Annotated in this window: 52 protein-coding genes and 2 pseudogenes (2 of these 54 running past the window's edge); 21 read left to right on the top strand and 33 right to left on the bottom strand. The window is 74.4% G+C overall.

The window, feature by feature from the left end:
* On the bottom strand, positions 1-725 hold the 5' portion of the coding sequence (locus ACIPM1_RS16770; RefSeq protein ID WP_402434781.1) for a glycoside hydrolase family 64 protein. 469 nt of this gene lie to the left of the window's left edge; only the first 725 of its 1,194 coding nucleotides appear in the window; it begins with the start codon at positions 723-725; its stop codon lies beyond the left edge, outside the window.
* Positions 726-871: 146 nt separating this feature from the next.
* Complete coding sequence (locus ACIPM1_RS16765; protein ID WP_356193542.1) at positions 872-1,492, bottom strand: L-threonylcarbamoyladenylate synthase; 621 nt, start codon at positions 1,490-1,492, stop codon at positions 872-874.
* Positions 1,493-1,896: 404 nt separating this feature from the next.
* On the opposite strand from ACIPM1_RS16765, the pseudogene ACIPM1_RS16760 reads away from it, so the two are divergent.
* Positions 1,897-3,442, top strand: a pseudogene (locus ACIPM1_RS16760) (helix-turn-helix domain-containing protein).
* 326 nt (positions 3,443-3,768) lie between these two features.
* Here the strand turns inward: ACIPM1_RS16760 and ACIPM1_RS16755 are convergent.
* A complete protein-coding gene (locus ACIPM1_RS16755; protein ID WP_402434776.1) occupies positions 3,769-4,236 on the bottom strand; it encodes a hypothetical protein in 468 nt (155 codons plus the stop codon).
* Between the two features lie 413 nt (positions 4,237-4,649).
* Between ACIPM1_RS16755 and ACIPM1_RS16750 the strand changes: the two genes are divergently transcribed.
* Both ACIPM1_RS16750 and ACIPM1_RS16745 read left to right on the top strand, forming a co-directional pair.
* Positions 4,650-5,999: a transaminase gene (locus ACIPM1_RS16750; RefSeq protein WP_402434773.1), complete on the top strand. Its 1,350-nt coding sequence runs from the start codon at positions 4,650-4,652 to the stop codon at positions 5,997-5,999.
* Positions 6,000-6,109: 110 nt separating this feature from the next.
* A complete protein-coding gene (locus tag ACIPM1_RS16745; protein WP_356193533.1) occupies positions 6,110-6,550 on the top strand; it encodes an Lrp/AsnC family transcriptional regulator in 441 nt (146 codons plus the stop codon).
* Positions 6,551-6,595: 45 nt separating this feature from the next.
* Here ACIPM1_RS16745 and ACIPM1_RS16740 read toward each other — a convergent pair whose 3' ends face one another.
* Positions 6,596-7,726, bottom strand: a complete 1,131-nt coding sequence (locus ACIPM1_RS16740) for a PP2C family protein-serine/threonine phosphatase (protein ID WP_402434768.1) — start codon at positions 7,724-7,726, stop codon at positions 6,596-6,598.
* Between the two features lie 210 nt (positions 7,727-7,936).
* Here ACIPM1_RS16740 and ACIPM1_RS16735 point away from each other — a divergent pair, with 210 nt between their 5' ends.
* Positions 7,937-8,215 (top strand): GlsB/YeaQ/YmgE family stress response membrane protein, encoded by a 279-nt coding sequence (locus tag ACIPM1_RS16735; RefSeq protein WP_356193528.1) that lies wholly within the window; start codon positions 7,937-7,939, stop codon positions 8,213-8,215.
* A gap of 153 nt (positions 8,216-8,368) precedes the next feature.
* Here ACIPM1_RS16735 and ACIPM1_RS16730 read toward each other — a convergent pair whose 3' ends face one another.
* Together ACIPM1_RS16730 and ACIPM1_RS16725 are read right to left on the bottom strand one after the other, a co-directional pair.
* A complete protein-coding gene (locus ACIPM1_RS16730; protein WP_402434765.1) occupies positions 8,369-9,256 on the bottom strand; it encodes a Gfo/Idh/MocA family protein in 888 nt (295 codons plus the stop codon).
* Between the two features lie 128 nt (positions 9,257-9,384).
* Positions 9,385-9,618: a hypothetical protein gene (locus tag ACIPM1_RS16725; RefSeq protein ID WP_402434762.1), complete on the bottom strand. Its 234-nt coding sequence runs from the start codon at positions 9,616-9,618 to the stop codon at positions 9,385-9,387.
* 259 nt (positions 9,619-9,877) lie between these two features.
* Here ACIPM1_RS16725 and ACIPM1_RS16720 point away from each other — a divergent pair, with 259 nt between their 5' ends.
* Positions 9,878-10,696: an SAM-dependent methyltransferase gene (locus ACIPM1_RS16720; RefSeq protein WP_402434759.1), complete on the top strand. Its 819-nt coding sequence runs from the start codon at positions 9,878-9,880 to the stop codon at positions 10,694-10,696.
* A gap of 152 nt (positions 10,697-10,848) precedes the next feature.
* Here ACIPM1_RS16720 and ACIPM1_RS16715 read toward each other — a convergent pair whose 3' ends face one another.
* Together ACIPM1_RS16715 and ACIPM1_RS16710 are read right to left on the bottom strand one after the other, a co-directional pair.
* Entirely contained in the window at positions 10,849-11,769 is a 921-nt protein-coding gene (locus ACIPM1_RS16715; protein WP_402434756.1) for a helix-turn-helix domain-containing protein, read from the bottom strand.
* Positions 11,770-11,865: 96 nt separating this feature from the next.
* Entirely contained in the window at positions 11,866-12,096 is a 231-nt protein-coding gene (locus ACIPM1_RS16710) for a DUF397 domain-containing protein (RefSeq protein WP_356193584.1), read from the bottom strand.
* A 280-nt stretch (positions 12,097-12,376) separates the two neighbouring features.
* Here ACIPM1_RS16710 and ACIPM1_RS16705 point away from each other — a divergent pair, with 280 nt between their 5' ends.
* Positions 12,377-12,874 carry an ATP-binding protein gene (locus ACIPM1_RS16705; protein ID WP_402434753.1) on the top strand — a complete coding sequence of 166 codons (498 nt, stop codon included), beginning with the start codon at positions 12,377-12,379 and terminating at the stop codon, positions 12,872-12,874.
* 23 nt (positions 12,875-12,897) lie between these two features.
* Complete coding sequence (locus tag ACIPM1_RS16700; protein WP_402434858.1) at positions 12,898-13,443, top strand: hypothetical protein; 546 nt, start codon at positions 12,898-12,900, stop codon at positions 13,441-13,443.
* 110 nt (positions 13,444-13,553) lie between these two features.
* Here the strand turns inward: ACIPM1_RS16700 and ACIPM1_RS16695 are convergent, their stop codons facing one another.
* Complete coding sequence (locus tag ACIPM1_RS16695; protein WP_402434750.1) at positions 13,554-14,426, bottom strand: oxygenase MpaB family protein; 873 nt, start codon at positions 14,424-14,426, stop codon at positions 13,554-13,556.
* Between the two features lie 282 nt (positions 14,427-14,708).
* Here ACIPM1_RS16695 and ACIPM1_RS16690 point away from each other — a divergent pair, with 282 nt between their 5' ends.
* On the top strand, positions 14,709-14,954 hold the full coding sequence (locus tag ACIPM1_RS16690) for a WhiB family transcriptional regulator (protein ID WP_356193508.1): 246 nt from the start codon (positions 14,709-14,711) through the stop codon (positions 14,952-14,954).
* Positions 14,955-15,098: 144 nt separating this feature from the next.
* A complete protein-coding gene (locus ACIPM1_RS16685; RefSeq protein ID WP_402434747.1) occupies positions 15,099-15,353 on the top strand; it encodes a DUF5133 domain-containing protein in 255 nt (84 codons plus the stop codon).
* 133 nt (positions 15,354-15,486) lie between these two features.
* On the opposite strand, the gene tgmB is transcribed toward ACIPM1_RS16685, so the two are convergent.
* From tgmB to ACIPM1_RS16670, 3 genes are all read right to left on the bottom strand, one after another.
* On the bottom strand, positions 15,487-16,470 hold the full coding sequence (gene tgmB, locus ACIPM1_RS16680; protein WP_402434744.1) for an ATP-grasp ribosomal peptide maturase: 984 nt from the start codon (positions 16,468-16,470) through the stop codon (positions 15,487-15,489).
* A 15-nt stretch (positions 16,471-16,485) separates the two neighbouring features.
* Positions 16,486-16,677, bottom strand: a complete 192-nt coding sequence (tgmA, locus tag ACIPM1_RS16675; RefSeq protein WP_356193500.1) for a putative ATP-grasp-modified RiPP — start codon at positions 16,675-16,677, stop codon at positions 16,486-16,488.
* 121 nt (positions 16,678-16,798) lie between these two features.
* Entirely contained in the window at positions 16,799-17,176 is a 378-nt protein-coding gene (locus ACIPM1_RS16670; protein ID WP_402434741.1) for a YkvA family protein, read from the bottom strand.
* A gap of 242 nt (positions 17,177-17,418) precedes the next feature.
* Here ACIPM1_RS16670 and ACIPM1_RS16665 point away from each other — a divergent pair, with 242 nt between their 5' ends.
* On the top strand, positions 17,419-18,795 hold the full coding sequence (locus tag ACIPM1_RS16665) for a hypothetical protein (protein WP_402434738.1): 1,377 nt from the start codon (positions 17,419-17,421) through the stop codon (positions 18,793-18,795).
* Positions 18,796-18,860: 65 nt separating this feature from the next.
* Here ACIPM1_RS16665 and ACIPM1_RS16660 read toward each other — a convergent pair whose 3' ends face one another.
* Positions 18,861-20,141 (bottom strand): hypothetical protein, encoded by a 1,281-nt coding sequence (locus ACIPM1_RS16660; RefSeq protein ID WP_402434735.1) that lies wholly within the window; start codon positions 20,139-20,141, stop codon positions 18,861-18,863.
* A 399-nt stretch (positions 20,142-20,540) separates the two neighbouring features.
* Here ACIPM1_RS16660 and ACIPM1_RS16655 point away from each other — a divergent pair, with 399 nt between their 5' ends.
* On the top strand, positions 20,541-20,774 hold the full coding sequence (locus tag ACIPM1_RS16655; RefSeq protein WP_356193490.1) for a chaplin: 234 nt from the start codon (positions 20,541-20,543) through the stop codon (positions 20,772-20,774).
* Between the two features lie 170 nt (positions 20,775-20,944).
* On the opposite strand, the gene ACIPM1_RS16650 is transcribed toward ACIPM1_RS16655, so the two are convergent.
* Positions 20,945-22,042, bottom strand: a complete 1,098-nt coding sequence (locus tag ACIPM1_RS16650; protein ID WP_402434732.1) for a YihY/virulence factor BrkB family protein — start codon at positions 22,040-22,042, stop codon at positions 20,945-20,947.
* Between the two features lie 326 nt (positions 22,043-22,368).
* Positions 22,369-23,733 (bottom strand): FAD-dependent oxidoreductase, encoded by a 1,365-nt coding sequence (locus tag ACIPM1_RS16645; RefSeq protein WP_402434729.1) that lies wholly within the window; start codon positions 23,731-23,733, stop codon positions 22,369-22,371.
* Positions 23,734-23,991: 258 nt separating this feature from the next.
* Between ACIPM1_RS16645 and ACIPM1_RS16640 the strand changes: the two genes are divergently transcribed.
* Positions 23,992-24,252, top strand: coding sequence for a hypothetical protein (locus tag ACIPM1_RS16640; RefSeq protein WP_402434726.1), 261 nt, complete (start codon positions 23,992-23,994; stop codon positions 24,250-24,252).
* A gap of 33 nt (positions 24,253-24,285) precedes the next feature.
* Here ACIPM1_RS16640 and ACIPM1_RS16635 read toward each other — a convergent pair whose 3' ends face one another.
* From ACIPM1_RS16635 to ACIPM1_RS16620, 4 genes are read right to left on the bottom strand one after another with little or no spacing between them, the layout of a single operon-like run.
* Positions 24,286-25,344, bottom strand: coding sequence for a DUF5914 domain-containing protein (locus ACIPM1_RS16635; RefSeq protein WP_402434723.1), 1,059 nt, complete (start codon positions 25,342-25,344; stop codon positions 24,286-24,288).
* On the bottom strand, positions 25,341-26,372 hold the full coding sequence (locus tag ACIPM1_RS16630; RefSeq protein WP_402434720.1) for a phytoene/squalene synthase family protein: 1,032 nt from the start codon (positions 26,370-26,372) through the stop codon (positions 25,341-25,343). The genes ACIPM1_RS16635 and ACIPM1_RS16630 overlap by 4 nt, the downstream gene beginning before the upstream one ends.
* Entirely contained in the window at positions 26,369-27,910 is a 1,542-nt protein-coding gene (locus tag ACIPM1_RS16625; RefSeq protein WP_402434717.1) for a phytoene desaturase, read from the bottom strand. Before ACIPM1_RS16625 ends, ACIPM1_RS16630 begins: the two co-directional genes overlap by 4 nt.
* Entirely contained in the window at positions 27,907-29,403 is a 1,497-nt protein-coding gene (locus tag ACIPM1_RS16620) for a polyprenyl synthetase family protein (protein ID WP_402434714.1), read from the bottom strand. The genes ACIPM1_RS16625 and ACIPM1_RS16620 overlap by 4 nt, the downstream gene beginning before the upstream one ends.
* A gap of 263 nt (positions 29,404-29,666) precedes the next feature.
* On the opposite strand from ACIPM1_RS16620, the gene ACIPM1_RS16615 reads away from it, so the two are divergent.
* The 3 genes from ACIPM1_RS16615 to ACIPM1_RS16605 all read left to right on the top strand — a co-directional run bounded on the left by ACIPM1_RS16615 (position 29,667) and on the right by ACIPM1_RS16605 (position 33,266).
* On the top strand, positions 29,667-30,863 hold the full coding sequence (locus ACIPM1_RS16615) for a lycopene cyclase family protein (protein ID WP_402434711.1): 1,197 nt from the start codon (positions 29,667-29,669) through the stop codon (positions 30,861-30,863).
* Between the two features lie 91 nt (positions 30,864-30,954).
* Positions 30,955-31,722, top strand: coding sequence for a class I SAM-dependent methyltransferase (locus ACIPM1_RS16610; protein ID WP_402434708.1), 768 nt, complete (start codon positions 30,955-30,957; stop codon positions 31,720-31,722).
* Positions 31,719-33,266 carry an FAD-dependent oxidoreductase gene (locus tag ACIPM1_RS16605; RefSeq protein WP_402434705.1) on the top strand — a complete coding sequence of 516 codons (1,548 nt, stop codon included), beginning with the start codon at positions 31,719-31,721 and terminating at the stop codon, positions 33,264-33,266. The genes ACIPM1_RS16610 and ACIPM1_RS16605 overlap by 4 nt, the downstream gene beginning before the upstream one ends.
* A 59-nt stretch (positions 33,267-33,325) precedes the next feature.
* Here ACIPM1_RS16605 and ACIPM1_RS16600 read toward each other — a convergent pair whose 3' ends face one another.
* From ACIPM1_RS16600 to ACIPM1_RS16580, 5 genes are all read right to left on the bottom strand, one after another.
* Complete coding sequence (locus ACIPM1_RS16600; protein WP_402434702.1) at positions 33,326-33,697, bottom strand: ANTAR domain-containing protein; 372 nt, start codon at positions 33,695-33,697, stop codon at positions 33,326-33,328.
* Positions 33,698-33,836: 139 nt separating this feature from the next.
* Positions 33,837-34,226, bottom strand: a complete 390-nt coding sequence (locus ACIPM1_RS16595; protein WP_402434700.1) for an STAS domain-containing protein — start codon at positions 34,224-34,226, stop codon at positions 33,837-33,839.
* Entirely contained in the window at positions 34,223-35,341 is a 1,119-nt protein-coding gene (locus ACIPM1_RS16590) for a B12-binding domain-containing protein (RefSeq protein ID WP_402434697.1), read from the bottom strand. Before ACIPM1_RS16590 ends, ACIPM1_RS16595 begins: the two co-directional genes overlap by 4 nt.
* Positions 35,338-36,960: a PP2C family protein-serine/threonine phosphatase gene (locus ACIPM1_RS16585; protein ID WP_402434694.1), complete on the bottom strand. Its 1,623-nt coding sequence runs from the start codon at positions 36,958-36,960 to the stop codon at positions 35,338-35,340. The genes ACIPM1_RS16590 and ACIPM1_RS16585 overlap by 4 nt, the downstream gene beginning before the upstream one ends.
* A gap of 454 nt (positions 36,961-37,414) precedes the next feature.
* Positions 37,415-38,263 carry an RNA polymerase sigma factor SigF gene (locus ACIPM1_RS16580; RefSeq protein ID WP_356188843.1) on the bottom strand — a complete coding sequence of 283 codons (849 nt, stop codon included), beginning with the start codon at positions 38,261-38,263 and terminating at the stop codon, positions 37,415-37,417.
* A 277-nt stretch (positions 38,264-38,540) separates the two neighbouring features.
* On the opposite strand from ACIPM1_RS16580, the gene ACIPM1_RS16575 reads away from it, so the two are divergent.
* Positions 38,541-38,771 carry a DUF2945 domain-containing protein gene (locus tag ACIPM1_RS16575; RefSeq protein ID WP_402434691.1) on the top strand — a complete coding sequence of 77 codons (231 nt, stop codon included), beginning with the start codon at positions 38,541-38,543 and terminating at the stop codon, positions 38,769-38,771.
* A 23-nt stretch (positions 38,772-38,794) separates the two neighbouring features.
* On the opposite strand, the gene ACIPM1_RS16570 is transcribed toward ACIPM1_RS16575, so the two are convergent.
* The gene (locus ACIPM1_RS16570) at positions 38,795-39,259 is read right to left on the bottom strand and encodes an ATP-binding protein (protein WP_402434688.1); all 465 of its coding nucleotides are present in this window, start codon (positions 39,257-39,259) and stop codon (positions 38,795-38,797) included.
* Positions 39,260-39,417: 158 nt separating this feature from the next.
* Here ACIPM1_RS16570 and ACIPM1_RS16565 point away from each other — a divergent pair, with 158 nt between their 5' ends.
* Positions 39,418-40,923, top strand: coding sequence for an MFS transporter (locus ACIPM1_RS16565; protein WP_402434855.1), 1,506 nt, complete (start codon positions 39,418-39,420; stop codon positions 40,921-40,923).
* Positions 40,924-40,987: 64 nt separating this feature from the next.
* Here ACIPM1_RS16565 and ACIPM1_RS16560 read toward each other — a convergent pair whose 3' ends face one another.
* Together ACIPM1_RS16560 and ACIPM1_RS16555 are read right to left on the bottom strand one after the other, a co-directional pair.
* Positions 40,988-41,524, bottom strand: coding sequence for a hypothetical protein (locus ACIPM1_RS16560; protein WP_402434685.1), 537 nt, complete (start codon positions 41,522-41,524; stop codon positions 40,988-40,990).
* Between the two features lie 56 nt (positions 41,525-41,580).
* Complete coding sequence (locus ACIPM1_RS16555) at positions 41,581-42,114, bottom strand: DoxX family protein (RefSeq protein WP_356188835.1); 534 nt, start codon at positions 42,112-42,114, stop codon at positions 41,581-41,583.
* Between the two features lie 159 nt (positions 42,115-42,273).
* Between ACIPM1_RS16555 and ACIPM1_RS16550 the strand changes: the two genes are divergently transcribed.
* Positions 42,274-42,837, top strand: coding sequence for a hemerythrin domain-containing protein (locus ACIPM1_RS16550; protein ID WP_402434682.1), 564 nt, complete (start codon positions 42,274-42,276; stop codon positions 42,835-42,837).
* Between the two features lie 303 nt (positions 42,838-43,140).
* Here ACIPM1_RS16550 and ACIPM1_RS16545 read toward each other — a convergent pair whose 3' ends face one another.
* Positions 43,141-43,506, bottom strand: a complete 366-nt coding sequence (locus tag ACIPM1_RS16545; RefSeq protein WP_356188831.1) for an STAS domain-containing protein — start codon at positions 43,504-43,506, stop codon at positions 43,141-43,143.
* Between the two features lie 164 nt (positions 43,507-43,670).
* On the opposite strand from ACIPM1_RS16545, the gene ACIPM1_RS16540 reads away from it, so the two are divergent.
* Complete coding sequence (locus ACIPM1_RS16540; RefSeq protein ID WP_402434679.1) at positions 43,671-44,150, top strand: ATP-binding protein; 480 nt, start codon at positions 43,671-43,673, stop codon at positions 44,148-44,150.
* A gap of 92 nt (positions 44,151-44,242) precedes the next feature.
* Here ACIPM1_RS16540 and ACIPM1_RS16535 read toward each other — a convergent pair whose 3' ends face one another.
* The 4 genes from ACIPM1_RS16535 to ACIPM1_RS16520 form a co-directional block, all read right to left on the bottom strand.
* Positions 44,243-45,157, bottom strand: coding sequence for a hypothetical protein (locus ACIPM1_RS16535; protein ID WP_402434676.1), 915 nt, complete (start codon positions 45,155-45,157; stop codon positions 44,243-44,245).
* 246 nt (positions 45,158-45,403) lie between these two features.
* Entirely contained in the window at positions 45,404-47,611 is a 2,208-nt protein-coding gene (locus tag ACIPM1_RS16530) for a SpoIIE family protein phosphatase (protein WP_402434673.1), read from the bottom strand.
* Positions 47,612-47,791: 180 nt separating this feature from the next.
* The gene (locus ACIPM1_RS16525) at positions 47,792-47,986 is read right to left on the bottom strand and encodes a hypothetical protein (protein ID WP_402434670.1); all 195 of its coding nucleotides are present in this window, start codon (positions 47,984-47,986) and stop codon (positions 47,792-47,794) included.
* A gap of 833 nt (positions 47,987-48,819) precedes the next feature.
* A complete protein-coding gene (locus tag ACIPM1_RS16520; RefSeq protein WP_402434667.1) occupies positions 48,820-50,070 on the bottom strand; it encodes a PP2C family protein-serine/threonine phosphatase in 1,251 nt (416 codons plus the stop codon).
* A gap of 248 nt (positions 50,071-50,318) precedes the next feature.
* Here ACIPM1_RS16520 and ACIPM1_RS16515 point away from each other — a divergent pair.
* A pseudogene (locus ACIPM1_RS16515) lies at positions 50,319-51,130 on the top strand (SAM-dependent methyltransferase).
* Positions 51,131-51,180: 50 nt separating this feature from the next.
* Here ACIPM1_RS16515 and ACIPM1_RS16510 read toward each other — a convergent pair.
* Positions 51,181-53,196, bottom strand: coding sequence for an NlpC/P60 family protein (locus tag ACIPM1_RS16510; RefSeq protein WP_402434664.1), 2,016 nt, complete (start codon positions 53,194-53,196; stop codon positions 51,181-51,183).
* Between the two features lie 510 nt (positions 53,197-53,706).
* Between ACIPM1_RS16510 and ACIPM1_RS16505 the strand changes: the two genes are divergently transcribed.
* Positions 53,707-55,192, top strand: partial view of a phosphoketolase gene (locus tag ACIPM1_RS16505; RefSeq protein ID WP_402434661.1) — the 5' portion only. Its footprint extends 899 nt past the window's final position; 1,486 of the gene's 2,385 nt are visible here — the first part of the coding sequence; the start codon lies at positions 53,707-53,709; its stop codon lies beyond the right edge, outside the window.

The raw sequence follows: 55,192 nt of genomic DNA, 5'->3' as shown, positions 1-55,192 counted from the left end.
TCGTCCATCACCCCGGCCGGCAGGGCTCCGGTCTCCAGGCCGTGTCCCGGGGACAGCGCGCGCAGCACCGTGCCGTCGGAGCGCGTCTGGACCAGGCCGCCCCAGCCGCCGTCCTGCGCGCGCAGGGAGTCGAACACGGCGTGGTAGCCGCCCGCCTTCAGGTGGCCGGTGGTCACGGTGGTTCCGTCGGCGCGCCGGACGCCCACCGCGTACGGCGCGGAGAACATGTCGACCTGGGTGCTGTTGAGCCACAGCCCGGAGTCGTCGAGCGTGTACTCGGACCAGTTGAAGAGGATGTCGCGGTTGGGGTCGCTCGGATTCTGCACGGCCGGCTGCACCAGACCGCCGGTCGTCAGTCGGAACACGAGCTTCTGCCCGTAGGAGAAGTAGATCCGGCCGGAGAACCTGGGGATGTGGATGGTCTTGGACTGCCCGGCGGCAGGTCCCGGGATCGACGCGTCGGGAGCGGGAGTCGGCGGGTTCTGGCCGGCCGGCCACGCGTGGAACGCGCCGCCCTCGTCCGCCCAGCCCTGCTGACCCGTCGTCAGGGACGTGCCGAGGTCGTAGAGGAAGAGCGGGTCGCCGCGGCCGGAGCTGTTGGTGATCGTCAGGGGGATCGTGGCGGGCACCGCGGCGTCCGCCGGGGCCGGCGCCGCGAGTCCCGCCAGGGCGCCGAGCAGCACGGCCGTCCCGCTCGCCGCCCGAGTCTTGAGTCCGTTGAGCACGCTCCACCTCCGTGGGGGTTGGGGTACGGACGTGGTCCGTACCTGAAGTGAGAGCGCTCTCAGCGTCCCGGCAGGACGCGCACATGTCAATGGAGGGCGCGGCGGTGCGCGCGGGCTCCGCTCGAGTCCGTGGTGCGGGCGGGCTCCTACTCGAACAGCGAGGTGTCGCCCGCGCCCCGCCGTACGATCTCGGCCTCGCCACCGGAGAAGTCGACGACGGTGGTCGGCTCGGTGCCGCACTCGCCGCAGTCGACCACCGCGTCCAGCACATGGTCGAGCCGGTCCTTGATCTCCCAGCCCTGGGTCATCGGCTCCTCCTCGTCCGGCAGCAGCAGCGTGCTCGACAGCAGCGGCTCCCCGAGTTCGGCGAGCAGGGCCTGCGTGACGACGTGGTCGGGGATGCGCACCCCGACCGTCTTCTTCTTCGGGTGCAGCATCTTGCGCGGCACCTCCCGGGTCGCGGGCAGGATGAAGGTGTAACTGCCGGGGGTGCACGCCTTGATGGCGCGGAAGACGTCGTTGTCGATCCGGACGAACTGGCCGAGCTGCGCGAAGTCCTGGCACACCAAGGTGAAGTGGTGACGGTCGTCCAGGTGGCGGATCGCGCGGATCCGCTCGATGCCGTCCCGGCTGCCCAGGCGGCAGCCGAGGGCGTAACAGGAGTCGGTCGGGTACGCGATCAGCGCCCCCTCCCGCACGCTGTCGGCCACTTGGCCGATGGCCCGGGGCTGGGGATTGTCGGGGTGCACGTCGAAGTACTTCGCCATTCACCGAGCTTATGCCGTACGGCGGCGGTTGCCGCGCAGGAGGGGTGCCGAGCGGCCCCCGCGCCCACCGCGGCAGGCGCCGCGGCGCCCGTTCCGCGGGGCGCACCGGGCCCGGAACGCCCTTCGGCCAGGCCGACGCACATGATCTTCACTCACCTGTGCGTATGCGGCGGAAGTCGGGGCATCAGACCTCCGTAACGCCCGGGGGCTCGCCCCCCGATCCCCGGGCGTGCGGCTTCGCCGGCCGTCACCCCCCCCCCGTGACCCGCCGGCGAAGCCGCCGTACCTCCCCTCCGCGCCCGCGTGTCCGCCGCGCCCACGACCGGCGACCCGCGAGGCCCCCCTGGTAACGTCCCCGACCGGAATCAGCCGAGGTCGACGCGACGGACGAGGAGAGGGCCGACATGGCCGGCGGAGGGGACGGAGCCGTCGGGGCATCCGGTCGGGAGAGCCACGACACGACATGGGCGCAGGAGCTCCTCGGCCAGTTGCGCCCGACCGGGCGCGACGTGCGCAAGGTCGTGGCCTGGCTCGCCGCGGCCGTGGACGGGACCGCCTGCCTGCTGGACGGCACGGGCGCCCTCCTCGCCGGACAGCCGGTGCCCCTGGAGCACGGCCTGGACGAGAGCCTGGTCGCCGACGTCGTCGCCGGCCGCATCGCCTCCGCCGCGCTGGAGGACGGCGGCCGTCATGTGCGCCTGGTGCGGACCGGGCCCCCGCAGCCGTCCGCGGCGCATGTGCTCGCCGTCTCGCGTCCGGTGCCCTTCGACCGCCGGAGCGCCGAGATGGTCACCCACACGGCAGCTGTGGTCGAACTGCTGCTGCGGGCGCACGAGACGGCCGTGGCGGGGCGCCGGCTCGCACAGGCGACGGCCGCCCTGCGGCTGGCGATCCTGCAACTGCTCATGGTGGAGGACACCGTCTCCGCCCGCCGGGTCGCCGCGGGCCTGTGGCCCGGCCTCCTCGACACGGACACCGCCTGCGTCTACGTCATGGAGACCCGCCGCGACGAACGCGACCGGCTCGCCGCCGACTGCCTGGACGCGACAAACGGGCGGGCCCTGGTCGTGCTCTGCCCGGCGGTCGACGAGCACGTGATCGTGGTCGCGCCGGTCGAGACCGTCGGAGGGGAGCTGCGCTCCCTGGCCGGCGACCGTCCGCGCACGTACCTCGGCGGCAGCGCCCGGCACAGTCTCGCCCGGACCGCCACGGCGTACGGGCAGGCCGTGAGCGCGCTCGCGGTCGCCCGGTTCCGCCCGGACGGCGCGGCCGTCTACGCCGAGCGCACCCACCCCGAGCGGCTGATGGACCCGGCGGCGCTGCACGCCTGGTCGGCACGGCTGCTGCGTCCGCTGGACGCCCTGCCCCACCACACCCGCGCAGAACTGCTCGCCACCACCCGCCTGGGCCTGGAGTTCACCGCCGTCAACACGGCCAAGGTCCTCGGCGTGAGCCGCAACACCGTCCGGGCCCGGATGGAGCGGGTGGAGGGACTGCTCGGCACGGACTTCTCCCACCTCACCGCGCGGGCAGCCGTGCACCTCGCCCTGAACACCCAGGCCGCCCTCGGGCACCACCCCGCCGGCGACCCGGCACCGCGGCCGGACGCGGTCCGCTTGGGGGACCTGCTGGGCGGGACGGCACTGCGCTCCTGGGCGGACGACCTCCTCGGCCGTCTGACGGCGGACGCCCGCGACCTGCGCGGCACGCTGCGGGCCTGGATCGCCGCCGGAGGCAACGCCGAGCGCGCCGCCCAGCTGCTCGGTGTCCACGCCCAGACCGTCCGCGAGCACGTGCGAGGCGCCGAACCCGTCCTCGAACGCCAGCTCCTCGCCGCCGGCAGCGACCTGTACGAGGTCGTCCTGGCCCATCTGGCGGTGGGTGACCTGGATCCCCCCGCCCTCGACCGGCCCGAATAAGGGCAATCCGGACTCACTTGTGCACGGGTGAGCCCTCCGGGCGTCCGGAAAGGCATCGGCGCGGTACCCAACGGCCGAACGGGCCCCGTAGGTTCGACGCGCCGCCGCGCCGAGCGCGGCCCGCGCGAGCGGAGGCAGGACCGGAACGGGGGACCGGTCCGGCCTCCGCCGGAGCGCCCGGCCCCGCGCCGCCGCCCCGGGCCGAGGGCGCGCACCGGGCTGCGCGCCACCACACGCGGCGTCCGTGGTCCACGCGGTGCTCCGAGTGTCTGAATCACCTTGCCGGCAAACAGAGTCGATGTTCCTGCGGGGAAGGCCGACCGGTCCGCCGTCCCGGCCCTCGCGCGCCCCGTGACGTCACTCACCGCGCAGGGGCGCCAGGGTGGAGAGGGTTCCGCTCGCCTGGCGCAGCGCCGTCTCCAGGGCCAGGGGCTGATGCAGGGCGCCGCTGCCGTCGGGCGGGATGAGCCACTCCAGGGAGCGGGCGGGCCGGTAGGGCGGGGGCATGGCGACCCAGGAGCCTCTGGTCGCGTGGCGCACCCCGGACCCGATCCACCGGTCCGCCGGGTCCGGAGGCAGCAGGAAGCCGACCCGGTGGGCGGCCGTGTCCACCAGCGTCGGCCCAGGGGCCGGGAGGGTGAAGCGCCAGAGGAGGTCCAGGGTCAGCAGTCCCAGCCGGTCCGGCACGCTCAGCACGTCCCAGAAGCGGCCGGCCTCCAGCAGCGCGATGCCGTCTCCCTGGTCCCACGCCCGTTTGCACGCCCGGGGATCCAGTGCGGCCGCCGCCAGCCACTCCACGCCGTCCGTCCACCCCGCACGGGTCATCTCCGCTCCTATGTGTCCGCCGGTTCCGCCGCGCCGTCTGATGTCCGCCCGCCCGTCAGTCCGTCAGTCCGTCAGTTCGTCGGTCCGTCCGTCAGTTCGTCGGTCCGGTGGCGGTCAGGGCATCGGCCGGGTGGGCGTGCGCCTCTCGGCCGCACACCGATCCGGCATATGCATGTTGGTAGATATTTCTATGCGCCGGAAGGGGTGGCGCGGCCTGGCGCTTCCGTCCCGCGCGTTCGGGTTCCGGCACCGCGTTCGACGCTCGCGGGGAAGGGGCGCGACCGTCCCGCCGAGCAGTGACGCGTGAATCGATTGTCGTAGCGATCGAATCTGAAGCGAAGTCTTGCTCTGTCGACGATTTCGATCGTACGATCGAGGGCATCCCCCTGCTGTCGACCCTTCCGGGACACCCCATGGACCGCACCCGCCTGCACCAGCTGCTCGCCCGCGAGGCCGCCGAGGCCGAGCGGCGCAACCCGCGGTCCAAGGCCGCATACGACCGGGCCGAGCACCTCTTCGGCCGGGTGCCCATGACCTGGATGAACAAGACCGCCGGCGCCTTCCCGCGGTACCTGGACACCGCCCGGGGAGCCCGGATCACCGACATCGACGGGCACGAGTACATCGACTTCTGCCTCGGGGACACCGGCGCCATGGCGGGCCACTCGCCCGCGGCCGTGGCCGACGCCGTACGGCACCGGTACGCCGAGGCCGGGGGAGCGACCGCGATGCTGCCCACCGAGGACGCCGAGTGGGTCGGCGCCGAACTGACCCGGCGGTTCGGGCTCGCGCGCTGGAGCTTCTCGCTCACCGCGACGGACGCCAACCGCTGGGCGATCCGCCTCGCCCGCGCGGTCACCGGCCGCCCGAAGATCCTGGTCAACAGCTACTGCTACCACGGCAGCGTCGACGAGTCGCTCATCGTCGTCGGCCCGGACGGTCACGGCACCGCCCGCCCCGGCAACGTCGGCGCGCCCTGCGACGTCACCCTGACCAGCCGGGTCGCGGAGTTCAACGACCTGGAGCAGCTCGAGCGCGAACTCGCCCACGGCGACGTCGCCGCCGTACTGATGGAACCGGCGCTGACCAACATCGGCATCGTGCTGCCCGAGCCGGGCTACCTGGCCGGCGTGCGCGAGCTGACCCGGCGGTACGGCAGCCTCCTCATCAACGACGAGACGCACACGTTCTCCGCCGGACCGGGCGGCTGCACCGCGGCCTGGGACCTGGAGCCTGACCTGCTGACCATCGGCAAGGCGATCGGCGGCGGCATCCCGGCGGGCGCCTACGGCCTGTCCGCCGACCTCGCGGACCGCCTCCTCGGCCGCGCCGACCTGGACCTGGTCGACATGGGCGGTGTCGGCGGCACCCTGGCGGGCAACGCGCTCTCGGTGGCCGCGATGCGGGCCACGCTGGAACACGTGCTCACCGACGAGGCGTTCGCGCACATGGCGAAGCTGTCCGAGCGCTTCGAGGCAGGAGTGCGGGCGGGCATCGACGCCCACGCGCTGCCCTGGTCGGTCAGCCGCCTCGGCGCCCGGACCGAGTACCGCTTCGCCGACCCGGCGCCGCGCACCGGCACCGAGTCGGAGGCCGCCGCGGACGCCGAGCTGGAGGACTTCCTCCACCTCTACCTGGCCAACCGGGGCATCCTCCTCACCCCGTTCCACAACATGGCCCTGATGTGCCCCGACACCACCGAGCAGGACGTCGACACGCACACCGCGCTCTTCGCCGCCGCCCTGGCCGAACTGAACGGCTGAGCGGCGCCGTCGGGTCCCGTCGTCGAACTCCCGCCCGCCGCACGTCGGGCGGGAGTTCGACGACAGGACCTAGGCTGACGGGCAGCCGCCGCAGAGGGAGAACGACACACGTGGACGAGATCGACCGGGCCATCCTGCGCGAACTGCAGACCGACGGGCGCATCGCGTACGCGGACCTCGGGCCCAAGGTCGGCCTGTCCGCGTCCGCGGCCCGCCAGCGGCTCCAGCGCCTGCTCGACAGCAGGACCGTGCAGGTGGTCGGGGTGACGGACCCCATGGCCATGGGCGGGCAGGCGATGGCGCTGCTCGGCATCGCCGTGGACGGCGACCCGCGCGAGGTCGCGGACGAACTCGCCCGGCGCGCCGAGGTCGTGTACTCGGTCCTGACCTCCGGCGGCTTCGACCTGTTCGTCGAGGTGGTCGCCCCGGGACCGCGGGACCTGCTCGACTTCGTCAACGACGTGGTGCGCCCCGTCGAGGGGGTCCGGCAGGTCCAGTCGTTCCCCTACTTCGGCATCCACACCCACCGGTTCCTCTGGGACGTCGGCTGACCCGCCGCCGTCCTCGGGTTGCGGCCCCGGGCGGGCCGCCGGCCGTCACGGCCCCGGCCCCCCGCCGCCGGGCGGCCGGGGTGCGAGGACGAGCATCGTCACGTCGTCGCGGACCGTGCCGGAGTGCGCGAGAACGTCGGCCAGCACTCGGTCGGCCAGCACCGCCGGGTCGGCGTCCGCCAGCCGGGGCAGCCGGTCGAGCAGGGGATAGAACGCGCCCCGCGCGTCCCGTGCCTCGGTGACCCCGTCCGACGACAGGAACAGGACGTCCCCCGGACGCAGCAGCACGGTGTGGCCGTCCTGCCGCGGGACGCCGTCGGACAGGCCGAGACCGAGCGGGGTCCACGGCGCGACCTCAATCTCGGTGGCCTTCCCGTCGCGCAGCAGCACGGGCGGCGGATGGCCGCAGCTCACCACCCGCACCGCCCGCCCGTCGCCGGAGAACTCCAGCAGTACGGCGGTCGCGAACAGCTCCGGGTGCCGGTCCTCCTCCACGTCCGCCACCAGCCGGCGGTCCAGGGCGGCCGCGACCGCCGAGAGGTCCGGCCGGTCGAGCACCGCCTCCCGGAAGGCCCCCAGCAGCGAGGCGACGGTGGACACCGCCGTCAGGCCGTGTCCTTGCACGTCGCCCATGACCGCCCGCACGCCCCCGGCACCGCGGCGCACGTCGAAGAAGTCGCCGCCGACCAGCGTCCCGCGCTGCGCGGCCCGGTACAGACCCGCGCAGCGCACCGGCCCGACCCGCTCCGGCACCGGCGGGACCACCGCGCGCTGCGCCGCCTCGGCCACCGTGCGCTCCAGGTCCAGCTGCGCGTCCCGGCGACTGCGGACGTACGACACGAAGATGCTCAGGACGGCGACGAAACCGATGGTCTCCAGGTCGGCGTTGCCGGGATGGTTCAGATCGAGCGCCGGCACGTTGAACACCACGATCACCAGGCCGCCGAGCAGCGCGGTGCCCAGCGGCCCGTACGACAGCACGGCCAGGGGCGGGATCGCGCCCAGCAGGAAGCCGATGTCGAGCGGATCGGGACTCGCCAGCGTGGCCGCGCACACCGCCACGACCAGCGCGACGGGCAGCGTCCGGATCCAGAGCGGCGGCGGCGCGCCCCGCAGCCAGCCACGCCGGGCGGGGTCGGGGTCCCGGCGGGGCAGTACCCCGGAAGCCTTTCGCACACCACCACGCTGCTACGCCGGAACGCGTCCCGCACGCCGAGCCCCCGCTCCGCGTTCCCGTCCCGGGCCCGTTCGGCCCGCCCCCGGGCCGGCGGCCCGGCGGAGCGACGGCCGGGCCGATCGCGTCTCGCAGGTTTGTCTTCTCCCGTTGTGTGCATCCGATAAAGGCGCGCACCGACGCACGCACTTTCGACAAATCATGGAGGAGAAGTGGGCATCATCGCCTGGATACTGATCGGCCTGCTGGCCGGTGCCATCGCCAAGCTGCTCCTCCCGGGCAAGGACCCGGGCGGCATCATCATCACCATGCTGATCGGCATCGCGGGCGGCCTGCTCGGCGGTTGGCTCGGCAAGGTCATCTTCGGCGTCGACTCGATCGACGGCTTCTTCGACCTGTCGACCTGGATCGCCGCGATCGTCGGCTCGCTGATTCTCCTCGTGCTGTACCGGATGCTCACGGGCAACCGGCGCTCCCACCGGCACGCCTGAGGTGCGTGACCGCGCCCGCCGCCCGCATCGGGCACCGGGCGACCGGGCTCCTGTGGCCGGGCTGCACTCGTCAGCCCGGCCACACGTGTGTCCGCCACCCGCCCCGGCCACCCGCGGGACCGCCGCTGCCGGCCCGCGCGGCGACGGCCGTCCTCAGTCGGTGCGGTCCGCCAGGAGGGCCTCGGCCGCCGCGAGTATCTCGGTGACCCGCAGACCGAACGCCGCGTCGCACGGGTGGGGACGCCCGGAACGGGCGGCGGCCAGCAGGGCGTCCGTCGCCCGCCCGAAGGCGGGGAGCGCGCCCGTGGAGCTCTCCGGAAGCAGTGCCACCCCGGCCTCGCCCCGCAGTTCCACGGTGGCCCCGGCCGCCGCGGGGGGAGCGGTGAGGCTCAGGGTCAGGGTGCTCGACGCGTCGCCGACGTGGTCGAGCACCACATGCACCGTGTCCCCGGGTCCGTAGGCGGCTGCCGTCACGCGCCGCACGTCGCCCAGCACCGGCAGGAGCACCGACAGGGCGTGCGGACCCACGTCCCACAGGGCGCCCTTCTCCCGCCGCCACGGCGACTGCGCGAACGGGCTGTCCCGGGTGAACACCGCGCCGAGCCACTGCGCCCGCGCCGTGAACCAGCCGTCCCGGTCCGCCTGTTCGGCGATCCAGGCCTCCGGTCCGGGCTGGAAACGGGCGGTGAAGAAGACTACCGAAGCGACTCCGGCCTCCCGGACGGCCCCGACGACGGCGCGTGCCCGCGGCACGGTCGCGGCCAAGGGCTTGTCGAGCAGCAGATGGCGTCCGGCCCGGGCGGCCCGCACCGCCAGATCGGCCTGCACCTCGGGCGGGAGGGCGACCGCGACGGCGTCCACCTCCGCCAGCAGCGCGTCGACATCGTCGTAGGCCCGGACGCCGTGCTGTCCGGCGAGTTCCTTGGCGGCGGCCGTGCGGCGCCCCCATACACCGGCGAACTCCACTTCGCCGTGCCGGCTCAGGGCCGGGGCGTGGACCATCCGTGCCCAGGGGCCGGTGCCGAGCAGTCCGATGCGCATGCCGCTGCCTCTCCGCTGTGTCGAACAAGGTCACGACCGGGCCTCGCGGGCCGGTCGTGACCGAGCGTGGCACAGCCGGGAGGCGACGGGCAGGGCCGCCGCCGAAGGCGACGGCCCTCGGCCCGGGCTCAGGCTGCGCGGGGGCCCCGCACCGCGGAGCCGTCGTCCGCCCCGGTCGCGGCGGGGGCCTCGTCGGCCCCGTCGCTCCCGCGGCCACCCGGGATCAGACGCAGATGCCTGCGGTGGGCGGCATGACGGCGGCGCACCGGAGCGGAGGCGAACACGCGCTCCTCGATGCGGTCCATGACCAGCAGCAGGACGGACAGGAACGGAAGCAGCAGACAAGCGATACAGACGAGCACGACATTCCCCTCGGCCGGAACACGGATCGGGTGCTCCGTCCCGCTTCGTTGATGGCTCCCCGTATGTGAAGAAATTGTGATGACAAGGGTGGTCAGGTGAGGGATGTGGTCCCGCTCCGGCTGTCGTGGAGGCGTGGGCGTCCCTCGTCGAAGTGTCCTTCGTCCGTGGACTGGTTCGGCCGAACGAGGGGTCCCTAGGATGTACTCTCAGTCATGCCAGCCCAGTTGGCGCGCAGGAATCGGCGATTCTGGGGGATCGATGCACACGGAGAACCGGCTGTCCACGAAGATCGATGAGAGCGTGCCGACGGCCGCGCGTATGTACGACCACTACCTGGGCGGAAAGGACAACTACGCCGCCGACCGAGCGGCGTGCGAGCAGCTCGACAAGGTCGTCCCCAGCACCCGCCGGCTGGCCCTGAACAACCGGCGCTTCCTGCAGCGGGCCGTGCGGACCCTCTCGCAGGAGCACGGCATCCGGCAGTTCCTCGACCACGGGTCGGGACTGCCCACCCAGGACAACGTCCACCAGGTCGCCCAGCGCATCGACCCCACGACCCACGTGGTCTACGTGGACAACGACCCGATGGTGCTGGTGCACGGCCGCGCCCTGCTTCAGCAGGACGAGCGAACCGCCGTCATCCACGCCGACCTGCGGCAGACCGACGAGATCTTCTCGCACCCGGACACCGAGCGCCTGATCGACTTCGACCAGCCGGTGGCCGTCCTGTTCAACTCGGTCTTCCACTGCATCCCGGACAGTGACACCGACGGCCCCCTCGCGGTCGTGGAGCGCGTCCGTGAACGGCTCGTGCCCGGCAGCGTGATGCTGATGTGCCAACTGGTCAGCGCGGACCCCGAGGTGCGCGAGTTCGTCACCGGCTTCATGGACCAGGCCACGCAGGGCCACTGGGGCCGGGTGCGGGAGGAGAAGGACGTCGCCGAGTGGTTCGACGGCCTGGAAGTCCTCGAGCCGGGACTGGTGGAGGTGTCCACCTGGCGGCCCGACACCGAGGTGGCGCCCCGCCAGCTCACGCAGGAGTGGATCGAGTTCGGCGGCATCGGCCTGATCCGCTAGCGGACGGGACAGCGGCACGGCTACAGCGAAACGCCCCTCCGGGGCACCGACGGTGCTCCCGCGAGGGGCGTCTCCGCGCTCAGAGGTGTTCCGGGCCGAGGGGCGTCACCGTGCCGACGTCGCCCAGCCCCGCCCGAGTCGCGTCTCCCCGCTCACGAAGCGGAGTAGCGCTCCTTGATCGTCCTGTGCAGCAGGGCCACCGACTCCTGCGGCGTCAGCGCCTCGTCGGCCAGCCGGTCCAGCGCGATCCGGTACTCCTCCGTCTCGTCTCGGTCCTCCAGGAAGTTGGCGCTCCTGATGTGCTCCAGGTAGACGACGTCCGGGAGATCGAGACCGCCGAAGCGGAGATACGTGATCGGGATGGCGGGCGCGGACGCGTTGGTCACGTCCAACGGGATGATCTGCACGGTCACGTTGGGCCGCTGTGCCATCTCGGCGAGGTGCGCGAGCTGCCTCCGCATCACGTCACGACTGCCCAGCACCCGCAGCAGGACGGACTCGTCGATGACCGCCCACAGTTGCGGCGCGTCGGAGCGCATCAGCAACTGCGCCCGGCGCATGCGCAGTTCGACCCGTCGCTGCACCTCTCCGGCGGACGCCGCCGGCAGGCCGCGCTCCACCACCGCGCGGGTGTAGTCGGCGGTCTGCAGCAGGCCGGGAACGTACTGGATCTCGAAGGTACGGATCGCCGCGGCCGCCTCCTGCAGGCCGACCAGACGGTCGAACCACTCGGGCATCAGCCGCTTGTCGTAGCGCTGCCACCAGCCCGGCTCGCCGGCCCGCTGCAGCAGCTTGAGGAGGACCGAGGACTCGTACTCGTCCGTGCCGTACAGCTCCAGCAGCGCGCGGACGTCGGTCTCCGCCGGCGGGCGGCGGCCCTTGCCCGACTCGATGCGCGAGAGCTTGGCCGCGCTGAACCCCAGGGCGCGCGCCGCCTGGTCCTGGGACAGGGCGGCATCCTCGCGAAAGCCTGCCAGCTGGACTCCGACCAGCAGCTTCAGCAGAGTCGGAGCCGGCTCGGACCGATCCAGATAGGGTTCGAGACGGGAGAGGCGATGCGACTCGGCGGACATCCTGACTCCCAGTAGACCGGCAGACTTGAGGGTTACACTATCGCACCGGTCCGCCACGGACCGCATCCGCTCGCAAGTCGGCATCTCCCCTCCGCTTCACAGCAGATGGTCGAACTCGCCCTCCTTGGCGCCCGCCAGGAAGGCGCGCACCTCCGCCGGGGTGTAGACCAGTGCGGGGCCGTCCGGGTCACGGGAATTGCGCACGGCTATGCCTCCGTCGACCAGAGTGGCCACCTCCACGCAGTTGCCCTCGGCGTTGCTGTGCCGGCTCTTGATCCAGCGGGCGTCCAGGGAACTCGCCCGTACTCCGTTCCGCACTGGTGGCACCACCGCAGTCTCCTTGCTGTTCACGTTCGTTCGCGCGACGCGCCCGCCGCATCGGAAGGGGGCGGCCGCCGCCCGGCGGACCCTCTCCTCCCGCGCACTTTCGCGAGAAATTTCTCGTGCAATTGCATGCGAGCGCTGACAGCGTGGATAATAGCCGCGGCGTCAACCCCCGGGCTGACGCCGTTCGGTGACGTCGCATCAGGGAGATGCCGTGCCCTCACCTGCGAGCCAGGAGCTCGGAACGTGGAGCGCAGTCGCGTCGTGGACGGGTGAACCGGCCGTGCCCGACCGCCGCGCCCGGGTCGGGCCGGCCGCCACCCTGAGCGCGACGTCCTCGGGGGAGCCGAGCGGCGTCGAGGCCGCACTCGCGTCCGCCACGCTGCGGATCGAGTGCGGCCGGGAGGGGTTCGCCCGGGTGCGGGAGTTCACCCGCGCCACGCTGCGGAGCTGGTCGCTCGAGCACCGCGCGGACGACGCCACCCTCGTCGTCACCGAACTCGCCGCCAACGCCGCGACCCACGCGGTGCTCTGGACCCCGGCGGGCGAGGCGAACGTCTGGCTCCGTCTCGTCCTCGAAGACGCCCACCTGGTGCTCAGCGTCCACGACCCCTGCGACAGCCGTCCCGTCCCCGCGCCCGTGGCCGGCTCCGACCTCGCCGAACACGGCCGGGGCCTGTGCATAGTCGACGCCCTGGCGGAGGAATGGGGCTGGACCCCGCACCCTCCGACCGGCAAGACCGTCTGGGCGAAGCTGCCCACCCTCCCCGCCCCCTCATGACCGCCGCGGAAAGGCCCTACGCCATGCGCACCGCACCGACGGAGCAGTCGAGTACACAGCGCACCGACCGCGCCGCGCCGTCCGGCGGGGTGGCCAGGACGGCCCCCCTCGCGGCGCTGGGCCAGGTGCCCTGGCGCGACATCAAGGACTCCACCGGCTCCGCAGCCGCCGTACCCCTGCTGCTCACCAGCGTGGCCTGGGGTGACGCGGAGACCGCCCGGGCCGCGCTGGACGATCTGAAAAAACGCATCTGCCAGTACGGCTTCGTCGTGGAACAGGCCACCGCCGCCACGGTGCCGTTCCTGTGGGAGCTGGCCCAGCTGCCCCGCGTGACCTGCCGGGCGCAGGTCATCCGCCTGCTCCGGAGCATCGCCGGGGCCCGGCAGTGGGAGAGCGTCGCCGCCGTCTACCCCAAGCTGCTCAACCACCCGGAGAACCCCGTGGTGTGGGAGCGGCGGGCGCGCCAGGCCGTGCGGGCCCGCAGCGGTGCGCTGACGGCCTTGCGGGCCGAGGGGGACGCGGAGATCGCCCGGGCCACGACGGAGCTGGCCGACGCCCTCGCGGAGTGACCCCCGGACCCGGCCCGCCGCGATCGCTCCGGACGGGAAGTCCAGCGCACTGCGCACGCCGCGCGCGCACGCCGGTCGCGTCGCCCGGCGTGCTCCACGGCCCCCCGGGACTACGCCGGCGGTGCCGGAGGCGTCAGGGCCCAGCGGATGCCGCGGGTCACGGCGGCTCCGAGCGGCCGGACGCACAGGCTCTCGGCAGGCGGCACCCGAGGCAGCCACAGCGCCCGCGAGGCCCAGACGGGCAGGAGTGAGACGGCGTTGGCGGCGATCACGCCGTACGGCACGCGGGCCAGGAGCGGCACGGGCGGGTTGAGCAGCAGGAAGCGTGCCGCGTCGCGGGACTCGCCGGTCGCCCGCAGCTCGCCCCGGTAGGCGGCCATCCGCCCGGCCAGCTCCGCGCGGTCCGTCGGAGGGTCGGGCACGCCGAGCGCGGCGGCGATGCGCGCCATGTCCGCCACGTACGCGTCGCAGCCCGCGCCGTCCAGCGGACGGGCCCCGTATCGCTGGTGGGCCCGCAGGAAACTGTCGACCTCCGCGATGTGCACCCAGCACAGCAGGTGGGGGTCGGCGGCGTGGTAGGGCCGTCCCTCCGAGGTCGTGCCCCGCACCGAGTCGTGGACGGCGCGGACCCGTGCACAGGCCTCCCGCGCGCGGTCGGCGGGGCCGTAGGTGGTCTCCGCCAGGAACGCGCTGGTGCGCTGCAGCCGGCCCCAGGGATCGCCCCGGTAGCCCGAGTGCGCGGCCACGGCCGCCATGGCCGACGGGTGCAGGGACTGGAGCAGCAGCGCCGACAGGCCCCCGATGAACATCGAGGCGTCGCCGTGCACCCTTCGCACGGGCCGCTCGGGGCCGAACCAGCGTGGGCCGGGGCTGCCGTGGATGCGGGCCCGCCGGGCAGGGCCCTCCGGGCCCGCCACCCGCGCGAAGATCTTCTTGCCGAGCCGCTCCCGCAGCGTGAGGTCTTCGGTCGGGATGAGTCGCATGCGTGCTCTGTCCTCCCGTGATCTCTTGCGTGCCGCTCACCCCAATCTTGGCTCATCGCCCGAAAACCACCTATATTGCGGATACCTCTGCCGGGTCGTGCGGCGGCCTGCCGCCGCGGACGGGAGCTGCCCGGACATGCGGGCCGAATTTTCTGCGGAGGACCCGGTGAGTGTGACCCAACGGAGCGAGCGCGGCGGGCGGCCCCGTCGTGCGGTGACCGCAAGCCCCCACATGACCGGGATCCGGCCGACGGCCGGCCCCGACATGACCGGGATCCGGCCATGAACTGGCGGGACCGCGGAGCCTGCCGTTTCGAGGACCCCGAACTGTTCTTCCCGCTCGGGGAAAACGGTTTGTCACTACGGCAGATAGAACGGGCCCGCGCGGTGTGCCACCGGTGCCCCGTGCTGCGCGAGTGCAGGGCGTGGGCCCTGCGCAACAGCGAGTACGACGGTGTCTGGGGCGGCATGACCGCGGGGGAGCGCCGCGCGGTGGCGCGGCGGAGGGCCGAGGACCGCGGTCGGTGAGAACCGGCGGGCCCCAGGGGTCGATCGGTGGCTGATCGACCAGAAAACGACTGAATTTGGTCAATCGTGTGCCGCGAGGCCGCCACCGTGCATGGCACGGCGTGCCTGGGGCATACGGAGCAAAAATCGAGAGAGGGGCGCTCCGTGCTGGTTCCGGACCCTAAGGTCGTCAGGACGTTGCTGACTCGGTACGCATCGCTGAAGATCGCGCAGGCGGAGAGGGAGCGGGCCGAGACGGCCCGGGAGCTGGAGGACGTCAGTTACACCCTGTGCGTCATGATGGGCACCACCGGCATCGACGAGGCCATCAGCAGGGCGGACGCCCTGCTGCTCGCCCCGCGGGACATCGCGGACGTGGTGACGGACCCGGAGGGGGACGGCCTTTCGCTGGCCGTGTGACCCCCTGGGGGAGAGGGGCGGGGGCTTCTCAGTGGCACGGCGTGCCGACCCGGCCGACGAGCGTCGGTCACGAACCGGCCACGGACCCCCGTCGCGGCTCCTCGGGCACGTCCGGGAGCCGAGGTCGGTCACGTCAAGGAAGCACGGTCGGCGTGCCGTCGACGTGTCCGGGCTCCTGGGGGGCGGGGCGGGCCAGCCACTCGGCGATGGTGCGGGCGATCGGCTGGCCCGTCTCCACCTCGACGAAGCCGAACTGGCCGGACTGGTTGCACTCAAGGAACCACCAGGTCCCGTCCGCGTCCTCGGCGAAGTCGAAGGCGCCGTACGCCAGTTCGGCCCCGCGCACGTAGGCCAGCACGGCCGAGGCCAGCCGGGGCGGGGCCTCGGCCGGCTGCCACTGCGTGGCGGACGAGGCGAAACGGACGTCCACCTCGTCGGGGTCCGCCTCCGCCGGCCACGCCTTCCGGGCGGCCAGCAGTGTGTCGCCGACGACGGTCAGGCGGATGTCGGCGCGCTTGGCGATCCGCCGTTGCAGCAGGGTGGGGCCGTAGGCCACGGCGTCGAAGTCCGTGTCCGGCGCGACGCGGCTGGTCGGCACCGCCCGGGGCGGCTCCTGCGGATGCGCGCCGGAGACCGGCTTGACCACCAGGTCGGGGAACCGCTCCGCGAAGGCCCGCGCCGCCTGCGGGAAGGTCGTGATGAGGGTCGCGGGCACGGGCAGGCCGCTGTGCTGGGCGTGCCGCAGCTGCCACGGCTTGTGGCGGGCCCGCTGGGCGGCGTCGGGATGGTTCATCCAGCGCGCGCCGCAGCCGCGGAGCAGGCCGTAGAGGGCCTGTGCGGACTCCTCGGTGAGCCAGGCCGAGGGCTGCGCCGCCCGTGCGGCGGGCGTTCCCGGTCTGCGGATCCAGACGGAGCGCAGGCCGTTCACGCTCACCAGCCGTCCCCCGGACGACAGATGGCCGCGGAAGGAGCCGTGCACGAACTCGCCCGAGAGGGCGACGCCCGCGGTCAGATCGGCCGGATCGAGCCGGACCACCGGGACCGAGGCGGCGTTCAGGTGCACGACCACCATGTCGGCCGTCACGTCCCCCTCACCGGTGAGGATCAGTACGGTCATGGTCGCCGGCCGTGTTCAGTCGTCGAAGTGCGTCTTGGAGCCCGCCGTTGACGTCGTGGTGCCCAGTTCCCTCAGGAGGGCGTGGTCGGACGCGGCGATCCGGCCGTCGGCGAGCACGTTCAACTGCAGTCCGGAGTCGTAGACGTACGGAGTGCTCGTCTCCGATTCCACTGCCGGACGTGCGTAGTTGAGCGCGAACGGTTGCATCGTCTCTCCCTGGTCGGTGCAGCCGCGATCAAGCGGTGGTCACCCTTGCGGCGTCGCTTGGCCCGCTGACTTCGATTCGGTTTTCCCAGACTTATACGAATCGAACGGGTGATTGGTTTCCTTACGGAGCGTAGTCGGCGGCGTCCGGGCCTTCCTGACGGCCTGAAAGCTTCGGTCGGCGTCCCGCGCGATGCTCCGACCGGCGCCACATCCGCGGCACCGGTACGGGCATCCCACCGCCGGCCTCCCCGCGCAGCGTGCGCAGAGCGAGCAGCAGGACCCCGATGTCGTCCAGGTAGACCGGGTCGGGCAAAAGGTCGGTCGGCAGCAGGAAGTAGAGGACGGCGCCCCAGAACACCCAGCGCGGTCCCGTGGGAAGCCCGGCACGCCGCAGGTCGCGCCGGGCGCGGACCAGCCGGACGAAGAGGATCACGGCCACGGCGAGCACGGCCGCCGCGAGGACCGCTGCGACGAGGAGCACCTTCGTGGTGGAGTCCACAGTTCGCTCCCTCTCTTTCCGCGCGGCGGGACGACCCTGCCCTTCTCCTGATTCCCGCTCGCCACGTCTCCATGACCGCCTGACGGGGGAACAGCCGTACGAGCCGTGCGCCCGCCGGGCGATCACTCCCGCGCCGCACCCGGGTGGCGCGGGATCCGGAGGGGCCTTAGTAATGGTCAGGGTAGAACGCGTGTCGCCTTCGGGGGCGCAGGGGCGGCCGCACCCCTGCCATGGAGACCAGGATGACAACCCGTTCTTCCCCACCCCAGGCGAACCCTTCCGTCATCGCCTTCACCGACGAGATCCACCCGGCCCCGTCGCCCTCCGGCAGCGTCGGCTGCGGTGAGGCCGGGGCGGAGGCCGCCGACGGCGACCCGGTCCTCGGCCTGGTGCGGGCCGCCGTCGGCGACCGGCCCGTCGAGGAGGTCGTCCGGCTCGTCACTCTGCTGGAGGAGTCCCCCGAGTACGCGGACGCTGCCGTCCACGTCCTGCGGGCGGCCGCGATGGACCGGCCGGTGGAGGACGTGGCCCGGCTGGTCGCCGAGCTGACCCGGCCGCCGCGCGCGGCCGACAGCGCGGACGACGCGATCCGTGCGGCGGTCGCGGGGCGGGGCGTCGAGGACGTGACACGGCTGATGGCCCTGCTGCACCGGGCGCCCCTGCGGCCGCACTGCGGCCGGGAAGCGGTCCGGGCGGCCGCCATCGGCCGGCCCGTCGAAGAACTGGTCGACCTCATCGGCGGCCTGACCCGGGACCGGCACGAGCGCACGCGGCGCCCCGAAGCCCCGGCGATGCCGGACCCCGGCATCGCCGCGACACCGGAGACGCAGGCCCCCTTCGCCACGGAGATGCCGAGTCCCCTCGTCCCGTGGGGCCCGGATCGTCACGCCCCGACGGGGCCGGATTCCGGCACCCTGCGGAGGTGGACGTCGTATTACGCCGGCGTCCCCGCGATGCCGCAGACGCCGCCCCCCGTCCCGCAGAGCCCGGAACCCGCGGTCCGGGTGATGCCGGTTTCCGGCCCCGTGCGGACGCCCACGCCGTCGTACACCGGCGTCCCCCCGATGCCGCAGACGCCGCCCTCCGTCCCCGAGCGTCCGGTTTCCGGCGTCCCGGCGGTGCCGGGGGCCGGTGCCGTGCGGGTCCCCGCCGACGGCGCCTGCTCCGTGGGCGGTGTCGGGAGTGCGGCGGAGGGAGCGCCCGGTGGACGGGCCGGGCGGCTGGTCTTCTGGCCCAGTTGGCTGGCCGCGGCGGCCCTGGTGGTCTGCGGGGCCGCCTACTTCCCGCTGCACCGGGAGGGCGCGCCGTTCCTCGTCTACGGCCTCGCCCTCGCCGCGTCGGGCCTGTGCGGGTGTCTGGCGGTGCGGCTGGCGCTTCGCACCGGGGTGGCCGCGCTGGTGGCGGGGGCGGTGGTCCCGGCGGTGCTGGCGGGGGCCGGGTACTTCGAAGGCCGTTTCGCTTCGGCGGAGTTGAGCCGCGCCCTGGCGATCACGGTGGCGCCGCCCTGGAGCGCGGGCCTCACGGCGGTGTGCGCCTGTCTCGCCTCCCTGGCCGCTCTCTCCCTGCTGCTGATGGTGCAGCTGGCGGAGCGGCATCCCACGCCACGGCCCACGGACTGACCCCGGCGGCTCCGCCCGGCGGAGGGGCCGCCCGGGAGTGCGGCCCTGAGCGCGGCCCGCCCGGCTCAGTCCGCCGCGCGCCGGGCGGTGGCGCCGGCCGAGGAGGCTGCCTCGGGGAAGCCGGAGCCCTCCGGCGCGGAGGGGGCGGGGGAGCCGGACACGTCGGAGGAGACCTCGGGGGAGGCGGCCCCGGCCGGACCGGATGCGCCCGATTCCGGGTCCGGTGTGGTGCCGGCCGGGCGCAGGGACAGGGCGGTGTCCTTGAGGCGTTCGAAACCGCGCGCCAGCTGCTGGAAGGGCGAGGCCGCGGGCGGGCGGGCCTGCTTCCGCGCCGGTGACAGGACGCCGTCGGACTCGGCCTCGCGGTAGACGGCGAGCGCCTCGCCGGCCCGCTCGGCGGCCTCCCGGTACAGGTCCCGGGACCGCGTCATGGCCTCCAGGGCCTCCTGGTACATGGCCACCAGCTCGCGCGCCCGGGCGAGCTCCTCCTCGACGGTCGTCAGGCGCCACTGCTCCCGCAGCGCGGTGAGCGCCGCCTCCCCGCCGTCCGGCAGCGGCCGCGGCAGCGCGGCGAACCGCTTCACCGCGTCGAGCAGGTCCGCCGGCGGCTCCGTCCCGTCCAGGAAGACGCTGCGGACGGAGAACTCCCCCGTGTCGTAGCCGGATGCCGCCGGGCTGCCGGGCAGTACGACGGCGCCGCCGCGCGGCACCTCGGCCCCGAACTCCTCCAGTGCCCAGTTGACCGCCCTGAGCCGGTGCGGGGCGGCGCGGTGCTCCACGACCCGGTGGCGCAGGCCCTCGGGCAGCAGCCGTACCAAGGGGAGACGCCCGCGCTCGTCGGGGGTCATGGCCTCGTGGACGACGACGTGGATGCTCCAGGTGTCCCGCACGGCGTGCCGCAGGAGGCGCCGCAGCTCCTTGTCGTCGTCCGGGAGGGGATTGACGGTCCCGAGCCGCAGTCCCGCGACGACGGCCTCGTGGTCCCAGGCCGCGTCGCCGTCCTGGGGCCAGAACATGGCCGCGGGGGACGGCCAGCGCGGGTCCCAGGGACGCTCGGCCTCCGCGACGAGCACCCACTCCCGGTCCCCACGGGAACCGGAGGGGGGCGCGAGGGTGAGCCGGGCGCGCACGGTCACCCGCGGTGGCGCCTGCCAGCGGGCCTCGAAGACCAGCTCGCCGGAGAGTCCGGGGTCCTCCGGTACGAGGCGGTCGTCGAGGACCTCGTCGGCCTTCAGCTTCTCCAGACGCCGTCCAACGGCGTCCTCCGCGCCCGGTCCGGCATGACGGCCGCGGGCCAGCCAGACCGTGGAGGGGGCGGCGGGACGGGGGGAGGGAGAGTTCGGCATGAGTCAATCTGCGGAGGGGGCGGAGTGCGGTGCCCAGTATGGCGAAGACACGTCGGTGCGGGTCGAGCGGGGGCGGGCAGGTCACACGTTCGTGGCCGGTTCCGGCCGCTCCCGCCGGGCCGGCCCTGACGGCCGCCCCGCGGCGCGCGTCCGCGACCGCTCGGCCGACCCGGTGACGCGACCCGCGTGGCGCGGGCCGGGCCGACCGGCGCTCGCGATACGGTGCGGTTCTCGAGCCGGTTGATTTGTGTGGTTTTGACCCCATCTGGATTCCCGAACGGCGTGGGTCGCGCCAGGCGCGGCTGACGGCGCTGCTCCGTTCGGCCCTGAGCGATGTCGCAACGCGCCGGACGCCCGCAGGGTGAGACCACGTGTTCCTTCGAACGACAGGAGTTCTCCATGAGGATCAGAATGACGGCCGCCGCGGTTCTGGCGGGTGCGGCCCTGATGACCTGCGCGGGCACCGCGGCCGCGGACGCCGACGCGACGGGGACCGCCACCGACAGCCCCGGAATCCTCTCCGGCAACGTCATCCAGGTCCCCATCGACCTCGGCCTGAACCTGTGCGGCAACTCCATCGACGTGCTCGGCCTGCTCAACCCCGCCGTGGCCAACGCCTGCACCAACGGCTGAGGTCCGGCCGTGGCGGTCCGGTGCGCGCCTGGCACCGGACCGCCACGCACAGGAACGAGCCGTGCCCCCTCCGTCCGGAGGAGGCACGGCCCGTCCGCCTGCCCGGGTCGGCGCACCCCGCGGGGCGGCGCCCCGTCCCGGCGACGGGCCCCGGGTCGGGTCGGGCGGGCTCAGCAGCCCTCGTCCATGCGCCGCTGGTCCTGCTCGTCCCAGGCGCGGGTGTCGCGCGGCTCCACGTAGGGTTCGCTGTCCACCGGGTGGCCTCCGTCGATCACGCGCTGACGGGCCATCTCCGCGTCGAACTCCAGGCCGAGCAGGACGGCGAGGTTGGTGACCCACAGCCACACGAGGAAGACGATGACACCGGCCAGGGTGCCGTAGGTCTTGTTGTACGAGCTGAAGTTCGCCACGTAGAAGGCGAAGCCCGCCGACGCGACCATCCAGATCAGCAGGGCGAGCAGGCTGCCAGGCGTGATCCACTTCACGCCGCGGATCTTGGCGTTGGGCGTGGCCCAGTAAAGGATCGCGATCATGACGGTGACCAGGACGATCAGGACCGGCCACTTCGCGATGGACCACGCGGTCAGCGCCGCGTCCCCCATGCCGATCGCGGAGCCGACCTGCCGGGCGAGCGTGCCCGTGAAGACGACGATCAGGGAACTGGCCACGGCGAGCAGCATCAGGGTCACCGTCAGGGCCACCCGCAGCGGCAGCACCTTCCACACCGGCCGCCCCTCCGGCACGTCGTAGACCGCGTTCGCGGCGCGGATGAAGGCCGCGACATACCCGGAGGCCGACCACACCGCGCCCAGCAGACCCACCACCGCCAGCACGGAGCCGACGCCGGCGTTGCTCTGCAGCTGCTCCACCGCGCCCGCGATGATGTTCCGGGCCGAGCCCGGCGCGAGCTTCTGCAGGTTGTCCAGCACCTGATGGGTGGCCGACTTGCCGGCGACGCCGAGCAGGGAGACCAGCACGAGCAGGGCCGGGAACAGGGACAGCACCCCGTAGTAGGTCAGGGCCGCGGCCCGGTCGCTCAGCTCGTCGTCCTGGAACTCCCGCACGACCCGGCGCAGCACCGCCACCCAGGAGCGGCCGGGCAGCTCGACCGGGGAGTCGGGGGCGTCGCGCTCCGCGGAGGCGTCCGGCCCGAACTCGGCGGGCTCCGCCTCCCGCTCCTCGTCGCGCGCTCGCCCGTCCGCCTCGCCCCGGGGCGCGGTGTCCTTGCCATTGAGGTGGTCCCGGTGTCCGGGAAGGTGCAGTCCCATGGAGTGCGGGTGTCCCGGCAGCACGCGAACACGCGTGGCGGGCGAGGACGGGTTTCGTCCCCCGTGCCCGCCCGGCGCTCGTACGCCGCGCGCGGAGCGCACACGGGGTGTGCGGCCGGCGCCCGAGCCCGGGCCCGCGCACACGTGTCGCGCTCCGGCCGCGGTCTCCACAATGGTCGCCGAACGGGGCCGCCCACCATCCGCACCGGGGCGCGCCCCGTTCACCCGCACCGCCGCGCCGGCCCGCCGGGCGCCGCTCGCGCGGAGCGTGTGCGCCCCGGTGACACTTCTGTACGCCGGGCGCACCCTTGTGCGCGGGCTCGCGGCTACGCCCCGCTCGCGCGGAGCATGTCCTCCCGCTCGACGATCTTCACGCGCTCCCGGCCCTGCGGCTCGCCCAGTGCCTTCTCCGCGCCGTCGAGGCGGTACCAGCCCTCCCAGGTGGTGAAGCGGACGCCGCGCTCGGCGAGGAAGGCGTCGACCGCCTCGGGCGCGGGCGACGCGGGCGTGTGGAGGCGCCCGCCGGCGAAGTCGTCCAGGAGGTTGGCGACCGTCTCGTTGGCGTCGCCCTTGGTGTGGCCGATCAGCCCCACCGGACCGCGCCGGATCCAGCCGGTCACGTACGTCGACCGCAGGTGCTCCCCGCTCTCCTCGACGACCCGGCCGCCACGGTCCGGGACCGTGCCCGACTCGGCGTCCCAGGGCAGCTTGGGCAGCTCGTCGGACAGGTAGCCCACCGCGCGGTACACCGCGGAGACGTCCCAGTCCTTGAAGGCGCCGGTGCCCTTGACGTTGCCGGTGCCGTCGAGCGCGGTGCGCTCGGTGCGCAGCCCGACCACCTTCCCGTCCTCGCCCAGGATCTCGGTGGGCGACTCGAAGAAGTGCAGGAACAGCTTGTGGGGCCGGTCGCCGACGTCGCGGATGGCCCACTTCTCCAGCGTCTTGGCGACCATGTCGGCCTGCTTGTTGCCGCGCCGGGTCTCCACGGAGCCCGCGTCGTAGTCGATGTCCTCGGGGTCGACGACGACCTCGATGCTGGGGGAGTGGTCCAGCTCCCGCAGCTCCATCGGGCTGAACTTCGCCTGCGCCGGGCCGCGGCGGCCGAAGACGTGGATCTCCAGCGCCTTGTTCGCCTTCAGGCCGTCGTACACGTTCGGCGGGATCTCGGTCGGCAGCAGCTCGTCCGCGGTCTTGGCCAGGACGCGCGCCACGTCGAGGGCGACGTTGCCGACGCCGAGGACCGCGACCTTCTCGGCGGTCAGCGGCCAGGTGCGGGGCACGTCCGGGTGCCCGTCGTACCAGGAGACGAAGTCGGCGGCACCGTAGGAGCCGTCGAGGTCGATGCCGGGGATCGGCAGGGCGCGGTCGGCCGTGGCTCCGGTGGAGAAGATCACCGCGTCGTAGAAGGCGCGCAGGTCGTCCAGGCTGATGTCCGCCGGGTAGTCGACGTTGCCGAAGAGGCGGATCTGCGGCTTGTCGAGCACCTGGTGCAGCGCCGTGACGATGCCCTTGATCCGGGGGTGGTCGGGCGCCACGCCGTACCGGATCAGCCCGAACGGGGCCGGCATCCGCTCGAAGAGGTCGATGGACACGCCCGGCTCGGCGGCGACGTCGGACTTGAGCAGGGCGTCGGCGGCGTAGATCCCGGCGGGGCCGGCTCCGACGATGGCTACCCGCAGGGGGCGGGACATGTGCGAGGTTCCCTTCGAGCGAGGACAGGCGACTCGACGGCAACCCTAAACTGAGGCAAACCTAAGTTGGTATTCGGGTCCGGTCTATGAGGTCATAAGCGCACTTTATGGCCGAGGGCGGCACCCGGGAGCGCGGGGTGTCGGCCGAATCGGTCCGCAAGCTGAACGGGCCCCGGCGCGACAGGCTTTGAGCCGGAAACCGGCCGTACGGGAAAGGGCCGGATCCGGGGTCATACCCTCGGCGTAGCGGGGTACCGCATGGCCATGACTCCTGAGGCGGTTACCTCCGCGCCCCGCTCGGTCGGTGTGCGGCAACTTCGGCTGATGCGCGGTATCTACGCGGTGGGCACGGCGCTGTGGACCCTCTCCCTGCTCGTGGCCCTCCTCGGGCACGACGCCGACGTCCGGCAGGTCCTCGTCCTGCTCGCCCTGCTCGCCGCCTTCGCGCTGATGTGGCTGTGGTCGGCCTGGCAGCTGTGGACGGGCGTGGGGCCCGAGGCGGCCCGGCCCGAGCGCTGAGGCCCGTGGCCGGGCCCCGGCGCCCGGACGGTCTCAGCCCGGGAAGCGCCCCGTCGAACGCAACGCCCAGCGCCGTTCGGCGTAGGCCAGATCGTCCCGCCAGAGCCTGCCCGCCGCGGCGCGCATCAGCGGCCGGAGCAGCGGCGCCGCCCGGCGGGCCACGGCGAAGCCCAGGCGGTCGGACGCGGCCACGACCGCCTCGACGACCGCCGTCCGCGGCCGGCCCAGCTCGTCCGGGCCGAGGGGGGTGGCATGGGTCTCGACCACGGAGCCCCGCCCTTCCCCCTCCGTGATGTGCATGACCACCGTGCGCGGCTCGGGCGCGGTGAACACGGCCCGCACCGGCACCACCAGACGCCCCGCCACCTTGAAGGAGACGTCCACGGCGAAGCCGTCGTCCGGCGCGCCGTCGTCCCCGTCCGTACCCGGGGCGCGCCCGTCCCCGTCCGTGCCGGCCCGCCCCGGCGCCCCGACCACCGTCAGGTCCACGAACGAGTACGGGTGGAACCAGGCCCCGTGCCACGGGTCGAGCCGGTTGGCGACCACGTCCTCGGGCTCGCAGACACCGACGCCGACGTACACGGCCGACACCGCCTCGGACACGGCCGGCCGGGCGGGGACCAGCGGAGCGGGCGTGGGCTCCTCGCCGCCGACGTCGTCCAGACGCACCCAGACGAGCACCCCGTCGTCGTGCACCGGCAGGGGCTCCCACCCGGCGAACGGCGCGCCGTTCAGGGCGAGTCCGTGCCAGTGGCAGACCAGCGTGCCGCACCGCACTGGGCTGTCCGCGAGCGGCGCCCCCAGGTGCGGGCAGACGCCGGGCCCGGCGACCAGCCCTCCCTCGGCGTTCCGCCAGACCACGACCTCCCGGCCGGCCACGGTCCGGGACAGGGGCCGGCCGCCGCCGACGTCGCGGGTGGCGCCGACGACGTACCAGTTGCCCGACGGCCGGGCCTGGGCCCGCTTCAGCGCCGCCGTGATGACGGCGGGCCGCGCCTCGCGCCAGCTGGGCCGCTGGCGGTCCCAGGGCACCGGGCGCCTGCGCAGCCGCAGCGGGTAGCGTCCCCGCCGGGCGGACGGTTCGGGTTTCACGCGACCTCCTGGCCGACCGGTGCGGATGTGGGAACCGCCGTGTCGGCGGCCGGGCGGACCGCCGCCGCGGGTGTCGCGGGGCGCCCGGAGCCGCGCCCGGCGGCCAGACGGGCCGCGGTCACCCGGACCAGCCCGTCCAGGGCGACGGCGGCGCGGCGCCTGCGCGGCACCACGGCCCGCCCGCGCACCACGGCGTACCCGGAGCCGGCGACGGCGTCGAGGATGCCGCCGTACAGCACGAAGGCGGTGCGGATGCAGGGGCGGGACACCGGGTCGAGCATCGCGATGCCGGGGGCCGCCCGGCGGTAGACGTCCCGGGTGAGAGCCTCGAAGGCGCGCAGCGCCCGCGTGATGCGCGGGTCGGGGCGCCCGGTGTCCCGGCTCCAGCGCAGCAGCTCCCGGTCGACGCCGTGCGCCGCGAGCAGGTCGGCGGGCAGGTAGACACGGCCACGGTCCAGGTCCTCGCCCACGTCCCGCAGGAAGTTGGTGAGCTGGAAGGCCACTCCCAGGGCGGCCGCGTGCGGAGCGGCCTCCTCGCGCGGTACGACCGTCCCCAGCACGGGCAGCATCTGCAGGCCGATCACCGCGGCCGATCCGTGCATGTACGCGTCGAGGTCGGCGTAGGTGGCGTAGTCGGTGACCTCCAGGTCGCTGCGCATGGAGGCCATGAAGTCGTGGAAGTGGCGGTGGTCGATCGCGTAGCGGTGCGCGGTGTCGGCGAGGGCCCGGACCGTCGGCTCGCCGCTCCGGCCCTCGCGCAGTCCGGTGGCGAGCTCCTCCTGGAGCCGGTCGAGCGCCCGCTCCCGCAGTTCGGGGGTCGCCGAGGCGTCGAGCGAGTCGACGATGTCGTCGGCCCAGCGGGCGAAGCCGTACAGGGCGTGCACGGCGGGGCGGCGCTCCACGGTCAGCAGCCGGGTGGCGAGGAAGTACGTCTTGCCGTGCCGGGCGTTCAGCGCGCGGCACCGCGTGTACGCCTCGCGCAGCGACGGATCGGTGACGCCCGCCGCGTCCAGTTCGCGCGCGGTCACGACGCCGCTCCTTCCGTCGTCCGGCCCGGCGACCGGCGGCGCGGGCCGGGGCGGTCCGCACCGCCGGTGATCCGGGCCGCGGCCAGCTTCCCCGACAGCAGCACGGTCGGCACGCCCACCCCGGGGGTGGTGCCGCAGCCGGCCAGGACCGCGTTCACGGTGCCCCGCACCAGGTTGCGCGGCCGGAAGGGGCCGGTCTGCGGGAAGGTGTGCGCCGCGGAGAACGGGGTGCCCGCCGCGTGTCCGAGGGCCTGCCAGTCGGCGGGCGTGACCAGGCACTGCTGCTCGACGGCGGAGCCGATGCCCGCCAGGCCCCGCCGCTCCAGTTCCCGCAGCAGGGAGTCCCGGTAGCGCGGTGCCAGATCGCCCCAGTCGGCGGCGCTCGGCCCGATGTCGGTGTTGGGGCAGGGGGCCAGGATGTAGTGCAGATGACGGCCCGGGGGAGCCAGACTTGGGTCGGTGGCCGTGGGCCTGGTGATCAGCAGGGAGGGATCGCTCATCAGCTCGCCGGTCCGGGTGAGTTCGTGGAAGGTGCGCTGCCAGGCCCGCCCGAAGGACAGGGTGTGGTGGCCGAGTTCGGGCCACGTGCGGTCGCAGCCCGCGTGCAGGATCACCGCGGACGGCGCGTGGGTGAGCCGTACCGGGCGGCGCGGGGCGCGGCCCAGCAGGCGGTAGGCGACGGGCAGGTCGGGCGTGAGGACGACGGCGTCGCACGCGATGCGGTCGTCCTCGGTCACGACCGCGGTGACGCGCTCGCCCGTCCGCTCCAGCCGGGTGACGCTCTGCCCGAACCGCAGTTCGGCGCCCGCCTTCGCGGCGGCGTCCGCCATGGCCTGCGGCAGCGCGTGCATGCCGCCGCGCGGGAAGTACACGCCGGCGACGGTGTCCATGTAGGCGATCACCGCGTAGGCCGCCAGCGCCCGCTCCGGCGGGACCCCCGCGTACAGCGCCTGGAACGAGAACACCCGCCGCAGCCGCTCGTCCTTCAGGAACCGGCCGATGCGCGCGTCCAGGCGCCCGAAGCCGCCCAGTGCGGCCAGCCGGGCCAGATCCGGATGGAGCAGGGCCAGCGGCGAGTCGAAGTTGGCGTCGACGAAGCGCCGCATCTGCGCCCGGTAGAGCTGTTCCAGCCAGGTCCGCAGCCGCCGGTAGCCGGCCGCTTCCGCGGGCCCGGCGAAACGGCCGACCTCCGCCTCCATCGCCTCGGCCCCGGTGTGCACGTCCAGCGCGGAGCCGTCGGCGAACCGGGCGCGGTACGCCGGATGCAGCGGGATCAGCTCCACCCGGTCCGCGAGGCGTTCGCCGACCGCCGCGAAGGCCTCGTCGGCGATGTCGGGCATGGTCATCACGGTCGGCCCGGTGTCGATGCGGTAGCCGCCGCGGACCAGCCGGCCCGCGCGGCCCCCGGGCAGCGGGTCCCGTTCCACGACCGTGACCCGGCGGCCCGCGCCGAGGAGATGGAGCGCGGCCGACAGACCGGCGAGTCCGGCGCCGACGACCACCACGTGGTCGGTGCGCCCGGGGAGGGTGCGCGTCATCGGCCCGTCACCCCGCAGCCGTCGGCGAGCCGCAGGGCACGGGCGGGGCCGGCGCCCTCGGCGCGCACGGAGCCGGTGCCGGATCCGGGTCCGGACCCGGATCCCGAACGCGTCCCGGCCACCGCGCGCATCAGCTCGCGCAGGCGCCCCGCCGCGTATGGCTCCAGCGCGGCGGAGTCCAGATGGCGCAGCCCCTGCGCCGTCAACTGGTCGACCTTCGCCTCGACCGCTTCCTTGGCGCCGGTGGCGACCATGGCCTTCCGCACCCGGGCGAGGTCGGCGTCGGACAGATCGGCGCGGCCGACGCACGTGTCGAGGACGTCCAGGGCGTGGTGGTCACCGGCCGCCTCCGCCCTCGCGTGCGCGACGGCGACCAGGTAGGTGGGCTTGCCCTCGCGGATGTCGCCGCCGAGCGGCTTGCCGGTGCGGTCCGGGTCGGCGAACAGGTCGTCGAGGTCGTCGCGGAGCTGGAAGGCCATGCCGACGCAGCGTCCGGCCGAGCACAGCGCCCGGGTCGTGGCCTCGTCCGCGCCGGCCAGCGCCGCGCCGAGCGCGAGCGGACGCTCCACCGAGTACAGGGCGCTCTTCAGACAGGCCGCGCGGATCGCCCGGTCCGGCGACCGCGAGGCGTCGGCCTGGCCGCGCAGCTCCAGGTACTGACCGGCGACCATCTCCGTCCGCATGGCCCGCCAGATGCCGCGCACCCGGCCGGCGACGGCCGGCGGGAGCACCGTGTCGGCGACCAGGTCGTCCGCCCAGGCCAGCGCCAGGTCACCGGCGAGGATCGCCACGGCGGTGCCGAAGTCGTGGGCGCGCTCCCGCCGTTCGGCGCTCACCCGGCCGGTGCCGGCGCGCCCGAGCGGAACGGGATCCGCGGCGAGGAGGTCGGCCGCCGCGTCGACGTGCAGCGCCGGCCGGCCCCGGCGCACCCGGGCGCCGTCCATCACGTCGTCGTGCACCAGCGCGCAGGTCTGCACGAGTTCGAGGGCGGCCCCGAGCCGGAGCGCCGCCTCCGCCTCCGGCCCGTCACCGGCACCGCAGCCGCGCAGGGCCCACCACAGGAACCGGGGGCGGATGCGCCTGCCGCCCCCCAGCGTGAACCGGGCCACCCGCCCGGCCAGTTCCTCGCCGAACGCCGGATCGAGGCCGGCCGCCTGCGCCACCCGCTCGCCGGTCAGGGTGCGGAGCAGGCGGCCGACGGCGCCCGAGACGTCGTCGTCCACGGCCCGCCGCCCGCCCGCGTCGGCGCACGGCGCACCGGTGTGCGGCGCGTCGGCGCGCGGCGCTCCGGCATCGGGTGCGTCGTCGTACGGCGGTGTCGTCCCCCCAGCACAGGGACGCCGCCGGTCCCCGGCACGGTCCTCCACCAGATCCCGCGTCAAGTCCCCCGCCCGGTCCTCTCGGGGCGGGGACGCGGCCGGCAGCAGCCGGACCACGCGGTGCGCCGGGGACGGTTCGCCCGCCAGGTGATCGTCCGCCCGAATGGAGCGCATGTCCGGTTCCTCCCGCGTGCTCGCGACATCGTCATCTACAGTCATTCCGCGCCCGTCGAGGTCACGGATGCGCCGAACGTGCGACAGACGGAGCCGATTCGGCCTCCGCGGGCGGTTCCTGACGCACCGACGGACGGACGGACGGCGGCCGACACGCCCCGGCGGGCTGCATCCGGACGGGCCGGGTACCCGGAATGCTTCGGGTGAGGTCCGGGGCGGTACCCGCGGTGCGGTACCGGCGGCGCGGAGGGAGGCGGCACATCGTGATCGAGGCCGACGTGGCCATCGTCGGGGCGGGGGCCGCCGGTCTGTCCCTGGCCCACCGGCTGGCCCTGCGCCCGCCCGGCGCGCGCCGGCTGTCGGTGGTCCTCGTGACGGCCCCGCCGGGCCCGCTGCGCCCGCCGGACCGCACCTGGTGCTACTGGGAGGCCGGCCCCGGACCGTACGACGCGGCCCTCACCGCGTCCTGGCACCGGCTGCGCGTCCACGCGCCGCACGGCGCCCGCATGGAGGACGACATCAGCCCGCTGCGCTACAAGATGCTGCGGTCGGACGACTTCGAGTCGCTCGTCGACGGCGTCGTGGCCCGCAGCCCCGAGACGACACGGCTGGAAGCCTCCGTCGACACGGTCGAGGGTCTGGCGGACGGCGCCGAGGTACGGGGCCGCGCCGCCGACGGGCGCCCGGTCCGGGTGCGGGCGCGCTGGGTGTTCGACTCCCGGCCCCTGCCCCTGGCCGGCCTGCCCGCCGCGCGCACCACCCTGCTGCAGCACTTCCACGGCTGGTTCGTCCGCCACGAGCGGCCCGTCTTCGACACCGGCACCGTCGAGCTCATGGACTTCCGCACCCCCCAGCCGGCCCACGGGCTGTCCTTCGGATACGTGCTGCCGACCGGGCGCCGGCAGGCCCTGGTCGAGTACACCGAGTTCTCGGCCCGGCCCCTGTCGCGGCAGCGCTACGAGGCGGCGCTGCGGCACTACACCGGGGACGTGCTCGGCCTGGGCGACTTCGAGGTCACCGCCACCGAGACGGGAGTGATCCCGATGACCGACGCCCCCTTCGCCCGGCAGACCGGGCCGTCGGTCTTCCGGATCGGCGCCGCCTCGGGCGCCACCCGGCCCTCCACGGGCTACACCTTCGCCGCCGTCCAGCGCCAGACGGGGGCCGTCGCCGCCGCCCTGCGGGCGGGCCGCCGCCCGCTGCCGCCGCCCGCCCACCCGGCCCGCTCCCTCGCCATGGACGCCGTGCTGCTGCGCGCCCTCGCCAGCGGCCGGGTCGACGGGGCCGCCTTCTTCTCCCGGCTCTTCGCCCGGGTCCCGGCCCGGCGGCTGCTGCGCTTCCTCGACGGACGGACCCGCCTGCACGAGGAGCTGTCCATCGGCCTGCGCACCCCGGTGCTGCCCATGCTGCGCACCGCCCTCGAACTGCCCCGCCTGCCCCGCCGACCCTTCGAGGCATGACCGCCGTCCCTTCCCCCCGGCGCGAGCGCCGGCCCTCCCGGGGCTCGACCGCCGCCACCGGCACCGCCCGGCATCTGCACGAGGAGACCGTATGACCCTGCTGCGCGACCAGGACCTGGCCGCCGCCTTCGACCACGCCGCCCGCAGCTACGACACCCTCGTGGCGGCCAACCCCGGGTACCACGCCCATCTGCGGCGCTCGGCCCGCCGCCTCGGGCTCCCGCACGGCGGCGCCGGACTGCGCGTGCTGGACCTCGGCTGCGGCACGGGCGCCTCGACGGCCGCGCTGGCCGCCGTGCTGCCCGACGCCGAGATCACCGCGGTGGACGCCTCGGCGGGCATGTTGCGCCGAGCCGCGGCGAAGCGCTGGCCGAAGGGCGTCGAGTTCGTGCACGCGCCGGCGGAACGCCTGACCGAGGCCGGGGTGCGCGGCCCGTACGACGCTGTCTTCGCCGCCTACCTCCTGCGCAACGCGGCCGACCCCGACCGGGTGATCGCCGGCGTGCGCCACCTGCTGCGGCCGGGCGGCCGGCTGGCGGTGCACGAGTACACCCTCAGCGGCCGGCCGGTGGATCGCGGGGTGTGGGCCGCGGTCTGCCACGGCATCGTGCTCCCCGCGGCGGCAGCCCTGGGCGACGGCCCCCTCTACCGCCACCTGTACCGCAGCGTGGTCGACTTCGACACCGCCGACCGGTTCGCGGCCCGGCTCCGCGCGGCGGGTTTCGCCCGGGTCCGGGTGCTGCCGCTGCCGGGCTGGCAGACGGGCATCACGCACACCGTCGTCGCGGCCCGCCCGGACGGCGCCGCGCACGGCGGCACGCACACTCCCGCGGACGGCCGTACGGAGGAGGCGCGATGAGCGGGCACCGGCGCACGGGCGCGGCCCGCCGCGGCCGCGACCGGCGCGCCCGGGTCCTGCTCCCGGCCCCCGGAGCCCCGCGGCTGCGCGGGACCGACCGGCCGAGCACCGCCGTCGTCGGCGGCGGCATCGCGGGGCTGGCCGCGGCGACCGCCCTCGCCGAACGCGGCGTACGGGTCACCCTGTACGAGCGGGAGCCGTCCCTCGGCGGGCGCCTGGCCGGGTGGCCCACCACCCTCAGCGACGGCACCTCCGTGACGATGAGCCGGGGCTTCCACGCCTTCTTCCGCCAGTACTACAACCTGCGCGGGCTGCTTCGCCGTACCGATCCGGGCCTGGAGCGCCTCACCGGCCTGCCCGACTACCCGCTGTGGCACGGCAGCGGCCTGCGCGACGGCTTCCGGCACGTCCCCCGGACGCCGCCGTGGAGCGCGCTCGGCTTCGTGGCCCTCAGCCCGTCCTTCGGGATCCGCGACCTGGTCCGGATGCGTCCCGCCGCCGCGCTGCCCCTGCTGGACGTGCGCGTCCCCGAGGTCTACACGCGCCTGGACCACGTCAGCGCCCACGACTTCCTGGACTCGATCCGTTTCCCCGAGGCCGCCCGCCACCTGGCCTTCGAGGTCTTCTCCCGCAGCTTCTTCGCCGACCCCCGGCGGCTGTCGGCCGCCGAGATGGTCCTCATGTTCCACATCTATTTCCTGGGCTCCGCCGAGGGCCTGCTGTTCGATGTGCCCGACGAGCCGTTCCCCGCGTCGCTGTGGGAGCCGCTGGCCGCCTACCTGCGCGGGCACGGGGTCCGGCTGCTCACGTCGACTCCGGTCGAGAGCGTCACACCGACCCGCGACGGCGGCTTCACGGTGGCCGTCGCCGACGGCGAGCGACGGCACGACACGGTCGTCCTCGCGCTGGACACCACCGGACTGCGGTCGCTGGTCCAGCGCTCTCCCTGGCTGGGCGGCACCCGCTGGCGCGAGCGGATCCAGCGGCTGCGCACGGCACCGCCGTTCCTGGTCTCCCGCCTGTGGCTGGACCGCCCCGTGGCCCCCGACCGCCCCGGATTCCTCGGCACCAGCGGATACGGCTCCCTGGACAACGTCAGTGTGCTCGAGCGCTGGGAGGGCGAGGCGGCCCGCTGGGCCGCGCGCACCGGCGGCTCGGTGGTGGAGCTGCACGCCTACGCGTGTGCCGACGACGCGGTCCGGGACGTGGAGCAGAAGCGTCTGGTCGAGCAGCTGCACCGCGTGTACCCCGAGACCCGGCGGGCGCGGATCGTCGACGCGCGCCACGAGTGGCGGGCGGACTGCCCCCTCTTCCCGGTGGGCGGCTACGCCGACCGGCCCACCGTGCGCACCGACGACCCGGGGCTCGTCGTGGCCGGTGACCTGGTGCGCACGGAGCTGCCGGTGGCGCTGATGGAACGGGCCGCCACCAGCGGCTTCCTGGCGGCCAACGCCCTGCTGGAGCGGTGGGGGGTGCGCGGCCAGACCCTGTGGACCGTTCCCGACCGCGGACGCGCCCCGCTGCGCGGGGCGGCCCGGTGGTGACGGGGTAGCGGACGACGCGGTCGCGACGGGGGAGCGGGGTCGGCGCGGCCGTCCGGGCGTCAGTCCGTCGGCGGGCTGCCGGCCGGCAGCCCGCCGGGGCACTCGCGGTGGCGGTCGAGGGCCCGCTTCAGCTCGTCCAGCTGCCCCTCCGGCAGCTCCTCGCCCTGGGCGAACGCCAGAACGTGTTCGGCGACGGTCCGCAGCTTGATGTTGAGGTGCTGGGAGACGTCCCGCAGGGCCAGCCACGCCTCCTCGGGCGTGACCCGGCCCAGGGCCACGAGCGCGCCGATGGCCTGGTCGACGACCGCGTGCGAGGTCATGGCGCGGTGCAGCTGCTGGTTCTCCTCCCGGAGCCGGTCGTGCTCGACGGCCAGGTCGGTGGCGGACAGCAGACGCAGCGGCCGGAGTTTGGATATCACGAAGAACGCCATGGACTCCCCTCAGCGCGTCGACGGATCGCCCATACTTTTTCCCCCGCGGCCGCGCCGCACGCATACGACCTGCGCACACGCACACGCTCTCCGCCCGAGGGGTCCGTCGCGGCCCGGGGAGCCCAGGCCCTGGCTGGTCCTACTTGGCGCCCGCCTCGGAGACGTCCTCGTCCTGCTCCCGGACTTCCTCGGTGAGGTGGTCGTAGGTGTTCGTGACGTCGAGCATCCGGTCCAGGAACTCGGGCCGGTTGTCCAGATGGAGGGTCACGCCGACGGCCCCGGTGCGTCTGCGGATCATCAGCAGCGCGGACAGACCCATGGAGTCCACCCAGGTCAGCTGCGCGAAGTCGAGCCGCAGATCCTGCCAGGAGGAGTCCCGCGGGCCGGACCGCGCCAGTTCCTCGGTGACGGTGTCGACCAGTTCGTCGCTGGTGTCGTAGTCCAGGTCGCCCACCACCCGTACGGTCAGGACGGTGGGCGCGGTCTCCACGACCGCGATGTCGAACGGTCCGGGCTGCAGAGCGGTCATGCTTCGCTCCCGTGCGCCGGGGCGGGGGCGGAGGGTCGGTGAGCGGCGAGTGCGGCGGCGCCCTGCTCCAGCAGGGACGAGGCCCTCGGGAAGTCGCGGAGTTGACGGCCCAGGACGTCCAGTCCCAGGACGAGCGAGTGCGCCGGGACCTTCCGCGCGGTGAGTATGTCCGCGGTCCAGGTGAGGAAGTTCGCGAACAGCTCCGCGTCGTCGACGTACAGGGCCGCGGCCAGGAAGTCGACGATGTGGGCGAGATCCTCCGCCGTGCGCTCCCGCTGGGCGTCGTCGTACGACGCCATCGCGGGGAACCGCTCCTCCAGGTCCACCAGGGTCTGCTTGACCAGTTGCGGGCGGGACCGGACGACCATCGTGTACTCCTGGTCGGCCAGGTGCGGCAGGTCGTCGACGGCCTGCCGCACGGCCGGGGTCTGCGGGTGGGACGCGCCGGCCTCCAGGTCGGCCGCGGCGGCACGGGCGTCGGGGGCCCAGCGGTCCGCGCCGAGCCGGCGGGCGTAGCGGCCGCCGGGGCCGAAGGCCGCCCCTCCGACCATGACGGGGACGCCGACGGCCTGGCAGGCGGTGATGGCCGCGTGCGCGGTCGGCAGGCGGGTGGGCAGCGAGGACGACAGCAGCACCGCCGCCGGGTTGGTGCGGTGCACGTGCGCGATCAGGTGCGGGGTCGGCGTCTGGGCGCCGAGATAGTCGACCTGCCAGCCGCGCAGCCGCAGCACCTCGGCGACGAGGCGTGCGGGCAGCGCGTGCCACTCGCCGTCGACGCAGGTGACGGTCACCCGCCCCACGGGCCGGGGGGCGCTCGGGCGGTCGTGGCCGAGCAGGGCGGCGACGGCTCGTTCGTTGATCGCGGTGGCCGCGTGCTCCTGGGCGACGGAGATCCGGTCGGCGGCCCACTCCACGCCGACGCGCCGCTGCACGCCGCCGATCACGTCGAGCAGCACGGTCTCCTCGTCGAGCCCGCTGTCGAGGCCGGCCCGGATCACCTCCACGGCCGCGTACTCGTCACCGTCGATCACTGCCGCCCACAGTCGCTCCCGCACGGAAGTGAGCTGCTGCCCGTCCTCCGGCCGGGTCCGCGGTGCCGGTGGGGCTGCGGTCATCCCTTCCTCCTGTGCCGTATCTCCGTCCCGTCCACGGGAACATGGCCGTTGACGACGTGCAGTGGTCCCGACTTCGGGGCACTGACGGCGACGACGGCCATGTCGTCGTGCCGGCCCGAGCCGAGCCACTGGGCGGCCACCATCTGCACCCGCTCCACGATCGCTTCGGCCGGCAGGCCTCCGCACTCCGACAGGACCTGCCTGAGCCGCCGCTCACCGAAGAGCTCGCCGCCGAGCGGCCCTCCGCGCGCCTCGGTGATGCCGTCCGTGTACAGCAGACAGGTCTCGCCCGGGGCGAGGGCCGTCTCGACGGTCTCGGCCACCACCGTCGGCATCGCTCCGACCAGCGTCCCGCGCGTGGCCGCCACTTCGACCGTACCGTTCCTGCGGATGACCAGGGGCGGCGGGTGGCCGGCGCTGGTCATGCGGAGACTCACCCGTCCGGCGCGGCGCCGGGCGGAGGCCAGTACGAGTGTGGCGAAGCGGGTGTGGTGCGACGTCAGCAGGGCGCTGTTCAGCAGGTTCAGCATCTGCTGGTGGTCGCCGGCCAGCGGCAGCAGCGCGTGCAGGGTGTTGCGGATCTTGCCGGTGAGGACGGCCGCCTCCAGGCCCTTGCCGGCCACGTCCCCGAGCACCACCAGGGACTCGTGGGTGGAGTCCGTGCCCGGGTGGACGTCGTAGAAGTCGCCGCCGACGCGCTCGGAGTCCTTGGCGGGCCGGTAGCTGCCCGCGTACTCGACGCCGTGCATCTGCGTCAGGGCCGGCGGGAGCAGCTCCCGCATCAGTGTCGCCGTGATGTCCGACTGCTCGGCGTACATGCGGGCCGCGGACAGCGCCGCGCCCGCACGGGCGGCGAACAGCCGCGCGAAGACCTCCTCGCCCTCGCTGAAGACGTTCTCGGTGGTGGAGCGCAGCAGCATCAGGGCGCCGGCCGGCACGCCGTGGCCCGGCAGGGGAGTGACGATGACCGACCCCAGCGGGCCGTCGAATCCGTCCGGAATCGCCCACTGCGGAATCTCGTCGGGGTTGATCCAGCGCGTCGGCACCGGCGGGAATCCCCGCAGCGCCTCGGCGAGACCGGGCACGGTCGCCGGGTCGATCACCTGCGCGGTCTGCGTGACGGGCCCGCCGGCCCGGGCGTGGGTGAGCGGGTGGCGGCGCCCCTGGGCGGGCGCGATGACGACGGCGGCGTCCGCCAGGTGGTCGGCCGCCATGCGCGCGGTCAGCTCCATGCACCGGGACACGTTGAGCGAGGACAGCAGCGTGCCGGACACCTCGGCCAGGATGCCGGTGCGCTCCTGCTCGCTGCGCAGCGCCTTTTGGGCCAGCCTGCGGTCGGTGTCGTCGACCAGCCACCACACCACGTCGCCGTCGCGGCTCGGAGTGGGGTGGGCGTCGAAGAGGCGCCCCCCGATGCTGCCCGACCGCAGCGCGGCGGCGGACTCGCCGGGAGCGAGGGTCGTGAGGCGGTGTGCCTCGGCCAGCCAGGCCGGTGCCGTGTCGTGCAGCCGGTCGCCGCACGCCACGCCGGGCAGGAGGGTCCTCGCGACGTCATTGAGGTCGACGACGCCGCCGTCCCGGTCGACGACCAGGACGGGATACGGCGCGTCGCCCCACACGGCGCCGACGCTGGAGCCTGCGCTGCGTGGGCCGACGGGAGAACTGGAGGAATGAACCACGAGAGGGGGAACGCGAGCCGCGTACCCCACCACCTCTCTGCTGGGGAAAAGGTTGTCTGATGACAACCGTCTCGCACCCGGCCGGTCAATGCAAGCGCCCTGGCTGCAACGGTACCGGCGTCCGCGTGGGCGCCGGTCGGCAAGATGTTCGATGGATCCTCCGTGGGTGGCAAGCGGCGTTCCGCCGGGGCGGGCGACCGTCAGGGGGCTCCGGGACCAGCCCGTCCCCGCACGCCGCCGGGCCCGGGCACGACGGAAGGGCCGGACGCCGTCCACCTCCCCAGGACGACGGCGCCCGGCCCTTCCGTGTCATGCAAGCGTCCGTGTGCCCGCCGCGGAGGCGATCATTCCCGCGGCCGGCCACGTAGCGCTCAGTGTGCGTTGAGCATGTCGCTCAGCGTGCGGTGAGCATGCCCTGACGCAGCCGGGTCAGCACCCGCTGCAGCAGCCGGGAGACGTGCATCTGGGAGATCCCGAGCTGCTCTCCGATCTGGGCCTGGGTGAGTTCCTCCACGAACCGCAGATGGATGATCCGGCGGTCCCGCTCGTCGAGGCCGGCGAGCAGGGGCGCCAGGCTGTGCAGGTCCTCCACCAGCTCCAGGTCGGTGTCCTCGGCGCCGATGAAGTCCGCGAGCACGCTCTCCCCGTCCTCGCTGCCGCCCACCGCGGCGTCCAGCGAGGAGGAGGTGTAGCCGTTGGAGGCCACCATCGCGTTGACGACCTCCTGCTCGGGGAGGTTCATCAGCTCCGCCAGCTCCTTGGTGGTGGGCTTGCGCCCCAGGCGGCTGCTCAGCTCCTCGGTCGCCTTGGCCAGCTCCACCCGGGCCTCCTGCAGGCGCCGCGGCACGTGCACCGCCCAGGAGGTGTCGCGGAAGAACCGCTTGATCTCGCCGACGATGTACGGCACGGCGAAGGAGGTGAACTCCACCTCGCGGGCCAGCTCGAACCGGTCGATCGCCTTGATCAGGCCGATCATGCCGACCTGGACGATGTCCTCCATCTCCTGGGGGCCGCGGCTGCGGAAGCGGCCGGCCGCGTAGCGCACCAGGGACATGTTCATCTCGATCAGGGTGTTCCGCGTGTACTGGTGCTCGGGCGTGCCCTCCTCCAGGGTCGCGAGCCGGTCGAAGAACAGCTTCGACAGGGCGCGCGCGTCCGCCGGCGCCACCTGTGAGGGGTCGGTCACCACGGGCAGCTCCGTCCGTGCCGGAACTGCTGCCTGGATCTCCGTGGTCGGCGCCATGGCGCGTCCCTCCCTCTCTGCGGTGCTGCTCGATCGTGCGGCCACCGCCCTGCTGATCATGAGCGGCTTCCACCGCGTGTACCCCCGTCCGCGGTGTCCACACCCATCATTTTCGACTGTTTTCCGAACGGCGTGCCCACGGGTTCTCCGAACGGCGTGCCCACGGGTTCTCCGGCCGGCGTTCCGACCGGCCCGCGTGCCGGCCGACGTGCGGATCGCGGCGGCGGCCAGCAGGGTGGGACCGGGGCGCGCCGAGGCGCCCGGAAGGAGTACGGCGATGGCGAAGCGACGCTCCGCGAAGAAGGAGCCGGCCAAGGGCGACAAGGTCGCCTGGCGCAGTCACGGCAGTGAGGCCACCGGCACCGTCGAGAAGAAGATCACCCGGCGGACGGAGGAGGCGGGCCGGACCGTGGACGCCTCCCCCGAGGACCCTCGGTACCAGGTGCGCAGCGACAAGTCCGGCCGTTCGGCCGTGCACAAGCCGTCCGCGCTCCGCAAGAAGAAGTAGCCGCCGGGGGATGCGGCCGCGGATCACCGCTCACGCAGATCGATCTCGGCGGTGACGCGCTTGCCGCCGGGCAGGGCGGTCACGGTCAGCGCGCTGCTGCACGCGCGGACCAGGTACAGGCCGTGGCCGCCGACGCGTGACTGGTCGCGTTCGTTAATCCACGGCAGTGTGGAAGAGGTGTCCCAGACCGTGATGGCCAGCCGTTCGTGACCGGCGGACAGCTCCAGCACCAGGCCGCACGGGCCCGGCGCGTGTCGTAGGGCGTTGGTGACCAGCTCGCTCACGACGAGCTGTGCGTCCCCTTCGGCGCGCGTGGGCACCGGCGTGTCGGCGGTTCGGGACGCCCGGGTGAGCAGAACGCGGACCGCGCGGCGCGCGTCGGCGATACGGGCCGCACCGGTGTCATAGGTGGCTCCGTAGCGCAGCGCCGCGGCGCGCTGGTCCGGTTCCTGCTCACGTACCGCCTGCTTCCTAAGCGGAATGACCATGAGAAGTACCGTCTGTGCTGCTCGGTGGTGACTTTGTGTTCTCTTTGCCGTGAGTACGGCTACCCGCTGTCCGCGCGCTGAAGCAGACGGGACGCGAGAGGCCGTGTGAGCTACGCCCCGCCGTGGACCGGCGGCGGCCGGAGGGAGCTTTCGTGGAACTGGACACGCCGGCGGGCGCGAGCGGCGGCGACCCGGCGCGCGCGGCGGGCGGACCCGACCCCCGGCGCTGGAAGGCCCTGTGGGTCACGCTGGTGACCGGCTTCATGAGCCTGCTCGACGTCACCATCGTGGCCGTCGCCCTCCCCTCCATGCAGCGCGGCCTGGGCGCCTCCCCGGCCTCCGTGCAGTGGGTCGTGTCGGGATACGCCCTGGCGTTCGCGCTCGCCCTGGTGCCGGCCGGCCGGCTGGGCGACGCCCTGGGCAGGCGCCGGATCTTCCTGTGGGCGCTGGGCGGCTTCGTGGTCTGCAGCGCCGGGGCGGGCGCCGCGCCCACGGTCGCCTGGCTCGTCGTGGCCCGGATCGCGCAGGGCGTCTGCGCCGGATGCCTCGCCCCGCAGAACTCCGCCCTCATCCAGCAGATGTTCCGGGGCGCCGAGCGGGGCCGCGCCTTCGGTCTGTTCGGCGCCACGGTCGGCGTCTCCAGCGCCGTGGGACCAGTCACCGGCGGCGTGATCCTCGCCCTGGCGCACGGTGCGCAGGGCTGGCGCTGGATCTTCTACGTCAATGTGCCGGTCGGCGCGCTGGCGTTCCTGCTCGGGCTGCGGCTGCTGCCCCGCGTCGCCCCCGGCCGGCGGGAGCGGCTCGACCTCCCGGGCGTGGCGCTGCTGGGGGCCGGGGTGCTGTCCCTGATGCTGCCCCTGGTGTTCGCCGAGTCCGGGGGGCTGGGCACGCTGTGGTGGCTGTTCCCCCTCGGCCTCGCGCTGCTGGCCGGCTTCGCCCGCTGGGAGCGGCGCGTCGCGGCGCGCGAGGGAGAGCCGCTGCTGGATCCGCTGCTGCTGACGAGCACGCGCGGCTACGCCCCCGGGGCGGCCCTGGCCACCTTGTACTTCGTGGGCTTCAGCGGGGTGTGGCTGGTGTTCGCCCTGTTCTTCCAGAACGGCCTCGGGTACACGCCGTTGCGGTCCGGCCTGGCGGTGACGCCGTTCGCGATCGGGTCGGCCGCAGCCGCCGTGGTGGCGGGGCGGCTGGTGGAGCGGCTGGGGCGGCTGCTGACCGTGTGGGGGCTGCTGGCGGTGATCGCCGGGCTGGGCGCGGCGGCGCTTCTGCTCGGGCTCGGTCCGCCGGGCGGCGGAGCCTGGTTCGCGGCTCCGGCGCTGTTGCTCGGGGGAGTGGGCAGCGGCTGCGTGATCTCCCCGAACGTCACCATGACGCTGCGGGAGGTGCCGGTGCGCATGGCGGGAGCCGCCGGGGGAGCCCTGCAGACCGGGCAGCGGCTGGGCGGTGCCGTGGGTACGGCGGCGCTGCCGGGGCTGTTCTACCTGGTGCTCGGGGCGACCCGGCACGACTTCCGCACCGCGGTGGCGGTCTCCGTCGGCTCCGCCGTCGTGGCACTGCTGGGCGCTCTGGCGGTCGCGGTCCTCGACTGGCGCCGCGACCGGGAGGGCGGGGGCGGACGCTGCCCGCCGGACTCGTGCCCGCGCCGCACCCACGCCGGCCACGGCTGAGGCCGCCGGGCCGGTCACCACGACCGGCCAGGTGGCGCGAAGAGCGCCGGTCCGCGCGCCGGGCTCAGGTCTCGGGAAACGTGTCCAGGACCTGGCGACTGCGCAGGTCCTCGATCGTGCGGAGCTGACTCGCGGCCCGCTCCAGCAGCCGGTCGAGCTGCTCCGGGTCCAGGCGGTCGTCGCGGGCGGCGAGCTGCCGCAGGGCATCCCAGCCGCAGATCTTGCCCTCCACCCCGATGTGCAGCAGTTCCAGCTCCAGCAGGGTGCTCAGGGGAGAGCGCCGTACCAGGCTGCCGTTGCTCTTCAGCCGCCCGGCCCGCTCGCCCAGCCGCCCCGCGTACACCTTGTACCGCCGGATCGGCACCTCCAGCTTGCGCATGATCTCCAGCAGGGTCCTGCGGTCCTCGCCGATCTCGGCGGCGATGGGGCCCATCGCGTCGCCGATCCAGGAGCCCCGGCACATCACGGCGAGGTGGTGGGCGCGCTCGGTCCCCGCGGTCGCGCCCGCCAGATGGTCGTTGAGGTAGATGCCGAGCAGATCGTGGCCGCTCTGTCCGGTGAACCCCGGCAGGAAGGGTCCGGAGCGTGCGTGGTGGTTCATCGCAGATCCTTCGTCGTCCGGGGCGGAGGGGGCAGGAGCCGGGCCGGGTCCGCGGGTCAGGCGTGCAGCTTGGCCCTGACGCCGCCGACCGCGGCGGCCGGACGCGCCGTGGCGCGGACCGAGCGGCGCACCAGGCGTCCCTCGCGGCGCAGTTCACGGGCGGCGTGACGGCTCCGCCAGAGCACCGACGGCGCGCCGGCGGTGTCGTCGGCCGTGATCAGCAGGCCGCCCAGCATGGAGAGGTTCTTGAGGAAGTGGATGCGCTGCTGGGCGCGGTCGGAGGGGTCCTCCGCCTCCCAGAAGCGGTGGCCGGCCACCGTGGTCGGCGCGAGGGTGGCGGCGAGGGCCAGGGCGGAGAGCCGGGGCAGCCGGCCGGTCGCCAGGAGGACGCCCGCCGCCATCTGGACGCCGCCGCTCAGGCGTACGAGCTGCTCGGTCCCGTCGGGCAGGGCCGCCACGCGCTCCGTGATCGGCCTTACGACGGGCTCGGCGGCGGGGGCCACGGCCTTGGGGTTGCGAACGGTGTTCCAGCCTCCGACGACGAACATCGAGGCCAGCAGGGGACGGCCGACCACGCGCAGCAGACTCATGGTCCTCTCCAGGGGTATGGGTGACTCCGGCTGTCGCCGGGTTCCCGGCCGGGGCGAATGCATTCGGGCCCGCGGTGTGCCGCGGGCCGCCGCGGGAACCCGTCGGGCGGGTCGAACCGTACGACCAGCCGCGACGGACGAGGAACAAGGAGCCCTGCCATGGGACACGGCGGAGACGTCATCCAGGAACTGACCACCGACCACCGCGAGGTGGACGAGATCTTCGCGCAGATCGAGGCCCTTCCGCCGGGTGACAAGCGGCGCAAGAACCTGGCCGATCAGGCCACCATCGAACTGGTCCGCCACTCCGTGGCCGAGGAGATGCACCTGTACCCGGCGGTGCGGCGGTTCCTGCCGGACGGCGACGAGATCGCCGACCGGGAGATCCAGGACCACGGGGAGGCCGAACGCACGATGAAGGAACTGGAGGGCTGCTCGGCCGACGACCCGCGGTTCGACGAGTACATGGGCCGGCTGATGCGGGAGATCCGCGAGCACGTGACGGACGAGGAGCAGAACCTCTTCCCGCGGCTCCGGGAGGCCGCCGCCCCCGAGGACCTGGAGAAGCTCGGGGAGAAGGTGCGCTCCGCGAAGAAGACGGCGCCGACCCGGCCCCACCCCTCCGCTCCGCAGACGCCGCCCGCCAACAAGCTCCTGGGACCCGGCGCCGGACTGGTCGACCGGATCCGGGACGCGCTGACCGGCCGCGGCAGGACCGACTGAGAGCGTGCCGCCGGCGCCGGGGAGCGAGCCGCGCGCCGGACGCGATGACCGGCACGTCATCGCGCGCCGGCGGTCCCTCGGGCTGTGCGCCGGGGCCGCTCTGGGCGCGGCGGCGGCCGCGTCCGCGCCCCCGCTCCCGGGCCGCCCGCCCGTGGCGCCGGAGTTCCACCGGGCCGAGACGGCGCGGGACCGGCCGGGGACCCCGGACTGGCGGATCGGCTCCGCCGGACCGCCGGACGCGGTGACCGGCTACGCCGACCGGGTGAGCCTGACGCCGGGGTACGGCGCGGGGCGAGGCGGCTGTCAGCCGGTCAGGGCTTGCTCCAGAGTGGGATAGCAGGGGATGAGCGTGTCGACACCCACCAGTTCCAGCACCCTGAGCACCGCGTCCTGAGGAGCGGCGAGACTCATCCGGCAGCCGCGTTCCTCCGCGCTCTGGTGGGCGGTGATGAGGGCGTTGATGCCGCTGGAGTCCATGAAGGTCACGCCGCCGAAGTCGACGACCGTGACCCGCGCGGTGTGGAGGCAGGACAGCAGCGTCTCGCGCAGGTGCGCGCTCCCGTCGAGGTCGACCTCTCCGGCGAGGGTGACGACACACGCGCCGTCGCCGGCCGTGGTACGGGTGATCAGCAGCCGGTCGGGCACCGCCGCTCCCTCGGTCTCTGCCACACTTCCCTCACTTCTCGTGAACGTCTGGCCATGGCCAGTGGTTTGTTGGCCATGATGTTAGGGCTTGGTGAAGCCGAGAGTGGCCGCTTGTCGAGTGCGAAGGGCGTCACGGGCGTATACACGGGTAGACGAAGGCGTGTGAGCAGGCAGTGAAGGCGGGCCGGATGGAAGGTGCTCCCGAGAGGGAAGAGCGGTCGGGGCTCCATGCCGCCGTACCGCACACCAGTGTGACCCTGGGCACGGAGCCGGGCTCCATCGCCGCGGCCCGTCATGCCGCGGTCGTGTTCCTGGAGCGGCTGCGGGCCGACCGGGGGCTGTCCGTCTCGGCCCGCGCGCTGGACCTCACCCAGCTCGTGGTCAGCGAACTGGTCACCAACTCCCTGAAGTACGCGCCCGGCCCGGTCCTGCTGGACCTGGGGGTCGACGAGGACACCGTGTCGGTCACGGTGCGGGACGGCGGGCCCCTGCTGCCGGTGGCACGCCGCGCCGACCCCGGCAGGGTGGGCCAGCACGGCCTGGAGATCGTCATGGCCGTGGCCCGGAGCTTCGACGTGCATCCCGAGCCGGCCGGCAAACGCGTCACCGCCCGGATCGCGCTCCTGGACGACCGCCGCCCCGGCACGGGGCTCGGCCCGTCGCGCTAGCCCCGCTCACTCCCGGCCAGGGACGGTACCGCCGGTCGCGTTGGCCGCTCACTCCCGGCCCCTGCCGGGGCCACCCGTCGCGCCGGCCCGGCTCACCCCCGGCCCGTGCCGGTGCCGCCCGCCGTGCCCGCGGGAGGGGAGGCCCGCCGGACGCCGGTCAGTCCCACCGGATTGCCGGACGGGATCAGCCCGGTGCCCAGGACGGCGGTGACCAGCGGTTCCAGCAGATCGGCCAGGCGCGCGGAACGGTCGGCGCCGAGAGCGGTCCACGGCTGCTCGGCGGCCGCGTCGGTCAGCGCCTCCACCTCCGCGTGCCCGGCCGCTCCGGCGGCGGTGAGGGTGCCGTCCTCCTCCAGCCAGCCGCGGGCGCGCAGACGGTCCTCGGCCGCCCGCCACGCCGTCTCGTCCCACTTGCGGGTCTCCCGCAGCAGCGTGGCGTCCGACTCGCCCGCGGCGGACTTCAGCACCATCGCGTCCACCGGCCCCAGACCCTGCGCGACCAGGACCGCCACATGCCCGTCGCCCCGGTGCTCGCGCAGCGTGGTCAGCGCCTGCCAGAGCCGCACATGCGCCTGCCGGGGGCGGTCCAGGGCCTGGTTGGCGGCGCCGAGCACGCGGCCCGCGGTGTCGGCGGCGGCCGCCGCCTCCCAGGCCAGGTCCGCCGCCTCGGCCATCAGGCCGCCCGTGGCGGCGTCCGGGCCGAGCGCCCGGGTCAGCGCCGCGTCCATCGCCTCCTCACGGGCCGCGAGGACGTCCGCCGGGGCGGCGTACGCCCAGGCGTCCGGCAGGGCCCGGCCCACCCGGTCCGGATGGAAGACGTAGAAGCAACTGGTGACCACCGGCGCGGGCACCGGGCCCAGCGGGGCCGCGCGCAGCGCGAAGTAGCCCATCCAGAAGCCGCGCAGCCCGAGGCCGTCCGCCGCCCGTCGCGCCTCGGGTGCGAAGTAGACCAGGTCGTGGACCGGTTCGTACCGCTCCCACAGCGCCCGTGCAAGGCCGTCACCCACGTCGGAACCTCCCCAGCGATCGCCCGTCTCCGCCCGCCCGGCTCGTACGGCCCCGTCCGGGGCGGTGACGACGGCCGAGGGGGTGGCCGAGCAGCAGCATGTTCCATGACCGCTGTCATAACAACCCCGTTCCCGGTCGCGTGGCCCGCCTCACACGGGGGTACCGACCTGGAGCAGCGGCCCCGGACCACCCCGGCCGCCGGGATCAAGGGGGCGGCCGGCCCCGCCGACGCGCGGACGGGCGGGTCAGGCGGGCGTGCCGCTCGCGCGCAGCAGGAGGACGGCGATGTCGTCGGTGTGCCGGCCCGCGGGCCAGACGTGGCGGACGAGGCCGTCGACCTGCTTCTCCAGATCCTGTTCGCCGGCGTCTGCCAGGTGCCGGGCGAGAGCGGCGATGGTCACCCCGACATCGGTGCCGGGCACCTCCACGAGGCCGTCGGTGTACAGGGCCAGGGTCGCGCCCGGGGTCAGGTCGGCGCAGGTGACGTGGTAGCGGGCGCCGGTGTCGACTCCGAGCAGCGGACCCGGATCCAGGTCCAGCACGCGGGCGCGGCCGTGGCCGCCGCGCAGCAGCGGCGGCACATGACCGGCGCTGGCGAGGGCGAGGCGGTGGCGCGCGAGGTCGAGATGGACGTACAGGCAGGACACGAGCAGATCGGACCTCAGGTCGCCCAGCAGCCGGTTGGTGCAGGCCAGCACCTTGTCGGGGGAGGCCCCGGCGGTCGCGTGGGCGTGGATGGCGGTGCGCACCTGTCCCATCAGTGCGGCCGCGGCGATGCTGTGGCCCTCGACGTCGCCGATGACCGCGGCGGCCGTGGTGTCGTCGAGCCGCAGCAGGTCGTAGAAGTCCCCGCCGACCTGGAGGCCGTGGCTGGCGGGAAGGTAGCGGGCGACGACGTCCAGGCCGGTCAGGGCGGGCAGGGTGGGTGGCAGCAGCGCCTGCTGGAGCTGGTGGGCCAGGTCGTGCTTGCTGTCGTAGAGCCGGGCCCGGTCCAGGGCCTGGGCGATGAGGCCGGCCAGCGAGGTGAGGACGGCCCGCTCGTCGGCCGTGAAGGCGTGCGGATCGTCGTAGGAGAGGATGCAGCATCCCACCGGGCGGCCGCTGACGACCAGGGGGAGGTAGGCCCAAGCCTGTTTGCCGCTGATCCGGGGGAGGTCCGGGTAACTGAGGGCGAGCTCGGCGGGGTCGGCGAAGAAGGACGGGGTGCCGTCGGCGAGTACGCGGCCGACCGGGGTGCGCTCGGTCTCCAGCGGCAGCCCGTCGAGACGCTCGATCACGTCGGCCGGATACCCGTGGTGGCCGATGATCTTCAGGCGGCCCGCGTCGGCGGCGTACAGCATCAGGCCCTGGGCGCCGAACGCGGGCAGGATCTGGTCGGCGATCAGGCCGACCAGATCGGTCACGCCCACCGCCTCGGTGAGCGCGGTCGCCAGATGCACCAGCTGGTAGAGACGGCCGGTCGGCGCGACCGCCGGACGCCGTCCCGCAGGGCTGGACGGGACCGCGGAGTGCTGGTCCGGGCGGGGCAGGACGCGGACGCTGATGCCGCTGGCGTCCGGATGGAGCTCGAAGGTCAGCCAGTGGTCGGGCGGGCGCAGCGCCGTGAAGGAGACGGGGGTGCGGCCGACCACCGCCGTACGGTAGTGGTCCTCGTAGACCGGATCGTCCAGCCAGGTCAGCGAATGCCAGGGGCGGGTGCCCAGCAGGCGCTCGGCGTCGCGGCCGAGCAGGCGTGCGGCCGTGGAGCTCAGGAAGGTGATCCGGCCTTCGAGGTCGAGCCCCACCGCGCCCTCCGGCAGGCGCTCGGCCCAGTCGGAGGCGGCCGGCCCGGTCCGTGCGGCGACCCGCGGGGTCTCGACGGGGACGACCCGGGGCTCGTCGGGGATCTCGGGCGGCCGGGGGGCCTCCTCCAGCAGACGGGTGAGCCGCCGGGCACTGGAGGTCAGATGGGCGCGCTCGCGGTCCGACGCATCCCGCAGCCGGTCGGCGGGCCACATCAGGACGAGCCCGCCCCAGCAGCGCCGCACCCCGGTGAGCGGTACGGCGGCCAGCGCGACCCGGTAGGGCAGGACGGCGGCCACCCGGGGGTAGCGGCGGGCCATCTCGTCCTGGCCGCCGATCCAGACGAGCCGGTCCTCGGCGATCGCGTCGGTCAGCGGGACCGGCGCGCTCAACGACAGTCGCCGCCAGGGGGCGGTGAACTCGACCGGCATACCGCACTCGGCGAACAACCGCAGCAGCGGCTGCGCCCGGTCGATCAGGAACACGCCGCCGATCGAGGCGCCGGTGCCGCGCACGGTGTCGGCCAGGGCCGCGCAGAGATCGTCCTCCAGCGACCCGACGGGGCCCGGCGATCCGACGGGGTCTGGTTGTCCGACGGGATCCGGTGGTCCGCTGGGGTCTGGTTGTCCGACGGGATCCGGTGGTCCGATGGGGTCCGGCGGTGGGGTCATCCCGGACATGGCATCCTCCGCTCCGGCGTCACGACGGGCGGGCGGCCCGCCAGACGGGGCACGGGCGCGGTGACCGTGCCGTGTGGGGCATATGTCACTCTTACCCCGACCCTGCGCCTGATACGGGGCGACCGCGATCCGGCGTCCCGGGCGCCGGGGCGGCCCGCGCCGCCCGCCGGCTCAGGCCAGCGCCACCACGAGGGCGGCCACCACGGTGAGGGCGGCCACGGGGACCATGACCAGGCGGGCCCGCGCCACCCAGGGGGCACGGGGGCCGTCGTCCCGGTGGCCGGGGTCCGGCTCGGCGGCCGCCCGGCCACCGGGACCGAGCAGCGACCGGCACCAGGGGCAGTCGCCGTCCTCCCAGGCTTCCATGTCGCGCTCAACGACATGTCCGGGGCGGGGCAATGCCTCCGCCAGCCATCGTGACGCCCCCGTCACCAGGTCGTGAGCGAGCAGTGCCCACGACCGGACCCACCACTCGATCCGGCCCCCGTGTCCCCCGCGGAACGGCCCGGCCGCCTCGTCGGCGCGGATCACAGGCCCGGGATCCCACGCGGCACGGGCACCGCGGGCACCCGGTATACGTCTCCCAGGTCCAGTGCGTCTCGTTCGTCCCGTGCGTCTCGTCCACCTCGGACTTCCTGTACGTCCCGTACATCCCGTACGTCGAGGTCGCACAGCTCCCGTGCGCCCCCGTCCGTCCCGAGGCCCAGCGGCAGGACGGCCGGCGCGGGCGCGGGCGTCCGCCGTACGGAGACCGGGGGCCGGGGCGAGCCGATGTCGGCGAAGGAGGCCCATTGGACGGAGGACGGTTCGGGCGTGGACGGTTCAGGCGTCCCCCGTCCGGCGGCCGGCCGCTCGGGGTTCCACGGCTCCCGCACGGGCGGCCGGGGTTCGTGCGTCGGCGGCCTGAGGGCGGGAACCGGCTGCTGCGGCGGTTCGTGAACATCCGGCCGGGGCTCGTGAACCGCCGGCCGGCTCCAGGTCCCGCCGGTCAGTTCCGCGTAGGGCCGGTCCGCGGGCCGGTGGCCCGGTGGGCGTGGCACGGCCCGAGAGGTGCTCTCCATGCCGGAGCAACGGCGTTCCCGCGCCCTCCGTACGCCTCGGCCCCGGCCGCTCACCGCATCAGGTGAGCCGCTCCCTCGAACGGGCGTGTCAGTTCATGCGACAAGCGGCCCGGACGGCGGGGCGGTTCCGGTTCCCGCTCAGTTCTTGCCCGGGGTCAGCTCGGCCAGCAGCAGGGTCCGGTCGTCGTCGGCCTCGGTGGTGGCCCGGCCGGACGGGGAGCCCTCGAGCAGTTGCCGGCACACCGACGGCAGGGCGTCCGGACGGCCGGTGCCCGCCGCCGCGGACCCGGCGTCGAGCGCGTGGGCGAGGCGGCTGATGCCCTGGTCGATGTCGGCGGTGCGCGACTCGACCAGCCCGTCGCTGTAGAGCAGCAGCAGCGTCGGCTCGGACAACCGCAGCACGGTCGGCTCGTAGCGGCCGGAGCCCAGCCCGAGGGGCAGGCCGGCGGAGGTGAGGGCGACCCGCGCCGCCGGACCGCCCGGCCCCCGGATCAGGGGTGGCGGGTGCCCGGCCCCGACGAAGGTGCAGGTGTGGAGGTTCGCGTCCCACTCCACGTACACGCAGGTGGCGAAGGAGGCGCCGGGGGTGTCGCCGGCGACGGTGTCGAGCCGGCCCATGAGCTCGGCCGGGCCGATGTCGAGCGCGGCCAGGGTGCGGACGGCGGTGCGCAGCTGGATCATCGCGACGGCGGACTCCGGGCCGTGCCCCATCGCGTCACCGACGACCATGGCCAGCCGGCGGCCCGTCCGCGGCAGCACGTCGTACCAGTCCCCGCCGATGACGTTGTCCCGCCCGGCGGGCCGGTAGCCGTGCGCGACCCGGCAGCTGGGGAAGGCCTGCCCGGTGTCCGGGAGGAGGCTGCGGCGGATCGCCAGCGCGGTGCGGCGCTCCCGTTCGTAGCGGCGGGCGTTGTCGAGCGCGACGCAGGCCCGCCCGCCCAGCGACTCCACCGCCACCGCCTCGCCGCGGGTGAAGGGCGGCTTCTCCGGTCCGCGGGTGCAGGCGACGAAGCCGACCGCCTGGCCGCGCAGCCGGAGCGGGACGATGAGGAAGGAGGCGGTGCGCAGCAGGGCGTCCACTCCGGCGTCGTCCGGGCCGGTCCTGCGGAGCCGGTCGACGGTGTGCCGGTCGACGCCGTCGAGCAGCTGGGTCTGCCCGGTGGCGACGGCGCGCGCGTACGGCGTCTCGCGCGGGAAGACGAGGACCTCGCCCACCGGCAGCAGATGCTCCCAGTCCTCCGCGGTGTCCGCTCCTATGCGCAGCGCCAGCCGGCGGGCCTCGATCTGCGGCGGATCGGCCGTGACCCGGCCCTGCTCCTCGAGGAGCCAGCGCTGGAGCAGGTAGACCGAGGCCGCGTCGCAGAAGCCGGGGGCGAGGGCGTGGACCACGTGGCGGCCGGTCAGGTGGAGGTCGAGTTCGGACCCGATGGCGTCGGCCGCGGGGGAGAAGCGGGCGCGACGGCGGAGCGGCGCGGAAAGGGGAGCGTCGTCGGGATCACTGCGTTCTGTGTTCCGCAGGGTCGTGGCCTTCCGGGTGGGGCCGGTAGCGGCGCGGGTGGTCGGGCGGACCGTCGGACAATGCCAGAGGCAACTATATGATGCACCGTCAAGCCAACACAGCAGCAGGGGAGTTGGGCATGCCGGACGAGGACGGGCTGCCGGAGGGCGTGGATCCGGACAAGGCGAGCGTGGCGCGCATGTACGACGTCATGCTGGGCGGCGAGCACAATTTCGCCATAGACCGGGAGGCGGTGGCCGCCTTCACGGCCATCGATCCCCAGGTGCGGACGCTCGCCCGCGCCAACCGGGCCTTCCTGGGCCGTGCGGTGCGGTTCCTGGTGGACGCCGGGGTGCGCCAGTTCATCGACCTCGGCTCCGGCATTCCCACCCAGGGCAATGTCCACGAGGTCGCCCAGGCCGCCAGCCCGGGCGCCCGGGTGGTGTACGTCGACAACGATCCGGTGGCGGTGGCGCACAGCGAGGCCCTCCTCGCCGGCAACCCGGACGCCACGATCGTGGCCGGGGACATCCGGGACCCCGAGGCGGTGCTTTCCTCACCGCAGGTCGCCGAGCTCATCGACTTCGGCCGGCCCGTCGCGGTCCTCATGATCACGATCCTGCACTTCGTGGCGCCGGAGGAGGACCCGGCCGGGATCGTGGCCGCCTTCCGGGACGCGGTTCCGGCCGGGAGCTGGCTGGCGCTGACCCACGCCACGGACGAGGACCGCCCGGACACCGCCGCCGCCGTGGGCGGCTGTACCGCTCCCGGGCCACCTCGCCGGTCACCCCCCGCTCGTACCAGGAGATCAACTCCCTCTTCGACGGCTACGAGTTGGTGGAGCCCGGACTGGTGCACGTGCCCCTGTGGCGTCCGGAGTCCGCGGAGGAGATCCCGGAGGACCCGGAGCGCTACTGGGTGTATGCCGGGGTGGGCCGCAAGGGCGCGTAGCGCGGCCCGCGGCGCCTCGTCGGACGTGCCCGTGGCGCCCGCCCCGCCGGTCAGGCCGGGCGCACCGCGCTGTGGATGGCCTGCGCGCCGGCGAAGAAGACCGACTCCTCGCGCAGGGGCGCTCCCGGGGTCGGGGCGTGCACCATCGTGCCGTTGCCCGCGTAGAGGCCTACGTGGCTGACCTCGGCGTAGAAGAAGACCAGGTCACCGGGCTGGAGATCGGTGAGGGAGATCGGCGTCCCGGATCCGGACTGCTCGGCCGCGGTCCGCGGCAGAACGACTCCGGCGACCCGCCAGGCGGCCTGGGTGAGGCCCGCGCCGTCGTAGGAGTCGGGCCCGGTGGCGCCCCAGACGCACGGCTTGCCGATCTGCGCGCGGGCGAAGGCGAGCGCTCGGTCGGCTCGCCGGTCGGAGGCCGGGCCCGGCGCGTCGGCCGGGAGTGTGCCCGGGGCCTCCACCCCGGCCGGCACCACCGCGCCGCGCGCTGCGGACCGGCCGGACAACATCTCCTGAGTATGGGCGAGTTGGCGGCGGAGCCGGTCCTTCGAGGACCGCATCGCCCGCTGCCCGGGCCGCGCGACCGACGCGGGGGAGCGGCCGAGGGCACCCATGGTGTCCACGGCATCCGCCGCGCCGGACCACGGGTGCGGTGCCGCGTCCGGCGACGCGGTGAAGGGCGCGGGCGCGGCGGGCGACCCGGTCGCCGGTACGGCGGTCAGGTCCCCTGCGGGCGCGGACGCCCCCGACGGCCCAACGGCCGTCCCGCTCAAGGGCCCAGCGGCCGGCCGACCGAACGGCACGCCGCCCGGCATCCCGCCGAGCCCCTCGGCGACTCCGGCGCCGGGTCCGGCGGCCGGCCCGCCCACGGGCCCGGAGCTCAGCCCGCCCAGGGGGCCGGTGCCGAATCCGTCCGTGGGTCCGGTGGGCAGTCCGCCCACGAGCCCGGTGCCGAATCCGTCCGTGGACGCCATGGTCAAGTCGCTGACAGATCCGGCACTTGGGCCGTCCGCGGGTCCGGCGGTCAGCCAGCCCAGCGGCTCGACTCCGAGTCCGCTCGTGGGGGCGGTGTTCAAGTCGCTTACGGGTCCGGCGCTCGGGCCGCCGACAGGTCCGGCGGTCAGCCCGGCCGCAGGTCCGGCTCCGAGTCCGCCCAGCGGCTCGGCTCCGAGTCCGCCCATGGGTGCGGAGGTCAAGTCACCTACGGAACCGGTCCTTTGGCCGCCGTCGAGCCCGGCGCTCAGTCCGCCCACGGGCGCGGTGCTGAAGGCGCCCAGGGTTCCGGCGGTCTCCCCGCCCGCGGGTCCCGCGCCGGGCCCGCTCAAGGGGCCGGCGGATCCGGCACTCGGCCCGCCCGCAGGCCCTGCGGCCAGCCCGTCCGTGGCCCCGGGGGTCGGGTCGTCCACGAGCCCGGAAGGCGGCCGCCCTCCGGTGCCCACGGTCGACTCCCCCACGAACCCGGCGGTCAGCCCGCCCCCAACCCCAGGGGGCAACTGGCCCGCGGTCCCGGCGTTCGACTCGCCCGAGGGCCCGGCGGTCAGTTCCGCCACCGGACCCGTGGCCGGCCGCCTGGCGGCGGTGGGGCCCGCGGGCAGATCCGGGACGGTCGCGGTCGTGGCGGACGGGCCGGGGGGCAGTTCCGGCAAGGAGCGCGCGGTCAGTTCACGCGCCAGGCCGCCGGGGCCGTCCACGGGCCGCCTCGACGGCGTCGTGCGGCGGGAGCCGGCCGGGTTCGGCAGCCGGTCGGCGGGCAGGACCGCGGGGACCGTGGGGCCCACCTGCGCGCGGGCCGCGTCGAACCACTGCCTGGTGATGCTTTCGAGGCTCGGGTCGGCGGCCGGGCCGGACCTGCCGGGTGCGGAGCCGGCGCGGGTGCGTCCGCCCTTGCTCATCGCCCGCGTGGCGTTGTAGTTGCCGGTGACCGTCTCGGCCCGGTCGTAGAGGCTGCTGATCCGCCGCCGTACCTCGGCGCGGCTGGGTGCGAAGTCGCTCATGGCCGCCTCCGGGGCGGAGTCGCGCAGGTCGGGGAGGCCGGGGCCTTCCGCGCGCGAGGGTCGTTCCGGCGCCAAGGAAGACGCGCTCCTTCCGCAGGCCGCCCACCGGGGCGGCTGCCGGGTCGGGCGGAGGTCCGGAAAGGCGTGCCCCACGGCCCCGCCCTGGCGGGCGGTCGGGCCGATTCACCCCGTGCCGGTCGGTCTTCCGGGTCGGACGGAGGCCGTACGATCCGGCGGGGTTCGCCGGAGCTGGTCGTGCGGCCCGGGCGTCAACTTAGCGAACGTGTGTGCCTCATGTGAAGATTGAAGTGCGAAATGTCCGATACCTTTTCGTGACCTGAGGGTCCGGGAGATCCCGCCCGGCCCGGTCGGCGGGCGCGCGGACCGGGCCGGCACCAGGATGGCGGAGTGGACCCGAGGCGCGGTGGCCGGACTCCGCCCCCGTCGGCGCGGCCGGAACGGCGCGCGCGTCGGAGGTGGCCCGAACGGCCCTGTCGGGTACCCGGCGCCGCGCCGGAGGGTGAAGACGTGTGCCCCCGGCACGCGGCACCGCCCGACCGCCGCCCCGAAACGGAAAGGACCCCCATGTCCGTCGATCCGCAGCAGGCGCCCGCCGGGCTCACGGAGGAGGAGCTCGCCGGGCTGGTCGCCCACTGGCGCGCCGCGAACTACCTCTCCGTGGGCCAGATCTACCTGATGGCCAACCCCCTGCTGACCGAGCCGCTGCGCCCCGAGCACGTCAAGCCCCGTCTGCTGGGCCACTGGGGCACCTCACCCGGCCTCAACCTGGTCCACACCCACCTCAACCGCGTCATCTCCGCCCGCGGCCTGGACGCGCTGTGCATCTGGGGCCCCGGCCACGGCGGGCCCGCCGTGCTGGCCAACTCCTGGCTGGAGGGCACCTACAGCGAGACCTATCCGGACGTCACCCGGGACGCGGCCGGCATGGCCCGCCTGTTCCGGCAGTTCTCCTTCCCCGGCGGCGTGCCGAGCCATGTCGCCCCTCAGACGCCCGGCTCGATCCACGAGGGCGGCGAGCTCGGCTACTCCCTGTCGCACGCCTACGGCGCCGCCCTCGACAACCCGGGGCTGCTGGTCGCCTGCGTGATCGGCGACGGCGAGGCGGAGACCGGCCCGCTGGCCGCCTCCTGGCACTCCAACAAGTTCCTCGACCCGGTCGAGGACGGCGCCGTGCTGCCGATCCTGCACCTCAACGGCTACAAGATCGCCAACCCGACGGTGCTCGCCCGGATCCCCGAGGCTGAACTCGACGACCTCCTGAAGGGGTACGGCCACGACCCGATCCACGTCACCGGCGACGACCCGGCGGCCGTACACCGGGCCATGGCCGGGGCCATGGACACCGCCCTGGACCGCATCGCCGCGATCCAGCGCGCCGCCCGCGCGGAGGGCGTCACCGACCGGCCGCGCTGGCCCGTGATCGTGCTGCGCACCCCCAAGGGGTGGACCGGCCCGGCCGAGGTCGACGGCCTGCCCGTGGAGGGCACCTGGCGCTCCCACCAGGTCCCGCTGTCCGCCGTACGGGACAACCCCGAGCATCTGCGCCAGTTGGAGCGGTGGCTGCGCTCTTACCGGCCCGAGGAGCTGTTCGACGAGCACGGCGCGCCCCGCGCGGACGTGCTGGCGTGCGTCCCGCACGGCTCCCGCAGGCTCGGCGCCACCCCGCACGCCAACGGCGGGCTGCTGCTGCGCGCACTGCCCCTGCCGCCGCTGGAGCGGTACGCGGTCGCCGTGGACAAGCCCGGCGCCACCCTGCACGAACCCACCCGCGTCCTCGGTGACCTGCTCCGGGACGTCATGCGCGCCACCGCCTCCCGGCGCGACTTCCGCCTCGTGGGACCCGACGAGACCGCCTCCAACCGCCTCCAGGCCGTCTACGAGGCCAGCGGCAAGGCCTGGCAGGCCGCGACGCTCGACGTGGACGAACACCTCGACCGGCACGGCCGGGTGATGGAGATCCTGTCCGAACACACCTGCCAGGGCTGGCTGGAGGGCTACCTCCTCACCGGCCGGCACGGGCTGTTCTCCTGCTACGAGGCCTTCGTGCACA

This window comes from Streptomyces sp. NPDC086766, from assembly GCF_044746005.1.
Lineage (GTDB): Bacteria > Actinomycetota > Actinomycetes > Streptomycetales > Streptomycetaceae > Streptomyces.
This window is presented reverse-complemented; position numbering and strand designations above follow the sequence as displayed.

What these genes read in the sequence shown, in the direction of transcription:
- ACIPM1_RS16765 (WP_356193542.1), bottom strand. Translation starts at nt 1,492, where the DNA reads ATGGCGAAGTACTTCGACGTGCACCCCGACAATCCCCAGCCCCGGGCC.
- ACIPM1_RS16755 (WP_402434776.1), bottom strand. Translation starts at nt 4,236, where the DNA reads ATGACCCGTGCGGGGTGGACGGACGGCGTGGAGTGGCTGGCGGCGGCC.
- ACIPM1_RS16750 (WP_402434773.1), top strand. Translation starts at nt 4,650, where the DNA reads ATGGACCGCACCCGCCTGCACCAGCTGCTCGCCCGCGAGGCCGCCGAG.
- ACIPM1_RS16730 (WP_402434765.1), bottom strand. Translation starts at nt 9,256, where the DNA reads ATGCGCATCGGACTGCTCGGCACCGGCCCCTGGGCACGGATGGTCCAC.
- ACIPM1_RS16720 (WP_402434759.1), top strand. Translation starts at nt 9,878, where the DNA reads ATGCACACGGAGAACCGGCTGTCCACGAAGATCGATGAGAGCGTGCCG.
- ACIPM1_RS16715 (WP_402434756.1), bottom strand. Translation starts at nt 11,769, where the DNA reads ATGTCCGCCGAGTCGCATCGCCTCTCCCGTCTCGAACCCTATCTGGAT.
- ACIPM1_RS16700 (WP_402434858.1), top strand. Translation starts at nt 12,898, where the DNA reads ATGCGCACCGCACCGACGGAGCAGTCGAGTACACAGCGCACCGACCGC.
- ACIPM1_RS16695 (WP_402434750.1), bottom strand. Translation starts at nt 14,426, where the DNA reads ATGCGACTCATCCCGACCGAAGACCTCACGCTGCGGGAGCGGCTCGGC.
- ACIPM1_RS16690 (WP_356193508.1), top strand. Translation starts at nt 14,709, where the DNA reads ATGAACTGGCGGGACCGCGGAGCCTGCCGTTTCGAGGACCCCGAACTG.
- tgmB (WP_402434744.1), bottom strand. Translation starts at nt 16,470, where the DNA reads ATGACCGTACTGATCCTCACCGGTGAGGGGGACGTGACGGCCGACATG.
- tgmA (WP_356193500.1), bottom strand. Translation starts at nt 16,677, where the DNA reads ATGCAACCGTTCGCGCTCAACTACGCACGTCCGGCAGTGGAATCGGAG.
- ACIPM1_RS16665 (WP_402434738.1), top strand. Translation starts at nt 17,419, where the DNA reads ATGACAACCCGTTCTTCCCCACCCCAGGCGAACCCTTCCGTCATCGCC.
- ACIPM1_RS16660 (WP_402434735.1), bottom strand. Translation starts at nt 20,141, where the DNA reads ATGCCGAACTCTCCCTCCCCCCGTCCCGCCGCCCCCTCCACGGTCTGG.
- ACIPM1_RS16655 (WP_356193490.1), top strand. Translation starts at nt 20,541, where the DNA reads ATGAGGATCAGAATGACGGCCGCCGCGGTTCTGGCGGGTGCGGCCCTG.
- ACIPM1_RS16650 (WP_402434732.1), bottom strand. Translation starts at nt 22,042, where the DNA reads ATGGGACTGCACCTTCCCGGACACCGGGACCACCTCAATGGCAAGGAC.
- ACIPM1_RS16645 (WP_402434729.1), bottom strand. Translation starts at nt 23,733, where the DNA reads ATGTCCCGCCCCCTGCGGGTAGCCATCGTCGGAGCCGGCCCCGCCGGG.
- ACIPM1_RS16640 (WP_402434726.1), top strand. Translation starts at nt 23,992, where the DNA reads ATGGCCATGACTCCTGAGGCGGTTACCTCCGCGCCCCGCTCGGTCGGT.
- ACIPM1_RS16625 (WP_402434717.1), bottom strand. Translation starts at nt 27,910, where the DNA reads ATGACGCGCACCCTCCCCGGGCGCACCGACCACGTGGTGGTCGTCGGC.
- ACIPM1_RS16620 (WP_402434714.1), bottom strand. Translation starts at nt 29,403, where the DNA reads ATGCGCTCCATTCGGGCGGACGATCACCTGGCGGGCGAACCGTCCCCG.
- ACIPM1_RS16610 (WP_402434708.1), top strand. Translation starts at nt 30,955, where the DNA reads ATGACCCTGCTGCGCGACCAGGACCTGGCCGCCGCCTTCGACCACGCC.
- ACIPM1_RS16605 (WP_402434705.1), top strand. Translation starts at nt 31,719, where the DNA reads ATGAGCGGGCACCGGCGCACGGGCGCGGCCCGCCGCGGCCGCGACCGG.
- ACIPM1_RS16600 (WP_402434702.1), bottom strand. Translation starts at nt 33,697, where the DNA reads ATGGCGTTCTTCGTGATATCCAAACTCCGGCCGCTGCGTCTGCTGTCC.
- ACIPM1_RS16595 (WP_402434700.1), bottom strand. Translation starts at nt 34,226, where the DNA reads ATGACCGCTCTGCAGCCCGGACCGTTCGACATCGCGGTCGTGGAGACC.
- ACIPM1_RS16590 (WP_402434697.1), bottom strand. Translation starts at nt 35,341, where the DNA reads ATGACCGCAGCCCCACCGGCACCGCGGACCCGGCCGGAGGACGGGCAG.
- ACIPM1_RS16580 (WP_356188843.1), bottom strand. Translation starts at nt 38,263, where the DNA reads ATGGCGCCGACCACGGAGATCCAGGCAGCAGTTCCGGCACGGACGGAG.
- ACIPM1_RS16575 (WP_402434691.1), top strand. Translation starts at nt 38,541, where the DNA reads ATGGCGAAGCGACGCTCCGCGAAGAAGGAGCCGGCCAAGGGCGACAAG.
- ACIPM1_RS16570 (WP_402434688.1), bottom strand. Translation starts at nt 39,259, where the DNA reads ATGGTCATTCCGCTTAGGAAGCAGGCGGTACGTGAGCAGGAACCGGAC.
- ACIPM1_RS16560 (WP_402434685.1), bottom strand. Translation starts at nt 41,524, where the DNA reads ATGAACCACCACGCACGCTCCGGACCCTTCCTGCCGGGGTTCACCGGA.
- ACIPM1_RS16555 (WP_356188835.1), bottom strand. Translation starts at nt 42,114, where the DNA reads ATGAGTCTGCTGCGCGTGGTCGGCCGTCCCCTGCTGGCCTCGATGTTC.
- ACIPM1_RS16550 (WP_402434682.1), top strand. Translation starts at nt 42,274, where the DNA reads ATGGGACACGGCGGAGACGTCATCCAGGAACTGACCACCGACCACCGC.
- ACIPM1_RS16540 (WP_402434679.1), top strand. Translation starts at nt 43,671, where the DNA reads ATGGAAGGTGCTCCCGAGAGGGAAGAGCGGTCGGGGCTCCATGCCGCC.
- ACIPM1_RS16530 (WP_402434673.1), bottom strand. Translation starts at nt 47,611, where the DNA reads ATGACCCCACCGCCGGACCCCATCGGACCACCGGATCCCGTCGGACAA.
- ACIPM1_RS16525 (WP_402434670.1), bottom strand. Translation starts at nt 47,986, where the DNA reads ATGGAAGCCTGGGAGGACGGCGACTGCCCCTGGTGCCGGTCGCTGCTC.